The organism is Sphingomonas immobilis (genome assembly GCF_030580995.1).
Lineage (GTDB): Bacteria > Pseudomonadota > Alphaproteobacteria > Sphingomonadales > Sphingomonadaceae > Sphingomonas > Sphingomonas immobilis.
Genome location: NZ_JAUQSZ010000004.1, coordinates 111,623 through 166,108, shown reverse-complemented (window position 1 = coordinate 166,108; position 54,486 = coordinate 111,623). Strand labels below are relative to the sequence as shown.

The 54,486-nt window shown below is 68.7% G+C and carries 59 protein-coding genes (2 of these 59 only partly in view); 29 read left to right on the top strand and 30 right to left on the bottom strand.

All coding sequences use genetic code 11. From position 1 onward, the window contains the following. Positions 1-26, bottom strand: the 5' end (the start) of a protein-coding gene (locus tag Q5H94_RS07775; protein ID WP_304560688.1) for a thioesterase family protein. Its footprint begins 736 nt before the window's first position; only the first 26 of its 762 coding nucleotides appear in the window; it begins with the start codon at positions 24-26; its stop codon lies off the left edge, out of view. A 10-nt stretch (positions 27-36) separates the two neighbouring features. Then, a complete protein-coding gene (locus tag Q5H94_RS07770) occupies positions 37-858 on the bottom strand; it encodes an SDR family oxidoreductase (protein WP_304560687.1) in 822 nt (273 codons plus the stop codon). 86 nt (positions 859-944) lie between these two features. Between Q5H94_RS07770 and Q5H94_RS07765 the strand changes: the two genes are divergently transcribed. The 3 genes from Q5H94_RS07765 to Q5H94_RS07755 are packed head-to-tail and all read left to right on the top strand — an operon-like array spanning position 945 to position 3,297. Then, positions 945-1,721 (top strand): SDR family NAD(P)-dependent oxidoreductase, encoded by a 777-nt coding sequence (locus Q5H94_RS07765; RefSeq protein ID WP_304560686.1) that lies wholly within the window; start codon positions 945-947, stop codon positions 1,719-1,721. Continuing rightward, positions 1,721-2,155, top strand: a complete 435-nt coding sequence (locus tag Q5H94_RS07760; RefSeq protein WP_304560685.1) for an acyl-CoA thioesterase — start codon at positions 1,721-1,723, stop codon at positions 2,153-2,155. The genes Q5H94_RS07765 and Q5H94_RS07760 overlap by 1 nt, the downstream gene beginning before the upstream one ends. Next, a complete protein-coding gene (locus Q5H94_RS07755) occupies positions 2,155-3,297 on the top strand; it encodes a CaiB/BaiF CoA transferase family protein (protein WP_304560684.1) in 1,143 nt (380 codons plus the stop codon). Before Q5H94_RS07760 ends, Q5H94_RS07755 begins: the two co-directional genes overlap by 1 nt. Positions 3,298-3,304: 7 nt before the next feature. Here Q5H94_RS07755 and Q5H94_RS07750 read toward each other — a convergent pair whose 3' ends face one another. Then, entirely contained in the window at positions 3,305-3,595 is a 291-nt protein-coding gene (locus tag Q5H94_RS07750; protein ID WP_304560683.1) for a putative quinol monooxygenase, read from the bottom strand. Further along, on the bottom strand, positions 3,592-5,124 hold the full coding sequence (locus Q5H94_RS07745) for an acyl-CoA synthetase (protein WP_304560682.1): 1,533 nt from the start codon (positions 5,122-5,124) through the stop codon (positions 3,592-3,594). The genes Q5H94_RS07750 and Q5H94_RS07745 overlap by 4 nt, the downstream gene beginning before the upstream one ends. 125 nt (positions 5,125-5,249) lie before the next feature. Here Q5H94_RS07745 and Q5H94_RS07740 point away from each other — a divergent pair, with 125 nt between their 5' ends. Beyond that, positions 5,250-6,080, top strand: coding sequence for an SDR family NAD(P)-dependent oxidoreductase (locus Q5H94_RS07740; protein WP_304560681.1), 831 nt, complete (start codon positions 5,250-5,252; stop codon positions 6,078-6,080). Positions 6,081-6,088: 8 nt separating this feature from the next. Here Q5H94_RS07740 and Q5H94_RS07735 read toward each other — a convergent pair whose 3' ends face one another. From Q5H94_RS07735 to Q5H94_RS07685, 11 genes are all read right to left on the bottom strand, one after another. Next, positions 6,089-7,300: an acyl-CoA dehydrogenase family protein gene (locus Q5H94_RS07735; protein WP_304560680.1), complete on the bottom strand. Its 1,212-nt coding sequence runs from the start codon at positions 7,298-7,300 to the stop codon at positions 6,089-6,091. After that, complete coding sequence (locus tag Q5H94_RS07730; RefSeq protein ID WP_304560679.1) at positions 7,297-8,394, bottom strand: acyl-CoA dehydrogenase family protein; 1,098 nt, start codon at positions 8,392-8,394, stop codon at positions 7,297-7,299. The genes Q5H94_RS07735 and Q5H94_RS07730 overlap by 4 nt, the downstream gene beginning before the upstream one ends. 9 nt (positions 8,395-8,403) lie before the next feature. After that, positions 8,404-9,174 (bottom strand): NUDIX hydrolase, encoded by a 771-nt coding sequence (locus tag Q5H94_RS07725; protein ID WP_304560678.1) that lies wholly within the window; start codon positions 9,172-9,174, stop codon positions 8,404-8,406. Further along, positions 9,171-10,007, bottom strand: a complete 837-nt coding sequence (locus tag Q5H94_RS07720) for an alpha/beta fold hydrolase (RefSeq protein WP_304560677.1) — start codon at positions 10,005-10,007, stop codon at positions 9,171-9,173. The genes Q5H94_RS07725 and Q5H94_RS07720 overlap by 4 nt, the downstream gene beginning before the upstream one ends. Positions 10,008-10,017: 10 nt before the next feature. Next, positions 10,018-10,449, bottom strand: coding sequence for a Zn-ribbon domain-containing OB-fold protein (locus Q5H94_RS07715; RefSeq protein ID WP_304560676.1), 432 nt, complete (start codon positions 10,447-10,449; stop codon positions 10,018-10,020). Next, entirely contained in the window at positions 10,449-11,657 is a 1,209-nt protein-coding gene (locus tag Q5H94_RS07710) for a thiolase C-terminal domain-containing protein (RefSeq protein WP_304560675.1), read from the bottom strand. The genes Q5H94_RS07715 and Q5H94_RS07710 overlap by 1 nt, the downstream gene beginning before the upstream one ends. Positions 11,658-11,788: 131 nt before the next feature. Continuing rightward, positions 11,789-13,009 (bottom strand): alpha/beta fold hydrolase, encoded by a 1,221-nt coding sequence (locus Q5H94_RS07705; protein ID WP_304560674.1) that lies wholly within the window; start codon positions 13,007-13,009, stop codon positions 11,789-11,791. A 99-nt stretch (positions 13,010-13,108) separates the two neighbouring features. After that, positions 13,109-13,894: an SDR family NAD(P)-dependent oxidoreductase gene (locus tag Q5H94_RS07700; RefSeq protein WP_304560673.1), complete on the bottom strand. Its 786-nt coding sequence runs from the start codon at positions 13,892-13,894 to the stop codon at positions 13,109-13,111. Beyond that, entirely contained in the window at positions 13,891-14,322 is a 432-nt protein-coding gene (locus tag Q5H94_RS07695) for a carboxymuconolactone decarboxylase family protein (RefSeq protein ID WP_304560672.1), read from the bottom strand. Before Q5H94_RS07695 ends, Q5H94_RS07700 begins: the two co-directional genes overlap by 4 nt. Next, positions 14,319-15,143 carry an NAD(P)-dependent oxidoreductase gene (locus Q5H94_RS07690; protein WP_304560671.1) on the bottom strand — a complete coding sequence of 275 codons (825 nt, stop codon included), beginning with the start codon at positions 15,141-15,143 and terminating at the stop codon, positions 14,319-14,321. Before Q5H94_RS07690 ends, Q5H94_RS07695 begins: the two co-directional genes overlap by 4 nt. A gap of 70 nt (positions 15,144-15,213) precedes the next feature. Then, entirely contained in the window at positions 15,214-15,822 is a 609-nt protein-coding gene (locus tag Q5H94_RS07685) for a TetR/AcrR family transcriptional regulator (protein WP_304560670.1), read from the bottom strand. Between the two features lie 113 nt (positions 15,823-15,935). Between Q5H94_RS07685 and Q5H94_RS07680 the strand changes: the two genes are divergently transcribed. From Q5H94_RS07680 to Q5H94_RS07665, 4 genes are all read left to right on the top strand, one after another. Then, positions 15,936-16,691 (top strand): SDR family NAD(P)-dependent oxidoreductase, encoded by a 756-nt coding sequence (locus Q5H94_RS07680; RefSeq protein ID WP_304560669.1) that lies wholly within the window; start codon positions 15,936-15,938, stop codon positions 16,689-16,691. A gap of 144 nt (positions 16,692-16,835) precedes the next feature. Then, positions 16,836-17,945: an amidohydrolase family protein gene (locus Q5H94_RS07675; protein ID WP_304560668.1), complete on the top strand. Its 1,110-nt coding sequence runs from the start codon at positions 16,836-16,838 to the stop codon at positions 17,943-17,945. Between the two features lie 310 nt (positions 17,946-18,255). Continuing rightward, a complete protein-coding gene (locus Q5H94_RS07670; RefSeq protein ID WP_304560667.1) occupies positions 18,256-20,544 on the top strand; it encodes a TonB-dependent receptor in 2,289 nt (762 codons plus the stop codon). A 208-nt stretch (positions 20,545-20,752) separates the two neighbouring features. Further along, entirely contained in the window at positions 20,753-21,478 is a 726-nt protein-coding gene (locus Q5H94_RS07665; protein WP_304560666.1) for a FadR/GntR family transcriptional regulator, read from the top strand. Between the two features lie 11 nt (positions 21,479-21,489). Here Q5H94_RS07665 and Q5H94_RS07660 read toward each other — a convergent pair whose 3' ends face one another. From Q5H94_RS07660 to Q5H94_RS07625, 8 genes are all read right to left on the bottom strand, one after another. Further along, entirely contained in the window at positions 21,490-22,269 is a 780-nt protein-coding gene (locus Q5H94_RS07660) for an enoyl-CoA hydratase/isomerase family protein (RefSeq protein WP_304560665.1), read from the bottom strand. Continuing rightward, positions 22,266-23,828 carry an AMP-binding protein gene (locus tag Q5H94_RS07655; protein ID WP_304560664.1) on the bottom strand — a complete coding sequence of 521 codons (1,563 nt, stop codon included), beginning with the start codon at positions 23,826-23,828 and terminating at the stop codon, positions 22,266-22,268. The genes Q5H94_RS07660 and Q5H94_RS07655 overlap by 4 nt, the downstream gene beginning before the upstream one ends. A 91-nt stretch (positions 23,829-23,919) precedes the next feature. Further along, entirely contained in the window at positions 23,920-26,244 is a 2,325-nt protein-coding gene (locus Q5H94_RS07650; protein WP_304560663.1) for a xanthine dehydrogenase family protein molybdopterin-binding subunit, read from the bottom strand. Next, complete coding sequence (locus Q5H94_RS07645) at positions 26,241-26,714, bottom strand: (2Fe-2S)-binding protein (RefSeq protein ID WP_304560662.1); 474 nt, start codon at positions 26,712-26,714, stop codon at positions 26,241-26,243. Before Q5H94_RS07645 ends, Q5H94_RS07650 begins: the two co-directional genes overlap by 4 nt. Continuing rightward, complete coding sequence (locus Q5H94_RS07640; protein ID WP_304560661.1) at positions 26,711-27,580, bottom strand: FAD binding domain-containing protein; 870 nt, start codon at positions 27,578-27,580, stop codon at positions 26,711-26,713. The genes Q5H94_RS07645 and Q5H94_RS07640 overlap by 4 nt, the downstream gene beginning before the upstream one ends. Next, complete coding sequence (locus tag Q5H94_RS07635) at positions 27,577-28,296, bottom strand: CoxG family protein (protein WP_304560660.1); 720 nt, start codon at positions 28,294-28,296, stop codon at positions 27,577-27,579. Before Q5H94_RS07635 ends, Q5H94_RS07640 begins: the two co-directional genes overlap by 4 nt. Before the next feature lie 71 nt (positions 28,297-28,367). Beyond that, positions 28,368-29,147 carry an enoyl-CoA hydratase/isomerase family protein gene (locus tag Q5H94_RS07630; protein WP_304560659.1) on the bottom strand — a complete coding sequence of 260 codons (780 nt, stop codon included), beginning with the start codon at positions 29,145-29,147 and terminating at the stop codon, positions 28,368-28,370. Positions 29,148-29,157: 10 nt separating this feature from the next. Further along, positions 29,158-29,907: an enoyl-CoA hydratase/isomerase family protein gene (locus Q5H94_RS07625; RefSeq protein WP_304560658.1), complete on the bottom strand. Its 750-nt coding sequence runs from the start codon at positions 29,905-29,907 to the stop codon at positions 29,158-29,160. A 174-nt stretch (positions 29,908-30,081) separates the two neighbouring features. On the opposite strand from Q5H94_RS07625, the gene Q5H94_RS07620 reads away from it, so the two are divergent. From Q5H94_RS07620 to Q5H94_RS07605, 4 genes are read left to right on the top strand one after another with little or no spacing between them, the layout of a single operon-like run. Further along, positions 30,082-30,834, top strand: coding sequence for an SDR family NAD(P)-dependent oxidoreductase (locus Q5H94_RS07620; RefSeq protein ID WP_304560657.1), 753 nt, complete (start codon positions 30,082-30,084; stop codon positions 30,832-30,834). Between the two features lie 23 nt (positions 30,835-30,857). Then, positions 30,858-31,187, top strand: coding sequence for a DUF4286 family protein (locus Q5H94_RS07615; RefSeq protein ID WP_304560656.1), 330 nt, complete (start codon positions 30,858-30,860; stop codon positions 31,185-31,187). Then, positions 31,184-32,242: a DUF7065 domain-containing protein gene (locus tag Q5H94_RS07610; protein ID WP_304560655.1), complete on the top strand. Its 1,059-nt coding sequence runs from the start codon at positions 31,184-31,186 to the stop codon at positions 32,240-32,242. Before Q5H94_RS07615 ends, Q5H94_RS07610 begins: the two co-directional genes overlap by 4 nt. Further along, a complete protein-coding gene (locus tag Q5H94_RS07605; RefSeq protein WP_304560654.1) occupies positions 32,239-33,372 on the top strand; it encodes a phosphotransferase family protein in 1,134 nt (377 codons plus the stop codon). Before Q5H94_RS07610 ends, Q5H94_RS07605 begins: the two co-directional genes overlap by 4 nt. Here the strand turns inward: Q5H94_RS07605 and Q5H94_RS07600 are convergent. Genes Q5H94_RS07600 through Q5H94_RS07590 form a run of 3 tightly spaced genes read right to left on the bottom strand, consistent with a single transcriptional unit; the run spans position 33,369 to position 36,339 of the window. Next, on the bottom strand, positions 33,369-34,367 hold the full coding sequence (locus Q5H94_RS07600; protein ID WP_304560653.1) for a zinc-dependent alcohol dehydrogenase family protein: 999 nt from the start codon (positions 34,365-34,367) through the stop codon (positions 33,369-33,371). The genes Q5H94_RS07605 and Q5H94_RS07600 overlap by 4 nt on opposite strands. Next, entirely contained in the window at positions 34,364-35,119 is a 756-nt protein-coding gene (locus Q5H94_RS07595; RefSeq protein WP_304560652.1) for an SDR family NAD(P)-dependent oxidoreductase, read from the bottom strand. Before Q5H94_RS07595 ends, Q5H94_RS07600 begins: the two co-directional genes overlap by 4 nt. Further along, complete coding sequence (locus Q5H94_RS07590) at positions 35,116-36,339, bottom strand: cytochrome P450 (RefSeq protein ID WP_304560651.1); 1,224 nt, start codon at positions 36,337-36,339, stop codon at positions 35,116-35,118. The genes Q5H94_RS07595 and Q5H94_RS07590 overlap by 4 nt, the downstream gene beginning before the upstream one ends. Before the next feature lie 113 nt (positions 36,340-36,452). Here Q5H94_RS07590 and Q5H94_RS07585 point away from each other — a divergent pair, with 113 nt between their 5' ends. The 13 genes from Q5H94_RS07585 (at position 36,453) to Q5H94_RS07525 (ending at position 47,817) form a co-directional block, all read left to right on the top strand. Next, the gene (locus tag Q5H94_RS07585) at positions 36,453-37,793 is read left to right on the top strand and encodes an aromatic ring-hydroxylating oxygenase subunit alpha (protein ID WP_304560650.1); all 1,341 of its coding nucleotides are present in this window, start codon (positions 36,453-36,455) and stop codon (positions 37,791-37,793) included. A 48-nt stretch (positions 37,794-37,841) separates the two neighbouring features. Then, positions 37,842-38,534, top strand: coding sequence for a TetR/AcrR family transcriptional regulator (locus Q5H94_RS07580; RefSeq protein ID WP_304560649.1), 693 nt, complete (start codon positions 37,842-37,844; stop codon positions 38,532-38,534). A gap of 113 nt (positions 38,535-38,647) precedes the next feature. Then, positions 38,648-40,072, top strand: coding sequence for an aromatic ring-hydroxylating oxygenase subunit alpha (locus Q5H94_RS07575; RefSeq protein ID WP_304560648.1), 1,425 nt, complete (start codon positions 38,648-38,650; stop codon positions 40,070-40,072). Beyond that, positions 40,069-40,446, top strand: a complete 378-nt coding sequence (locus tag Q5H94_RS07570) for a 2Fe-2S iron-sulfur cluster-binding protein (protein ID WP_304560647.1) — start codon at positions 40,069-40,071, stop codon at positions 40,444-40,446. Before Q5H94_RS07575 ends, Q5H94_RS07570 begins: the two co-directional genes overlap by 4 nt. Continuing rightward, complete coding sequence (locus Q5H94_RS07565) at positions 40,443-41,438, top strand: thiamine pyrophosphate-dependent dehydrogenase E1 component subunit alpha (RefSeq protein ID WP_304560646.1); 996 nt, start codon at positions 40,443-40,445, stop codon at positions 41,436-41,438. The genes Q5H94_RS07570 and Q5H94_RS07565 overlap by 4 nt, the downstream gene beginning before the upstream one ends. Positions 41,439-41,482: 44 nt before the next feature. Next, positions 41,483-42,457: an alpha-ketoacid dehydrogenase subunit beta gene (locus Q5H94_RS07560; RefSeq protein WP_304560800.1), complete on the top strand. Its 975-nt coding sequence runs from the start codon at positions 41,483-41,485 to the stop codon at positions 42,455-42,457. 12 nt (positions 42,458-42,469) lie between these two features. Then, positions 42,470-42,700, top strand: coding sequence for a lipoyl domain-containing protein (locus Q5H94_RS07555; RefSeq protein ID WP_304560645.1), 231 nt, complete (start codon positions 42,470-42,472; stop codon positions 42,698-42,700). Then, complete coding sequence (locus Q5H94_RS07550) at positions 42,697-44,421, top strand: FAD-binding protein (RefSeq protein ID WP_304560644.1); 1,725 nt, start codon at positions 42,697-42,699, stop codon at positions 44,419-44,421. Before Q5H94_RS07555 ends, Q5H94_RS07550 begins: the two co-directional genes overlap by 4 nt. Positions 44,422-44,443: 22 nt before the next feature. Further along, positions 44,444-44,902: a nuclear transport factor 2 family protein gene (locus Q5H94_RS07545; protein WP_304560643.1), complete on the top strand. Its 459-nt coding sequence runs from the start codon at positions 44,444-44,446 to the stop codon at positions 44,900-44,902. Further along, the gene (locus tag Q5H94_RS07540) at positions 44,895-45,482 is read left to right on the top strand and encodes a protein kinase family protein (protein WP_304560642.1); all 588 of its coding nucleotides are present in this window, start codon (positions 44,895-44,897) and stop codon (positions 45,480-45,482) included. The genes Q5H94_RS07545 and Q5H94_RS07540 overlap by 8 nt, the downstream gene beginning before the upstream one ends. After that, on the top strand, positions 45,461-46,006 hold the full coding sequence (locus Q5H94_RS07535) for a phosphotransferase (RefSeq protein WP_304560641.1): 546 nt from the start codon (positions 45,461-45,463) through the stop codon (positions 46,004-46,006). Before Q5H94_RS07540 ends, Q5H94_RS07535 begins: the two co-directional genes overlap by 22 nt. Continuing rightward, positions 46,003-47,148 (top strand): oxidoreductase, encoded by a 1,146-nt coding sequence (locus Q5H94_RS07530; protein WP_304560640.1) that lies wholly within the window; start codon positions 46,003-46,005, stop codon positions 47,146-47,148. The genes Q5H94_RS07535 and Q5H94_RS07530 overlap by 4 nt, the downstream gene beginning before the upstream one ends. 9 nt (positions 47,149-47,157) lie before the next feature. Then, a complete protein-coding gene (locus Q5H94_RS07525) occupies positions 47,158-47,817 on the top strand; it encodes a flavin reductase family protein (RefSeq protein ID WP_304560639.1) in 660 nt (219 codons plus the stop codon). Positions 47,818-47,827: 10 nt separating this feature from the next. Here Q5H94_RS07525 and Q5H94_RS07520 read toward each other — a convergent pair whose 3' ends face one another. Next, positions 47,828-48,460, bottom strand: coding sequence for a PaaI family thioesterase (locus Q5H94_RS07520; protein ID WP_304560638.1), 633 nt, complete (start codon positions 48,458-48,460; stop codon positions 47,828-47,830). A gap of 156 nt (positions 48,461-48,616) precedes the next feature. Here Q5H94_RS07520 and Q5H94_RS07515 point away from each other — a divergent pair, with 156 nt between their 5' ends. The 4 genes from Q5H94_RS07515 to Q5H94_RS07500 are packed head-to-tail and all read left to right on the top strand — an operon-like array spanning position 48,617 to position 52,162. Then, positions 48,617-49,483: a transketolase gene (locus tag Q5H94_RS07515; RefSeq protein WP_304560637.1), complete on the top strand. Its 867-nt coding sequence runs from the start codon at positions 48,617-48,619 to the stop codon at positions 49,481-49,483. Beyond that, the gene (locus Q5H94_RS07510; RefSeq protein ID WP_304560636.1) at positions 49,480-50,475 is read left to right on the top strand and encodes a transketolase family protein; all 996 of its coding nucleotides are present in this window, start codon (positions 49,480-49,482) and stop codon (positions 50,473-50,475) included. The genes Q5H94_RS07515 and Q5H94_RS07510 overlap by 4 nt, the downstream gene beginning before the upstream one ends. Continuing rightward, positions 50,472-51,314: a meso-2,3-butanediol dehydrogenase gene (budC, locus tag Q5H94_RS07505; protein WP_304560635.1), complete on the top strand. Its 843-nt coding sequence runs from the start codon at positions 50,472-50,474 to the stop codon at positions 51,312-51,314. Before Q5H94_RS07510 ends, budC begins: the two co-directional genes overlap by 4 nt. Then, positions 51,311-52,162, top strand: a complete 852-nt coding sequence (locus Q5H94_RS07500; RefSeq protein ID WP_304560634.1) for an alpha/beta fold hydrolase — start codon at positions 51,311-51,313, stop codon at positions 52,160-52,162. The genes budC and Q5H94_RS07500 overlap by 4 nt, the downstream gene beginning before the upstream one ends. Positions 52,163-52,172: 10 nt before the next feature. Here Q5H94_RS07500 and Q5H94_RS07495 read toward each other — a convergent pair whose 3' ends face one another. The 3 genes in view from Q5H94_RS07495 to Q5H94_RS07485 are tightly spaced (at most 35 nt apart) and all read right to left on the bottom strand, a layout consistent with a single transcriptional unit that may run on beyond the window. Further along, positions 52,173-53,210 (bottom strand): zinc-binding dehydrogenase, encoded by a 1,038-nt coding sequence (locus Q5H94_RS07495; RefSeq protein WP_304560633.1) that lies wholly within the window; start codon positions 53,208-53,210, stop codon positions 52,173-52,175. Next, on the bottom strand, positions 53,210-54,388 hold the full coding sequence (locus tag Q5H94_RS07490) for an epoxide hydrolase family protein (protein ID WP_304560632.1): 1,179 nt from the start codon (positions 54,386-54,388) through the stop codon (positions 53,210-53,212). The genes Q5H94_RS07495 and Q5H94_RS07490 overlap by 1 nt, the downstream gene beginning before the upstream one ends. A gap of 35 nt (positions 54,389-54,423) precedes the next feature. Continuing rightward, positions 54,424-54,486: the final stretch of a TetR/AcrR family transcriptional regulator gene (locus Q5H94_RS07485; RefSeq protein WP_304560631.1), read on the bottom strand. 561 nt of this gene lie beyond the right edge of the window; only the last 63 of its 624 coding nucleotides appear in the window; the start codon falls outside the window, past its right edge; its stop codon occupies positions 54,424-54,426.

Sequence of the window (54,486 nt, the reverse complement as noted above, 5' to 3'; positions counted from 1 at the left end):
TCGCGAATGTAGAAACAAGGGTGCATCGCTATCGCCTCAATCTCGTGCCGTGTCGGTGCCGGGCGGCGTACCACCGGCGCGGACCGGCACGCCGTCGAAGGCGGCGACGACGCGCGCCATCCGCTCGGCGACATGCGCCTGATAGTCGCCGTGGGTGACGATGTGCATCGCATTGGCGCGGATGCCGTCCACCACCAGCGCGCCGACGATGGCGGGGTCGATACCCTGGTCGGTGCTCGGCGTTCGCGGCGTGACGCGGTCGCTGCCTGCGGCGATCGTCGTCGCGCCGAGATTGGTGCGGATGAGGCCGGGGCACAGCACCGACACGCCGACGCCGTGGCGCGCCATCTCCGCGCGCAGCACCTCGCTCAGGCCGACGACGGCGAATTTCGAGGCGGTATAGGCACCCAGCTTCGCGCTCGCGATCAACCCGGCCATCGATGCGGTGTTGACGATATGGCCGTCGCCGCGCTCGCGCATGCCGGCGGCGAAGGTCGCGATACCGTTGAAGGTGCCGGTCAGCTTGATCGCGATCACGCGGTCGAACGCGACCGGATCCATGTCGGCGAGCGTGTGGCCGTCCGGTCCGATGCCGGCGTTGTTGACGAGGATATCGACCGGGCCGAAGCGGGACTCGAGCGCGATCTTCGCCGCCGCCCATTCCGCGCGGTCACGCACGTCGAGTCGAACGCCCGCCGCATCGCTGCCGAGTGCCGCGACGGCGGCGTCGAGCGCGGGCCCGTCGATGTCGGCGATCATCACGCGCGCACCCTCGTCCACCAGTGCCTGCGCGATCGCGAGGCCGATCCCGCTGGCGCCGCCGGTGACAAAAGCGGTGCGTCCGTCGATCTTTTCCATTTCCCTCCCCAAGGCGCTTCGGTACGGCGGTGCGCGAAGGCCTGTGGCCGACCTAGTATACCAGGTGAGCGATCAGAGGAAGGCATATGGCGGCACGTCCGATATTCGATCTAACGGGGCGGGTGGCGCTCGTTACCGGCGCGTCCTCCGGGCTGGGGGAGCGGTTCGCGACCATCCTCGCGGAAGGCGGCGCGGCGGTGGTGCTGGCCGCGCGCCGGACCGACCGGCTCGACCAGACCGTCGCGGCGATCACCGCCGCCGGCGGCCGCGCCATCGCGGTGGCAATGGACGTCGCCGACGAAGCCTCGACGATCGCCGCCTACGACGCCGCCGAGGCCGCGTTCGGCACCGTCGATACGATCGTCGCCAATGCCGGCATGAATTCGGAAGGATCGGCGCTCGATCTGCCGGTGGCGGAGTTCGACCGGGTGATGAGCGTCAACCTGCGCGGCGTGTTCCTCACCGCGCGCGAGGGCGCCAGACGGCTGATCGCGGCGGGCAGCCAGGATCGGCAGAACGGCCGCATCGTGATCACGGCATCGATCACCGCGCACAAGGTCGATGCCGGGCTCGCGGCCTATTCCGCTTCGAAGGCGGGGGTGGTGCAGATGGGCAAGGTGCTGGCGCGCGACTGGGTGCGCAAGGGGATCAACGTCAACATGATCTGCCCTGGCTATATCAAGACCGAGATCAACGGCGACTGGTTCGAGACGGAAGCGGGGGCGAAGCAGATCGGAAAGTTCCCGCGCCGCCGGATCATGGCGCAGGACGAGCTCGACACGATGCTGCTCTATCTCGCGTCGGATGCGTCGGCGGGGGTCACCGGCGCCAGCTTCACGCTCGACGACGGGCAGTCGCTCTGATGGCGAAGATCGATCCCGCGCTGCTCGATTTCCGGCGCTATCCGTTTCATCACGTCATCACCACGCGCTTCGCGGACGTCGATCCCAATCGGCACATCAACAATGTCGCGCTCGCGGCGGCGTTCGAGGATGCACGCTACCGCTTCGACGTATCGCAGCAGTTCCGCGAGACGATGGGCGATTACCGCGTGATGATCGCCGCCAATCACATCGATTACGTCGGCGAGGCGCATTACCCGGAGGTACTCGACGTGCATGTCGGCACGCTGGAGATCGGCCGGTCGAGCTGGCAGCTCGCCTGTCTGGCGACGCAGCAGGGGCGGGCGTGTGCCTTTGCGCGCGCGACGCTGGTCGCGTTGCTGGACGGCAAGTCGGCCGCGCTGCCCGACGCCTTTCGTGCGGCACTCGGCGGCGCGATGCTGGCGGCGGTCTGATGGCGGGCCCGCTCGCCGGTGTCCGCATCATCGAGTTCGAAGGACTCGGGCCCGCACCGTTCGCAGGCATGATGCTGGCCGATCACGGCGCCGAGGTGATCCGCATCACGCGGCCGGGCCATGCCGGGCTGCTCTCCGCGATCGCCGCGACCGACGTGTTCGCACGTTCGCGCCGCCGCGTCGCGATCGACATGAAGTCGGCCGAAGGCTTGCAGACGGTGCGCGATCTGTGCGCGTCGGCGCACGGCCTGATCGAGGGCTTCCGCCCAGGCGTGATGGAGCGGCTCGGGCTCGGGCCCGACGTGCTGCTGGGGCTCAACCCCGCGCTCGTCTATGGCCGCATCACCGGCTGGGGTCAGGACGGGCCGCTCGCGCAGGCGGCGGGGCACGACATCAATTACATCGCGATCAACGGCGTGCTGCACACCGTGGGGGTGCGCGGCGGAAAGCCGGTGCCGCCGATGAACTATGTCGGCGATTTCGGCGGCGGCGGGATGCTGCTCGCGTTCGGCATGGTCGCGGCGTTGCTTGCGGCGAAAACGACCGGCGCAGGGCAGGTGATCGACGCGGCGATGGTCGACGGTTCCGCACTGCTCTCGGGCATGACGTGGCAACTCGCCAACGCAGGGGCATGGAACGACGCGCCGGGCACCAACTGGCTCGACGGCGGATCGCATTTCTACGACACCTATGTCTGTTCGGACGGGGGCTTCGTCGCGATCGGCGCGATCGAGCCGCAATTCTACGCGCTGCTGCGCGGTGCGCTGGGGCTTGCCGACGATCCCGATTTCGATGCGCAGATGGACCCGGCGGGGTGGCCCGCGCTGAAGGACAAGATCGCCGCGATCATCGCGACCGAGACCCGCGACCACTGGACCGCGCTGATGGAGGGCACCGACATCTGCTTCGCGCCGGTGATGACGCTGGCGGAGGCGCCCGGCCATCACCACGTCGCCGCGCGCGGCACCTTCATCCAGGTCGGCGGCCAGACGCAGCCCGCGCCTGCGCCGCGCTTTTCCGGCGCACCCGCCGCCGCGCCGGTCGCGACCGGGACGGAGAGCCACGCCGACGCGGTGCTGGCGGCGATCGGCTATGATCCCGCGCGCATATCCGCCTTGCGCGACGCCGGGGTTGTGCGATAGCGGGCGTTTACGCCACGACCGTGAACTGCTCGATCTTCGGGCGCCCGTCGAGCACGCCGCCGAGCTTCGGCCCCGCGGCCTTGAACCAGTCCGACGCCATGTGCGTGTCGACCGCCGCCTGATCCTCGTACAGCTCCATCATGCGGTACTGCGTCGGATCCTTCTTGTCGCGTGCGAGCGTGTAGAGCTTCACGCCCGGCTCGTTGGCATTGGTCGCGGCGACGAGCTCGCCGGCGATCGCCTCGAAGGCTTCGGCTTTGTCCTCGGGCACGGTGAAGCTGGCGATGATGGCGATCATGGAGTGTCTCCGGTGTTGGTCTCGCGCGCCGCATCGCGCAGCACGTTCTTGAGGATCTTGCCCGCCGCCGACAGCGGCAGCGCGTCGACGAAGGCGAAGCTGCGGGGAATCTTGAACCCCGCGAGGCTCGCGCGGCAATGCGCGGTCAGCACGTCGGGGCAGGGCGTCTCGCCCGGGCGCGGCACGATGACGGCATGGACGCGCTCGCCCCATTTCGCATCGGGCACGGCGACGACGGCGACGTTCGCCACCGCCGGGTGCGTCGCCAGCGCGCTCTCGACCTCGGCCGAATAGACGTTCTCGCCGCCGGTGATGATCATGTCCTTCAGCCGGTCGACGACGGTGACATAGCCGTCGGCGTCCATCACGCCGAGGTCGCCGGTGTGCATCCAGCCGCCGCGAAGCGCCTCCGCCGTCGCCTCGGGCATCTGCCAGTAACCGAGCATCACGGTCGGCCCGCGTGCGACGATCTCGCCCACCTGGCCGCGCGGGAGCTCCGTATCGTCGGGGCCGACGATGCGCACCTCCGTGACCATCGTCGCGCGGCCCGCCGATCGCAGCCGCCCGTTGGCGCGCGCCTCCGCGCCGTGGTCGGCGGTGCCGAGCACGGTCGCGGTCGGCGACAGCTCGGTCATGCCGTAGGCCTGGATGAAGCCCGCGTTGGGGAATGCTTCCATCGCGCGGTCGAGCAACGCGCCGTCGATCGACGACGCGCCGTAGCGGATGCCGCGCACTGACGTGGTGTCGAATTCGGCGAAGCGGGGATGGTCGATCACCATGCGGATCATCGTCGGCACCAGGAACAGCTCGACGATCCGCTCGCGCGCGATCGATTCCAGCACCGCGAGCGGATCGAACGCGGGCAGGAAATGATTCTCCACGTCCGACAGGAGCGTCACGAACAGGCCCGACAGCGCGCCGATGTGGAACAGCGGCGCGGTGTGGAGGTAGCGCGTGCCGGCGGGCCCCTGTCGCGCGGCGATCGACCCGAAGGCGGAGGACGCGAGGTTGGTGTGGCTGAGCATCACGCCCTTGGGGAAGCCGGTGGTGCCGCCGGTGTAGAGGATGGCGGCAAGATCGTCGCCGCGCCGCAGGGCATCCTCCACCGGGTCGGCCGCGTCGATCCAGCCGTCGAGCGCCGCGCCCGTCTCGACGACATGGACGAGGCCCGGCGCCGCCGCGCGGATCGCGGGCAGCAGCCCGGCGAATTCGGGATCGTGGATGAGGAAGCGCGTCTGGCAGTTTTCGAGCGAATAGCCGATCTCGCCGCCGGTCCAGCGCAGGTTGACCGGGTTGATGACGCCGCCCGCCCAGAAGGTGCCGAGGATATAGACGAGAAAATCCGTGCCGTTGCGCGCCAGCATCGCGACGCGGTCGCCCGGCTCCAGCCCGCGGCTCCGCAAGGCACCCGCGAACGCCGCGACCCGCGCCTCAAGCGCGCGCCAGGTGAGCCGCCGGCCCGCATCCACCGCCGCGATGCGATCGGGGGTCTGCCGGGCCAAGCGGTGCAGCGGCTGCGTCAGGTACATCGCTCTCCCTTCCGCTCGCGTTTGGCCGCGGGCGTGTTGACTACGCCGCCGCATTCAGCACAGTTTCCCGCCAAAGGAAACGCGCGACCGCTCACGGTGGCGCCCCCCTTCGGGAGGGAATGCCGATGCATTGGTTGATAAGCGGCACCGCCAGCGGTCTCGGCCGTGCGGTCGCCGATGCCGCGCTGGCGCGGGGCGACAGCGTGACGGGCATCATGCGCAAGGCGGACGTCGCCGCCGCGTTCGAGGCGTCGGCACCGGGCCGCGCGCTGGCGATCGTCGCCGACGTCAGCGACCGCGCGGCGATGTTCGCCGGCGTGGCGCGCGCGGAAGACGCGCAGGGTGCGATCGACATACTCGTCAACAATGCCGGCAACGTCCTGGAATCCTATGTCGAGGAGGCCGATCCCGATGCGGTGCGTGCGCTGTTCGAGGTCAATCTGCACGGGCCGCTCAATCTGATCCAGGCGGTGCTGCCGGCGATGCGCGCGCGGCGGCGGGGCCGTATCCTCAACATCAGCTCGGGCGGGGGCATCGTCGGCGTGCCGTGGGTCGGCCTCTACAGCGCCAGCAAGTTCGCGCTGGAGGGCATGTCGGAGGCGCTGGCGGCGGAGGTGCAGGCGCTCGGCATCGCCGTCACCATCGTCGAGCCCGGCGCGTTCCGCACCAGCCTGTTGCTGCGCGATCATCCCAACGCGCCGCCGGGCATTGCCGACTACGAGGCCGGGATCGGCAAGATGCGCGCGCGCATCCACGGCTCCGGCGGCAAGGAGCCGGGCGATCCCGCCAAGTTCGCGCAGGCGATGCTCACGCTCGCCGATGCGGCTGATCCGCCGGTGCGCATCGCGCTCGGCGACGATGCGATCGCGATGGCGCTGGGCAAGGCCGACGCGATCCGTCGCGACGTCGAGGCGTGGCGTGCGCTCGGCAGCGGGCTGGCGCACGACCCCGACTAGGCCCCCGCTCAGCGCGGTATCTGGTTGAACGGCACGCCCTTGTCGGGGCGATGATCCTGCGGCAGGCCGAGGATCTTCTCGGCGATGGTGTTGAGCAGCATCTCGTCCGCGCCGCCGGCGATGCGGCCGGTCGGCGCGGTCATCCACGATTTCGCCCAGCTTTCCTTGCGCGACAGTTCCTCGTCGTAGCGCAGGCCGTTCACGCCCTGCAGGTCCATCGCATATTCGGACAGCTTCTGGCGTGCCCGCACCGAGACGAGCTTGTGGACCGCGCCCTCCGGCCCCGGCTGCAACCCGGCCGCGAGTGACAGCAGGGTGCGCTGGTAGATCGCGGCCATCGCGCTCTGCATCGCATAGGTGCGGGCGATGCGTTCGCGCACGCGGCCATCCTCGATCGCGGGCTTGCCCTTGATCTGCGTGGCCTTGGTCTCGTCGATGAACAATTGCAGCGGCGGGCCGAAGCCGGCCGGATCGGTCGCCTGATAGCGTTCGATCGTCAGCGTCTCCATCGCCACGCCGAAGCCGCCGCCGACCGCGCCGAGCCGCTGGCTGTCGGGGATGCGCACGTCGTCGAAGAACACCTCGTTCACTTCCGAACGGCCCTCGGCAAGGCGCACCGGGCGGACGGTGACGCCGGGCGCCTTCATGTCGACCCAGAAATAGGTGAGGCCCTTGTGCTTCTGCGCGCTGGGATCGGTGCGCACGACGATGACGCCGTAGTCCGAATATTGCGCCCAGGTCGTCCACAGTTTCTGGCCGTTGACGATCCAGTCGCCGCTCGCCTCATCCAGCTTTGCGGAGGTGCGCAGGCCCGCGAGGTCGGAACCGCCCGAGGGCTCGGAGAAAAGCTGGCACCAGATCTCGTCGCCGCGCAGCGCGGCTTCGGCGCGTGCGCGCGTCCAGTCGCCGGGCTGGTGGCGCAGCACGATCGGCACCGGCATCCCCAGGCTCACGCCGAAATAATCGTTGGGGAAGCCGTGCTTGATCTCCTCCTGCTCGAAGGCGAGGCGGTGGAGCAGGGTGAGGCCCTGCCCGCCGTGGTCCTTCGGCCAGCTGATCGCCGAATAGCCCGCCGCCTGCTTCGCCGCCTGCCAGCGGCGGCCGAGCGCGAGGTCGTCGGCCTCGCTCAGGCCCTTGCGCGCATCGCGGCCGAATTCGGCGATCTGGCTCTCGACCCAGGTGCGCGCGGTATCGCGATATGCTTCGATTTCGGGGCTCATGCGGGCTCTCCTGCAAGCAGATCGACGAGAATATCCTCCCAGAACGGCGTCGGGCCCTGCTCGATCGCGAGGCTGCGCGCGCGGCGCTGGTGGAGGTGAAGATCGGATTCCCAGGTCACGCCGATGCCGCCGTGGACCTGGGTCGAATCGCGCGAAACGGTGTCATAGGCCTCGGTCGCGGAAAGCCGCGCCGCGGCGGCGTTGCGCGCGAAGGCCTCCGTGCCCTGGCTGGCGGCGGCCTGCAGCGCGTTGGCGCGGGCCAGCTCGACCAGCACGTAATCCTCGGCGATACGGTGCTTGACCGACTGGAAGCCGCCGATCACCTGGCCGAACGCCTGGCGGGTGAGGGCGTAGTCGCGCGCTGTGTTCATCATCTTCGATGCCCCGCCGACCTGCTCGTGCGCGGTGACGACTGCCTGCAGCGAGAGGATGTCGAGCGCCGCCTGCGCCGCGTCGGCCGCGCCCAGCGTCACGGCGTCCGCGCCGTCGAAAGTGAGATCGGCGGTGCAGCGGCTGTTGTCGAACGTCTCGAAAGCCTGCGCGGAAACGCCGTCCTGCTTCAGCGCCACCAGCGCCAGCACCGGGCCGTGCTCGCCGCTCGCCAGCACGATCGCGACGTCGGCGGAAGCGCCGCCCGCGACCGCCGGCTTGACGCCGCTCAACCGCCCGTTGGTGAGGCGCAGGGCGGGGGCGGCGGGGATCATGTCGGCGCCTTCGGCAAAGGCGATCGCGCCGATCGCCTCGCCGCTCGCCAGCTTCGGCAGCCACGCCGCGCGCGTCTCCGCGTCGCCGTGCGCGAGGATCGCCTGCGCCGCGCCGAAGCCGGTGCCGAGGAACGGCGCGCCCGCCGCGACCGCGCCGATCGCCTCCGCCACCAGCCCGAGTTCGATCAGGCCGAGGCCGATGCCGCCGTCCTCTTCGGGGATGCCGATGCCGGTCCAGCCCTGTTCCTTGCAGGTTTCCCAGAACGCCTCGTCATGCGCGCCGGTCGTCTCCAGCAATTGCTTCAGCCGTTCGCCGGAGGTGCGGGCGGCGAGGATGCGGCCCGCCTCGTCGGCGATCGCCTGCTGCTGTTCGTCGTATAGGATCGTCATGCTTGGTCCTCAGGCCGCGCGCGGCGGGTGGGGGTGGAAATTCTCGGTCTCGCCGTACCCTGCCTCGATGGGGATCACGACGGCGATGCCGCCCTCGCGCTTCTCCGGCTTGGGATGGACGGTGAAGCGCGGGCGCACGCGCGCCGCCGCGATCGCTTCGGCGACGGATCCGCTTTCGGCCAGCCGCTTCAGGTTCATGCGCGTGGGGAACAGGATCGACAGGTCGCCGTCCGCGGCGCGCGCCAATATGTCGCGCGGCGCGACCCATTCGAGCGCGACCGTCTCGCCGCCGTCGCAGATCGCCTCCTGCCCCGCCGGGGCCTCGGCGAGGAAGAAATGCGTGTCGAAGCGCTTCGGCGCCATGTCCGGCGTGATCCAGTGGCCGAAATGCGCGAGGTCGCCCAGCGGCAGCAGTCCGCCGCTCGCGGCGACGGTCTCGCGGAACGACAGGTCGCCGGCGGCGGGGCATGCGACCGGCGTGCCGTCGGCGCGCCGCGCGAGCAGCAGCGCCGATTCCTCGAACGTCTCGCGGAAGGCGGCGATGCGCAGCGCGCGCTCGCCCTCCTCGAGCCCGTCCGCGCCGTCGAGCAGCGGCAGCCACGCCGGATCGTGATCGGCGGGATCGACCAGCCCGCCGGGAAACACCAGCGCGGAGGCGAACTGGCCGTTGCCGTGGCGGCGCACCATCAGCACCTCGAACGGATCGTCGCGCAGCACGAGGATCGTCGCCGCCGGGCGCGGCACGGCGGGGGCAGGGGCGGAGGCGGCGGGCTCGCTCACCGGCTGCGTTCCAGGAAATCGAGCAACGGCGCGTTGAACGCATCGTTGGCGTCGCCCGCGACCATGTGATCGGCGCGGTCGATGTTGACGAAACTGCTGTGCGGCACGAGCTGTTTGAACTCCTCCGCGCCCTCAAGGCTGACGACGCGGCTGTTGCCGCCGCGCACCAGCAAGGTCGGCACCGTCAGCGCGCGCGCCGCCGCCTCCAGCCGCGCCTGATCCTCTCCGCTGCGGACTTCGCCGCCGCGACTCTGCATCATCGCCGGATCCCAATGCCAGCGATAGCGGCCGTCGTCGTGCAGTCGCAGGTTCTTCGCGAGCCCACTCGTATCCTTGGGTCGCGGACGGTGCGGCAGATAGCGCGAGACCGCATCGGCAGCCTCCTCCAGATCGGCGAAACCGTTCGGATTTCCGGTCATGAAGTCGCGGATCTCGTTGGCGCCTTCCATCTCGATGCGCGGCACGACATCGACCAGCACCAGCGCGCGCGCCGTCGCGGGGCCGCCTTCACCGGCGGCGAGCAGCGCGGCAAGCCCGCCGAGCGACGCGCCGATCATCGCGGGCGGAGCCGGAAGCGCCGCGGCGAGCGCACGGATGTCGGCCGCGATCGCGTCGAGCTTGTAATTGCCGTCGGCCGCCCAGTCGCTGTCGCCGTGCCCGCGCAGATCGACCGTGATCGCGTGGAAGCCGCCCGCCGCGAGCGCATCGACGGCGCGGCCCCAACTGTGCCGGGTCTGCCCGCCGCCGTGCAGCAGCAGCACCGGCGGGGCGTCGTGCGCCCCGGCCTCGTCCGCCGCGAGCACGACGCCGCCACTGGCCGGCAGCCGGATCACTGCATGTGCCTCACGCGGCAGGCTTGAAGACCGGGAGCACCCAGTCGCCCTCGATCGGATTCCAGTCGACCGTGACCTTCATGCCGATCTTCACGTCGTCGGCATCGATCCCGCCGAGGTTGGTGACCAGCCGCGCCGGTGACGCGCCGTCGAGATCGACGACCACCGGCACATAGACATAGGGTTCGCCGTTCTTGGGATTGTGCGTGCAGATCGCGAAGCTGAACACCGTGCCCGTCCCCGGCAGTTCCGGCCACTTCTTGTCGGTCGACTGGCACACCGGGCAATAGGGCGAGGGCGGCATGCGGAAATGCCCGCAATTGCCGCACTGGCACGCGACCAGCTTGTGTTCCTTCGCCGCCTGCCAGAACGGCTCGGTATCGGGGTTGGTGGTGATCTTGATGCCCTCGCCGGGCAATGCGCGTGCGGCGCCGTAAGCCATCAGGCCCTCCTCAGAATCATGCCGGACACGGGAAGCGACGCCGGGCCGCCGGTGACGAGCGCGAACTCGCAATCCTCGACCTGGTTGATCGCCGTGCCGCGTACCTGTTCGACGCCTTCGACGACGTGCGTCATACCGATGATATACGCCTCGTTGAGATTGCCGCCATGCGTGTTGACGGGAATCGCGCCGGGCTTGTCGCGGTTGGCGAAGCGGATGTTGCCGCCCAGCACATAGTCATTGCCGCCGCCCTTCTCGCAGAAGCCATATTCCTCGAGCTGCATCAGCACCATCGCGGAGAAATGGTCGTAGAGTTCGGCCACGTCCATGTCCTTGGCCGAAAGGCCGGTCTGTTCCCACAGCCGCTTCGCCACATAGGCATGGCCCGACGATGCGAAATACGGATCGGGCATGCCCATCCATGCGAAGGCGCGGCCCCATTCGGCCTGGCCGCCGTGCGCGACGCCGTGGATCAGCGCGGGCTTGTGGCGCAGATCCTTGGCGCGTTCGGTCGTGGTGGTGATGACCGCGACCGCGCCGTCGGTCTCCAGGCAGAAGTCGAGCCGGCAGAGCGGATCGGCGAGCATCGGCTGGCCCCAATATTGCTCGTCGGTAAGCGGCTCCTTGCGGATCGCCTTGGGGCGGTTGTGCGTGTTGGCGCGCGTCGCCTGGACGATTTCCTTGAAGGCGTCGCGCGTGGTTCCGTAGAGGTGCATGTGGCGGCGCGCGAGCACCGACATCAGATGCCCCGGACCGACCAGGCCCGAGGGCTGGAGGAAGCTGTTCTCCGCACTCGGCGCGGCCGCGCCGAACACCACGCCGAGGCGGTGCTGCGGCAGCTGCTGGAGCGACATGACCGTGACGGCATATTTGCAGTCCTCGTTCATCAGGCCCGCCACCGCGAGGCCGGGCGCACCCGCCACGCCGCCGCCGCCGCTGGTCAGCGTCGCCGAGAAGCCGACCTCGGGAATGCCGAGCGTCTCCATCAGGCTGGCCGTGTCGAACTTGTCGAGATAGCCCGCGCCGGCGGTGGAATAATAGGCGAAGCCGTCGATCTGCTTCACCGAGATGCCGGCATCGGCGCACGCCTTGAGGATGGCCTCGCCGGCCATGTCGTTGATGGTGCGCGGCCAGCTCTTGCCACGGACGTAATAGTCCGTCGCGCCGACGCCGACGATCGCGCATTTATCCTGATTGACCCAGGTCACCCTCGCTCCTTCTCATCCAGAGTCGCGCCATCTTTGGCCACTTCACAGGCTTTATCTGGCAAACGGGTACCTCTTGTCACGCCCCAATCTCAGCCACAAGGCAAACTTAGTAATAGAAGTGCGGCAAACGTCTAGCTGAAATGCAGGCGGCGGTATTTTCCGCGGAAAAACAGCAGGGGGTCGCGGCGCGGTTCGAAGCGCACGCGGCTGACGCGGCCGACGAGGATGACGTGGTCGCCGGCCTCGTACAGCGCCTCCTGCGCACATTCGAAGCTCGCCAGCGACGAGCTGACGATCGGCACGCCGGTATCCCACGTTTCCCAGTCGGTGGCGGCGAAACGGTCCTCGCCGCGGCTGGCGAAGCGGCCGGACACAGGTTGCTGGCCGTTGTGCAGCACATTGACGGCGAAGTGCGGCGCGGCGCGGAACGCGGGCAGGCTGCCGGCATTGTTGGCGAGGCAGACGAGCAGCAGCGGCGGATCGAGCGACACCGAGGTGAAGGAATTGGCGGTCAGGCCGACGGGCTTGCCCTCCGGGTCGAGCGTCGTCACCACCGTCACCCCGGTCGCGAAACAGCCGAGCGCGTCGCGCAGCGTGCGCGGGTCCGATCCGGCGCGGAATTCCGGCGGCACGCGGGGCACGCGGCGCTCCAGGAAATCGAGCAGCACCGCGTTGAAGGCATCGGCCTGGTCGGTGGCGACGAGGTGCCCGGCATCGGCGATCTCGACGCTTTCCACGTCGCGGATGCGGTCGGCGAGTTCCTGCACCGCCTCGGGGCTCGACAGCGGGCTGCGTTCGCCGCGCACCAGCAGCGTCGGGACCGCGACGCGCGCCGCCGCCTCGGTCAGCCGCGGTGCGGCCGCCGCCGTGTCGAATCCGTCGAGGATGCGCGGATCCCAATCGCGCGCGCCGCTATCGGCGGCGCGGCGCAGGCGCTGGGCCATATCCTCGCTGCCGGCGCTCGCCATGTGCGGCGGCGCGTCGATCAGCACGAGGCCGGTAGCGAGATGCTCGCCGCCTTCGCCGAGCACCGCCGTCGCGATCCAGCCGCCGAGCGACGCGGCGACGATCACCGGCCGCGAACCGAGTTCGGCGAGCACGGCGCGCAGATCGCCGGCATAGGCATCGAGATCGTAGCGCCCGTCGTCGGCACGGTCGCTGTCGCCGTGGCCGCGCAGATCGAGCGCGATCACGTACCGGCCGGTCGCGGCGAGCGCGGGCGCCGCCGCCGCCCATGCCGCGCGGGTCTGCCCCGCGCCGGGCAGCAGCAGCACGATCGGATCGTCGGCGGAACCATAGGCCTCCGCCGCCAGCCCGACCCCACCGAAACCCGAATACTGAAGGCGTGTCATCGCGTTTCTCTCCAAGGCCGCCGCACGCATCGACTCGGCAGAGACGGCGCGTGCGGTTTCCCTAGAAGCGCACGCGCGGATCGGGAAGCCCGCGCCGCATCACGGCAACCGGCTGCGCAGATACGCCTCGGGATCGGCGCCGCGCTTGCGCATCTCGATCAATGCCTGATCGTCGCTGACGACGAAGAAGCGATCCGCCTCGACCGCGTCGAGCAGGGTTTGCGCCGCCTCCTCGGGCTCCAGCATCGCGAATTGGTCGCCAGGGCCCTTCGGCGCGATGCCGGGGGTCCAGCTGCGGATCGTCTTGCCGATGCCGGTGCGCACCGGGCCGGGGCAGAAGCACGTCACGCCAATCCCCTGCGGGATCAGATAGAGCGCGAGGCCCTCGGACACCGCCACCAGCGCCGCCTTGCTCGCCACGTACGGCAGCCGGTCCCACGCATAGGGGAACAGCCCGGCGAAGGAGGCGGTGTTGACGATATGCCCGCGTCCGCGCGCGACCATGCCCGGCAGCAGCCGGTGCGTGGCGCGCACCGCCGAGAGCAGGTTGAGGTTGAGGATGCGCCCCCATTCCTCGGGCGGGATGTCCTCCGGCTTGCCGGTGGCGAGCACGCCGACATTGTTCATCAGCAGATCGATCTGCCCGAACGCCGCCTCGGCATCGGCGGCGAGCCGGTCGAAGGCATCGGCCGCGCTGATGTCGGCCGGCAGCGTGATGGCGGTGCCGCCCGCCGCGGCGATCTCGGCGGCGAGGCTGTCGAGCCCGGCCGCGTCGATATCGACCAGCGCGACCTTCGCGCCGCGCGCCGCCATCAGCCGCGCGCTCGCCCGGCCGATGCCGCTCGCCGCGCCGGTGACGAGCGCGTTCGCTCCCGCCAGCTTCATGCGCCGGGCTTCACCGGCAGCGTCATCTGCACGGTGCCGCCTTCCTTCTGGATGCGCTCCCATTGTTCGCGCACGGTCTGTTCGAGGATCGAGGCCTTGGGCCAGCCCGAATAGACCGCGAAGTGCAGCACGAACTCCATCATCTCCTCATAGGTCACGTCGCCGCTCTTCATCGCGGCATAGACGTGCGCCATGATCGGCACGGCGGTGTCGGCGGCACCGACGCAGGCGAGCGTGATGAAGCGCCGCGTGCGCATGTCGAGGCCGGGGCGCGACCACATCTCGGCAAAGACGAAATTGGCGATGCCGGCCTGGCGATAGGCGCTGTCGGGCGGCGGGGCGGGCGACGTCATCGTATATTCGAACCAGTCGCGGCCATATTGCTCGCGTTCGGCCGGGGTCATCTGGCGTTCGGGGGCGTCGGTCATGCAGGCTCTCCTGGTGCGGGGGATGAGGCGAGGCGAAGGAAGGCGCGGCCGTCGCCGGCGATGGCGGGCGCGGACGCCCCGGCACCGGCGACCAGCCGCTCGAACAGCGCGAGATCCTTGGCGAGCAGCCGCGCGCCATTCTCGAAGGCGGCGAGCGAGGGCAGGCTCGCGCGCAGTTCGTAGGCGTAGCTGCGTCCGCTGCTCGCAGCGATGACGCGGGCGAGCGCGGCGGTATCGAGGCCGAGCGCGGCCCCGGCGGCCTGCGCCTCGTGCGCGAGCATCAGTTGCGCGGTCAGCAGCGCGTTGTTGACGATCTTGGCGGCCTGGCCCGCGCCGACCGCGCCAAGCCGCTCGATCAGCGTCGCGAAGCTCTCGAACACCGGGCGCACCGCGTCGCACGCCGCCTGCGGGCCCCCCAGCATCACCGCCATCGTTCCGGCGCGCGCCACCGCCGCGCCGCCGCTGACGGGCGCATCGATGACGGTCACGCCGCCGCCCGCCGCGCGCGCGGCGATCGCGCGACAGGTTTCGGGGCTGACGGTCGAGAGGATGGCGATGGTCGCGCCCGCGCGCATCGCGGGGAGTGCCGTGTCGCACACCGCGATCACGCCGGCATCGTCGACCACGCAGATGCAGAGGATATCGACGGCGGCGGCGAGCGCCGGCAGCGACTCGGCGATACTTGCCTGGCCAGGGAAGTCCGCGAGCGTTTCGGGCCGTCTCGCCCACAGGTGCAGCGGGTGCCCTGCGGCGGCGATCCGCGCCGCGATCGGTGCGCCCTGATTGCCCAGTCCGACGAATCCGATTTTCGGACCGGCCATGTCCTGCTGCTCCACTCCATCGCGGCGCTTGTCGGCCGTTACGCGACGAGTACGAGACCCGGCCCCCAAGTCAAGCGCGGCTTACTTTGCCCCGCATCGAGCCGTCGAGTACATCCTGCAGCGCGCGTTCCAGCCATTGCCGCGCGCCGGGATCCATCGCGCCGGCGAACGGCGCGAGCGGCAGCAGCCGGCGATAGGTGAAGAATCCCGCGCACAGCGCCAGGATTTCGGCCGCGCGCACGTCGCCGTCGGTGCCGCCGAGCCAGGCCCCCAGCGGCCCCAGCACATGCTGCTTCATCAGCCGCATCGAGATCGCCTGCGCGACGGGATCGGACGTCGCGTGGATCACCATCGGCAGCGGATCGGGCGTGTCCTCGCTGTCGTCGGTCAGGTGATCGACGATGCGCCCGGCAAGGCCCTCCCACAGATAGCCGTCCTGCATCGGCAGTTCGGCGAGAACGGCTTCGAGTGCGATTTCGAAGAGCTGCTCCTTCGATCCGAAATAGCGGATGACGAGGGCCTGGTTGACGTCGGCGGCGGCGGCGATGTCGCTGATCCGCGCCTGCGTATAGTCGCGCGCCGCGAACACCCTGCGCGCCGCCGCGAGGATGCGGGCGCGCGTCATCACCGCGTCGCGGCGGCGCACCGGCAATGGTGAATTCGGTTCAGCGGCCGGCATGAATGTAACTAGCGGTTGACATAAGGTCGGCTCGACGGGAGGATCGTGTCTGTTGAGCTATGCCGGATGGTGCCGTCAAGAGCGCGATCCGTCAGCGGAGGAGAGGATTTTCCATGAGTGGTTTTAAAGGCAAGGTCGCGATCGTCACCGGCGGCGCGCAGGGTATGGGCCGCGAATATGTGCGGTTGCTGGCGGAGGCCGGGGCGAGCGTCGTCATCGCCGACGTCAACGAAAGCGTGGCGGCGGCGACCATCGAAGAGATCGGTGCGGGCGACCGCGTCGTTTTCCAGCACACCGACGTCGGATCGGTCGAGGCCTGCAATGCCTGCGCCAAGGTGGCCGTCGATCGCTTCGGCGGCATCGACTATCTCGTCAACAATGCCGGGCTGCTGAGCGCGGCGGCGCACCGGTCGCTCGTCCAGGTCGATCTCGACATCTATCACAACGTGCTCGGCGTGATGAGCCACGGGATGCTCTACATGGTGCGCGCGGTGGTGCCGGCGATGGTCGCGCGCGGCGGCGGCGCGATCGTCAACACCTCGTCGATCGGCGCGTACCAGACGGCGGGCCTCTATTCGCTCGCCAAGCTGTTCGTGAACGGCCTGACCGTGAACCTCGCGCAGGAACTGGCGGAGCAGAACATCCGCGTCAACGCGATCGCGCCGGGCACGGTCGCGACCGAGGGGATGCAGCCGTTGATGAGCGTCGAGCAGATGGCGGCCTGGGGCAAGATGGGCGGCCGCCCGACCGACCGCGTCGCGCATCCGGCCGAGATCGCGCGCGCCGGGCTGTTCCTGTTGTCCGACGCGGCAAGCTATGTCCGCGGCCAGATCATCGCGGTCGACGACGGTCAGCAGGTGCGCGTCTGACGCGCCTTCGGCAAACCCTATTGCAGGCTGCCGCATAAATAGGTATCTAAATAGCAAGCTTGCTCGTGATCCCTGGGTTTAGACGGCAGGCGGTGGTATGGATGGCGCCGCTGTGGCGGCAGCCTGCGAAGAGGAGAGATGATCGTGAAGCCGTTCATTTTCAGCGCCGACAGTCATGTGCGCGAGCCCAACAGTCTTTTCGTCGATGCGCTGCCCGAGTCGCTGCGCCGGCACGCGGTTCGCGTCGTCAAGGAAGACGACACGATGATCACGCGGACGGAGGACAAGGTGATCTTCCGCCTGCGGCTCGCCAAGAACCCCGATTTCGGCGGTACGACGCGGCTCGGCATCTACGATCTCGACGGCCGCCTGGTCGATATGGACAAGGACGGCATCGATGCCGAGATCGCCTTCCCCAGCCTCGGCCTGTGGCTCTACGCGATCGACGATCCCGAGGCCGAGCTGGCCCAGTGCGAGATCTACAACAACTGGAACAACGACTATTTCAGCGGCCGGCTCGATCGCTTCGTGCGGTGCGGCGTGCTGCCGGTGCGCGATCTCGCCAACACCCAGCGCGAGCTGAAGCGCATCGCCGCGATCGGCTTCACCGCCGCCATGCTGCCGTCGATCACGGCGCCGGGCATCCCCAAATATAACGATCCCGCCTGGGATCCGGTGTTCCACCTCGCCGGCGAACTCGGCATCGTGCTTGTGCTGCACACCGGCACCGGCGCGGAGACGGTGACGGGCGAAAAGGGTCCGGGCGCTGCCGTCATCAACTATTCCAGCCAGATGTCGGACGGCGTCGCGGCGATCATGTACATGGTCTCGGGCGGCGTGCTCGATCGCAACCCCAAGGCGCAGGTCGCGGTGATCGAATGCGGCGCGAGCTGGCTGGCGGCCATCGCCGAGCGCATGGACGAGGTCTATGTCGCGCACGACATCTTCGTGCGCCCCAAGCTCTCGATGATGCCGTCGGAGATCATCAAGCGCCAGGTGACGGTCTCGTTCCAGCATGACCGCGCCTGCATCATGTCGCGGTCGGTCACGGGCACGCGCGCGCTGATGTTCGCGTCCGACTATCCGCACGCGGAGGGCACGTTCCCGCACACGCAGGACGTGATCGGCAAGCTGTTCGACGGCATCGACATCAGCGAGGACGACAAGCTCGATATCCTCGGCCGCAACGCCGCGCGGCTGTTCCGCTTCGACCATGCGTTGATCGCACCGACCAAGGTGCCGGTCGCCGCGTAACCCGGGCCATTCCCGCGGATCGTAAAAGGCCTCGGAGCGACCGCTCCGGGGCCTTTTCGCTGTCCCGAAATTACGGCCGAAGCGGTATCTGATTACAAAGCGGCGAGTCGCCGGCGGCGGTGTTTTGACGCGATCTTCACGCACAGCCCCTCGGCAAAACCGAAAATTGCTGGTTCATGAAGATTGTGTCATGTTTGCAACAGATCGCTAAATATCTACCAACAGGTATCTAATTCTCTTGGCCCCGCCCAAGTTGGGCGCTTAAGGCACCGCCGCGGCTCGACCCAGAGGCCGGTTACGGAGGATGTAAATGAAGCGCATGAATTCCACGCTGACGGTCGCGTTCCGCGCCGGACTGTTCGCCAGCGTAGCGATCATGACCGCAACGCCGTTCGCGGCCGCCGCGCAGACCGCGCCGGCACCGGCCGAACAACCGGCCGACAGCGGCCTCGCCGACATCATCGTCACCGCGCGCAAGACCGCGGAAAACCAGCAGAACGTTCCGGTCGCGATCACCGCCTTTTCCGCCGCCACGCTGGAGGCGCAGAACGCGACGCGCGTAACCGACGTTGCGCGCACCACGCCGAGCCTCACGGTGCGCGACTCGGCATCGTCGCCGGGCGGGCCCACCTTCACGCTGCGCGGCCAGGTGCAGACCGACATTCTCGCGACGCTCGATCCGTCGGTCGGCGCCTATGTCGACGGCCTGTACTGGGCGCGCGCCTACGGCCTCAACAGCGATCTGCTCGACGTCAGCAGCATCCAGGTACTGAAGGGCCCGCAGGGGACGCTGTTCGGCCGCAACACCACCGGCGGCGCGCTGCTCGTCGAAACCGCCGATCCCAAGCTCAATGCATTCTCGGGCATGGCACAGGCGACGTACGGCCGCTTCAACGAAGTGACCGGGACTGCGGTCGTCAACGTGCCGATCGGCGACAAGGCCGCGTTCCGTGGCGCTTTCCAGGTCAACAAGCGCGATCCCTACACGCGCGACATCGCCAACGGCCGGCGCTATGACGAGAAGAACAGCTGGACCGGGCGGGCCAAGCTGCTGATCGCCCCGAACGACAGCTTCACCGCCGTGCTGTCGTATGAGCATTATGATCTCGACGTCGCGAACACGAGCCGCCGGCTCTATTGGGTTCAGCCTGGCAGCCCTGCCGCGACCACGGCCGGATCGCTCGCGACCGCCAACGCCTATATCGCCAGCATCGCGAACGCACCCAACGCCACCGCGATGGATACCGATCCGCGCGTCAAGAACACGAGCAACACCTATTTGCTGACGCTGACGCAGGACACCAATTTCGGCGCGATCAAGCTGACCTCCGGCTATCGCACCGTCGATGCGGATACGACGCTCGATCTCGACGGGTCGCCCTATCCGATCCACGCCACCACCGGCACGCAGTCGCTTCATCAGTTTTCGAGCGAGCTGCAGGTGACGGGCAAGGTGTTCGAGGACCGGCTCGATTTCGCGGCCGGCGCGCTGTACTTCGACGAAGGCGGCTTCGACAAGTCGTCGTCGGTGACGATCCCGCAGGCGAATCCGCGCACCACGTTGTTCCGCGGCGACATCTTCAACTACAGCCTCGGCGGCTATACCCAGGCGGGCTTCCACATCACCGACCGGCTGACGCTGACGGCGGGCGTGCGCTATTCCTTCGATTCGAAGGGCCTGACGATCAACAACACCACGCTGACCCGCGCGACCGGCGTCGTCGGGTGCCAGATCCCCGGTCTGATCGCGCCCAACTGCCAATTGTCGCGCAAGGACGGTTTCGGCGGCTGGTCGTACATCGCGGGCATCGACTACAAGATCACGCCCGACGTGCTGATCTACGCCAAGACCAGCCGCGGCTTCCGGTCGGGCGGGCAGAACCTGCGCGCCAGCGGATCGGCGGCGTTCGTCCCGTTCGCACCCGAAATCGCCTATGCGCACGAAGCGGGCCTGAAGAGCGAGTTCTTCGGCAAGCGCCTGCGCTTCAACCTCGCGGGCTATTACACGCTGGTGCAGGACATTCAGCGCACCACGCTGACCAATGTCGCGCCCGGCATCACCGCATCGATCCTTTCCAACGCCGGCAAGGCGCGCTTCTACGGCGTCGAGGCGGAGGTGACGGCGAAACTGTTCGACGGTTTCACGCTGGGCGCGACCGGCACGATCACGCGGCCGAAATATCTGCAATATGCCGATCTTTCGGGCGATCGCCGGCAGGAGCGGTTCGACAGCGTCTCGCGTGAGCAGTTCAGCCTGTCGGGCGACTACGACCATATGGTCGGCTCGGCGCGGCTGCGCGTGCATACCGACTATTCGTGGCAGAGCGCGCAGCCGCTCAACAATTACAACAGCCCGGCCGACCCGAACAATGCGATCATCGTCGCCGGTACGACCGGTCCGGCGACGGGCGTGCTGAGCGCGCGCGCGTCGCTTGCCTTCAATGACGGTGCCTATGAAGTCGCGGTGTTCGGCCGCAACATCACCGACGACCGTTCGGTGATCGGTGCGCTCTACGTGCCCGGCCTTTCCTATGTCTCGCAGACGATCCGCGAGCCGGCGACCTACGGCGTGACGGCGACGATCCGGTTCGGCCAATAACCCCGCGGCAGGATCGGCGGCGCGTTACATGCCGCTGGTTTTGTAACGCCGGTCTTGCCAAGCGATTGCCCGATTGCGATGACCTGAGACGTGCCGCCGGACCTCGGCGGCGCGTCTCATGGTTGTCGATGACAACGGAAAGCATGTCGCAATGATCAATCGGCGTCCCTTCGAAAGCTCCGCCGGCCCCGGCCCCGGGAGCAAGTCGATGGTTGCACAGACCGTGGCCGCGCTCACCAGGATGAGCCTGGCGGCGGACGACGGCGACCATATCGGTGCCGAGGCGGATCTGCTCGATCTGCTCGGCGTCAGCCGCCCGACGCTGCGTCAGGCGGCGAAGGTGGTCGAGAATGATCGCCTGATCGAGGTGCGGCGTGGCGCGGGCGGCGGTTTCTATGCCGCACGGCCGAACGCGCGCGACGCGATCCAGGCGCCCGCGCTCTGGCTGAAGCTGCAATCGGCGACGCTCGAGCAGATGCACGCGGCAAGCCGCCTTATTTTCCCGCATGCCGCGGCGAGCGCCGCCGCATGCCGGGAAGCCGACCTGATCGCGGAACTGCGCGCCTTGCGGGACGAGCTCGAAACGCGGCGTCCCGGCGAGAAGCGCGCCAACGAAACGGTCGAGACCGAGGTGCGGCTCAACGAACTGATCGGCCGGATGACCGGCGATCCGGTGATGCAGCTCTTCATGGCGATCAGCTATTCGTTCGGATTGCTCGACAGGAGCCGCAACCTGTACGGCGGCGAAATCGCCCGGCGGTTGCTGTGGCTCGAACTGCAGCGGCGGCTGTGCGACTCGATCCTGGCCGGCGATGTCGATCTTGCGCGGCAGGTCGGGTTCGAGCGCGGCGAGACCGTAACGGCGTGGATATCCGGCGCACGCAGCGGGATCGAAGCGCGTACCGGCAAGGTCGTTCACCTGCGGCCGGGCTGACCGCGGCGCAGCTACGCAGTCTTGCCCGCGCCGTCCGCGAACGCGCGGAAGCTCGCCGTCGTCTCGTCGCTCTGGACGATATGGGTGTGCCGCGCACCTTCGATGTCGATATAGTCGCGCAGGCCCTGCACGCGCTCGACCGAGAGGAAATTCGCCTTCATCGCAGCCAGCGCGAGGCGCGAGCGGCCCGCCAGCTCCTGCGCCAGCCGCGCCGTCTCCGCGTGTAGCGCTGCGGGCGCGAAGATGCGCGTGACGAGGCCGTAGCCCCGCGCGTCTTCCGCCCCGAACTTCTCGGGGAAGAACATCAGCTCGCGCGCGCGCGCCGGGCCGACCGCCTGCACCAGGCTCCACGCCGTGCCCATGTCGCCCGCCACGCCGACCTTGAGGAAGGCGGTGGCGAACACCACACGGTCCGACGCGAAGCGGAAGTCGCACGCCGCCGCCCAGCCGAGCCCGGCACCCGCGCAGCTGCCGTCGATCGCGGCGATCGTCACCTGCGGCATTTCGTGCAGCAGCGTGGAGATGTGATAGAGCCGGGCGACGTGCGCGAAATCGGTCTTGCCCTTCACGCCGTCGGGGTAGGCCTTGATATCCGCGCCGACGCAGAAATGCTCACCCGCCCCGCGCAGCACGACGACGGTCGCGGTGGCATCGCGCGCAAGCTCCGACAGCGTCTCGAACAGCCGTTCGAGCATGTCGCCCGCCAGGCCGTTGCGGCGTTCCGGCCGGTTGAGCGTCACCGTCACCACGGCGCCGTCGCGCGCCGTCAGCACGGTGGGCTCGGCGCTCATTGCGCCGCCGGGCTCGCGGCGGTGATGATCTGGTTGGGGCCATCGCCCCAATAGGTCTTGCGCAGCTCGCGCTTGAGCAGCTTGCCGGTCGGCAGGCGCGGCAGCTCGGCGACGAAGTCCACGCTCTTGGGGCATTTGAACTTCGACAGCCGCGCGCGGCAATAGTCGAGGATCTCCTGGGCCAGCGCCTCGCTTTCGACATGGCCCGCCTTGAGCTCGACCACTGCCTTCACCGCCTCGCCGAAATCCTTGTCGGGCACGCCGATCACCGCCACGTCGCGGATCGCGGGGTGGAGCGTCAGCACCGCCTCGGCTTCCTGCGGGTAGATGTTGACCCCGCCGGAGATGATCATGTTGCTCGAACGGTCGGCAAGGAAGAGATAGCCGTCGGCATCCATCCAGCCCATGTCGCCCGGCCGCGACCAGCCGCGATCATCGAAGAAGGCCGCGGTCTTGGCGGGTTCCTTGTGATAGTCGAAGATTTCCGGGTTCTCGAACATCAGATGGCCGACTTCGCCCGCCGGAAGCTCCTTGCCGTCATCGTCGACGACGTGGATCGGCCCCGTCACCGAACGGCCGACCGTGCCCTTGTGCGCCAGCCATTCGTCGGGGCGCACGATGGTGAACCCGCCGCCTTCGCTGAGGCCGTAATATTCGTAGATCACCGGCCCGAACCAGTCGAACATCGCCTCCTTGACGTCGACCGGGCAGGGGGCGGCGGCGTGGACCACCATCTTCAGCGTCGACACGTCGTATTTCGCGCGTACCTCGGGCGGGAGCTGGAGCATCCGCACGAAATGGGTCGGCACGAACTGCGCGTGCGTGATGCGGTAGCGTTCGATATGCGCGAGCGTCGCCTCGGCATCGAACTTGCGCGGCACGATCGCGGTGCCGCCGAGCACCTGCGCGCCCATCGACCAGCCCATCGGCGCGGCGTGATAGAGCGGGGCGGGCGAATAGAACACGCTCTGGTCGTCGAAGGTGAACAGCCCCGCCATCATCTGCTCGATACGCAGCAGGGTGTTGAACGGATCGCCCGACAGCGCGCGCAATATGCCCTTGGGCTGGCCGGTCGTGCCCGAGGAATAGAACATGTAATTGCCCTCGGTCTCGATGCCAAAGGGCTCGGCCGGTTCGGCGGCGATCACCGCATCCAGGCTCTCGAACCGGCCGAACGGCGCGCCCGATGTCAGCAGCAGCTTGAGATCGGGCACCAGCTCGGCGAGATCGTTCGCCAGATCGGCCAGCCCCGGCGAGACGATCAGCGCCTCGGCATCGCTGTTGGTGAGGATATAGGCGGCCTCGTCGCGGCTGAGGTGCCAGTTGACCGGCACGAAGCGTAAGCCCGCGCGCCGGCACGCCCAGGCGGCGGGATAGACGGCGGTGACATTCTCCATCAGCAGCGCCACGCGCGCGCCCTCACCGAGGGAGCGGCGCAACACCCGCGCGAGCCGCATCGAATCCCCGTTGAGGCGTTCGAAATCGATCGACTCGCCGCTTTCGGCGGCGATCACCGCGGGCTTGCCGGGCGTGGTACGTGCGTATGTGAGGATCGACACCTGCTCGCTCTCCTTTGCGGCGGTCGCGAATCGCCGATGGGCCGCAACCTGCCTAACCTAGATAGCTATCTCTGTTGTGTAGATCGTTTCGTCAATCGCGTGTGCCGATCTCCGCCAGCACGCGCGGCGGCGACAGCGGCAACGTCAGGCAATCGGCACCGAACGGTGCGAGCGCATCGGCGATCGCGTTGACCAATGTCGGCGGCCCGACGATCGCGCCGCCTTCGCCAACGCCCTTGAACCCGCCCTCGCTCGCGGACGGCGTGGCGATGTGGAGAAACTCCAGCTCGGGCACGTCGTGCGCGGTCGGGATGAGGTAATCCTTGAAGGTGACGGCGGTTGGGTTGCCCCGCGCGTCGTAGCTGATCTGTTCGTAGAGCACGCCGCCGATCCCCTGCACCACGCCGCCCGCGATCTGCCCTTCGACCACGGCGGGATTGATCATCGGCCCGCAATCCTCGCACGTCACCCAGCGCAGGATCTTCACCATGCCAGTCTCGACATCGACCTCCACCGTGCAGGCGTGCGCGGCGTTCGAATAGACGACGGGCGGCGGGCGGTAGCGATGCCGCGCCTCCAGCCCCGCCTCCATCCCCTCGGGCAGGCGCTCGGTCTGGTAATAGGCGATCTCGGCGATCTCCTTCACCGTCGTCGTCATCTCCGCGACGCCCGCGACCAGCACCTTGCCGCCCGCCAGGCTGATCGTGTCGGGGCTGGCGTTGAGCACGTGCGCGGCGATCGCGCGGATCTTGTCGGCGAGCTTGCCCGACGCGATCAGCGTCGCGCCGCCGCCCGACACCGCCTGACGGCTGCCGCCCGCGCCGGGGCCGAAGCCGCCGCGCGAGCTGTCGTCCTCCATGACGCTGACATCCTCGATATCGACGCCGAGCGTATCGGCGACGAGCTGCGCCATCGTCGTCTCGGTGCCGTGGCCCTGGCTGTGCGTGCTGACGGTGAGCGTCACCTTGCCGGTCGGCTCGATGCGGATGTCGGCGACGTCGCTCGACAGGATGCCGCCAAACGCCATCGTCGTCGGCTCGACATAGACCGCGAAGCCGAGCCCGAGATAGCGGCCCGCCGCGCGCGCCGCCGCCTGTTCGGCGCGGAAGGCCGGCGTGTCGAGATGCGCGACGAGCTTGTCGAGCGTCTCGCGCGGGGTGACGCGGTCGATCACGAAGCCGGTCAGCATCGTGTGCGGCTGATCGGCGGCGGTGATGAGGTTGCGGCGGCGCAGCTCGACCGCGTCGATGCCGATCTGGCGCGCGGCCTTCTCGAGCAAGGTCTCGCGCGCCAGCGATTCCATCGCCCACGGCCCGCGATACGCCGCCTGCCCGGCAGTGTTGCTGTAGAAACCCTGCGCGCGGAATTTGTAGCGCGGCAGTTTGTACGGCCCCGGAAACATCACCATCGCCAGCGAATTGGGATCGGCGCCGTGCGGATAGGCGCCGAGGTTGCAGCGATAGTCGATATCGGCGGCGAGCAGCGTCGCATCGGCATCGAAGGCGAGGCGCACCGTCACGTCCTGCTCGCGCGCCTGGTTGGAGGCGGTGAGATTCTCCAGCCGGTCCTCGATCCACTTGACCGGGCGGCCGATCAGCAGCGCGGCGGCGACGATCGCCACCTCCTCGCGCCACGGCTGCACCTTCAGCCCGAACGCGCCGCCGACATCCTTGGCGATGACGCGGAAGTGCAGGTCGGGCATCGCGAAGGCGAGGTCCATGTAGCGCGCGACCATGTGCGGGCTCTGGCACGAGGCGTGGATCAGCATCTCGCCCGACCCTTGCAGCGCGGCGACGATACCGCGTGTCTCCATCGGCACATGCGCCTGGCGCTGGTGCGTGATCGTGCCGGTGACGACATGCGCGGCCCCTGCGAAGACCGCCTCCAGCCCCGGATCTTCGGGCGTGGCGATCATCAGCGCGACGTTGGTGTCGAGATCGGGATGGACGATAGCGCCCGTCGCGGCATCGTCGATCGTCACCACCGCGTCGGCATCGTCATACTCGACCACGACCAGCGCCGCGCCGTCCTCCGCGACGTAACGGTCGTCGGCGAGGACGATCGCGACCGGATCGCCGACATGGCGCACGTCCTCCTTCGCCAGCGGCCAGATATCGGGGAATTTCGATTCGGCGCTGCCGTACAGGCCGGTCAGCTTCGCCGGATGGCGATCGAGATCGGCGGCGGTGTAGACCGCGCGCACGCCGGGCAGCGCGCGCGCCGCCTCCACATCGATCGCGACGATGCGGCCGCGCGCGATGGGGCTGCGCACGAACATGCCGTGGACCATGCCCGCCATCGTCACGTCGTCGACATAGGCGCCGTGCCCGGTCAGCAGGCGGCGGTCCTCCTTGCGGGGCACGCGCTCCCCGGTGAAGCGCGCGGCGGCGAGCGGTACGTCGGCGGGCGCGTTCATGCCTGCACCTCCCCGCCGAGCCGCTTCGCGACCTTCAGCATCCCCTGATAGCCGGTGCAGCGGCACAGATGGCCCGACAGCGCATCCTTGATCTCCTCCGCATCGGGGCTGCGGCCCTGCGTGATAGCGGCGAGCGTCATCACGACGCCGGGCGTGCAGAAGCCGCATTGCAGGCCGTATTCGTCCTTCATCGCCTGTTGCACGCGGTGGAGCGTGCCGTCCGGCGCGGCGAGGCTCTCGGCGGTGGCGACGGTGGCCCCGTCGGCCTGTACCGCGAGCATCAGGCACGATCTGACCGCGACGCCGTCGACGATGACGGTACAGGCGCCGCATACGCCGTGTTCGCAGCCGACATGGACGCCGGTGCAGCCCGCCGTTCCGCGCAGGAAATCGGCGAGCGTGTGGCGCGCCTCGACCTGCGCGGAAATGCTCTGGCCGTTGACGATGGTTTCGATGGCGTGGCTGCTCATGCCGCTTTCCTCTGGCCGATCGCATCGCCGACGATGCGTTCGAAGATGCGCGCGCCGACGGTGCGGCGATAGGCGGCGTCGGCGTGGATATCGCTCATCGGATCGGTATCCTCGATCGCCAGCCGCGCGATTCCGGCAAGGTCCACCGTCGCCGCTGGCTGGCCGATCAGCGCGGCTTCGGCGCGCGCGCTCTTCATCGGCGTCGGCCCCATGCCGAACCAGCCGATGCCGGCGCGGGTGAACACGCCGCCCTCCACCGCGAACGCCGCGACCAGCCCGACCAGCGCGAAATCGCCGGGGCGGCGCGCGACCTCGTGGACGATATGGATCGTATCCTCGGGCCAGTCGGGGAAGATCGCCGCGGTGATCATCTCGTCCATGTCGAGCGCGGTCGTATAGGGGCCGAGGAAATAGTCCTCGATCGCGATCTCGCGCGTGGCCGACGGCGAGCGCGCCTCGATCCGCGCGCCGAGCGCGAGCGCGGTGGCGGGATATTCCGCCGCCGGTTCGGCGAGGCCGAGCGAGCCGCCGATCGTGCCGCGATTGCGCGTCTGGTGATGCCCGACGAAGCCGGTCGCCCTCGCCAGCGCGGGCACGTGCCGCGCGACGAGCGGATCGTGCAGGATCGTGTTCTGCCGCGTCGTCGCGCCGATCCGCGTCGCGCCGCCGCTGCGCGCGATACCGGCGAGCCCGTCGATGCGGTTGATGTCGATCAGCACCCCCGGCATCGCCATGCGCAGCGCGAGCAGCGGCACCAGCGTCTGCCCGCCCGCCAGCAGCGCGGCATCGCCGGCATGATCGGCCAGCGCCTCGACCGCGCCCTCCACGCTGTCGGCGACGACATAGTCGAACGGCGCGGCCTTCATCGCGAAGCCTTGCCGAAGGCGAAACCCGCGCCCGCGACGACGACGAAGGCGAGGCCGATGGCAAGGCCCGGCCATGCCCCCGCGCTCTCCCAGCCCGCCGCCTGCCGGCCGAGCACGAAGCCGATCAGCGCGGCGCACAGGGCGGCGATGCCCCAGGCGAGCGCGGGTGCGCCGGCCGATGCGGGCGGTGGCGGTGGCGGGGCTGCAATGGCTGCGGCGACCGGCGCAGCGGCGGGCGCGGGCTCCGCTGCGGCGGCGGGTTCGGCCGGCGCGGGCCTGGCCTCGGCCATCACCGCCGCCAGCTTCTTGAAGAACTGCCCGGCCATCTGCTTGGCGGTGGCATCGATCAGCGCGCCGCCGAGCTGGGCGAGCTTGCCGCCGACCTGCGCGCTGACCTCATAGTCGAGCCACGTCGCGCCCGGCCCGTCGTCGCTCAGCCGCACCGTCGCGCCGCCCTTGGCGAAGCCCGCCGCGCCGCCGGAGCCTTCGCCGGATATGCGGTAGCCATTGGGCGGATCGAGATCGCTCAAGGTAACTTCCCCGGCGAATTTCGCGCCGATCGGGCCGATCTTGACGGCGGCGGTCGCCGTCATCCTGTCGTCGCCGGTTTTTTCGAGCGTCTGGCAGCCGGGGATGCAGCGTTTGAGGATCTCGGGATCGTTGAGCGCCGCCCACACCGCGGCGCGGGGCGCTTCGATCCTTTGCCGGCCGGTCATCTCCATTGCCTGTCCTCCCTCGGGCGGCACCGATGTAAACACTCGATTACCTGCGCTTTGATTAGCAGCCTTCAGCCGTTTGTCGCTCCCAAATTCGCCTGTTCCGCCCGGCGCAGGCGAATCCGCTCGATAAAGCCGTCGCGTTCGCGTGCGAGCAGCCGGTCGGCATCGGTCTCGCCGCGATTGCCCTCGAACATCGCCTTGGTGATGCGCACCGCGTCGCGATCGAACCCGGCGATCCGCGTGGCCGTGGCCAGCGCCTCGGCGTGAAGATCGGCGTCCGCGACGACGCGCGCGATCAGGCCGATCCGCGCCGCCTCGTGCGCGTCGATCGTCGCCGCGTTCAGGCACAGGTCGAGCGCGCGGCCATAGCCGATCAGCTGCGGCAGCAGCGCCGTCGCGCCGAGTTCGGGCATCGTGCCGAGCTTCACGAACGGAAAGGAATAGGTCGAGGATGCGCCGCCGATCCGCAGGTCGAACGGCAGGATCTGCGTCACGCCCGCGCCGATCGCCGGGCCCTGGATCGCGGCGACGACGGGCTTCGAACGGGCGATGAGCGTAAGCCAGTTGTCGCCCTCCGCCATCGACAGCGTCGCCATGTTGGGGCGCTTGCCCGTCGCCGGGTCGCGCGGTTCGGGCGGGGCCTTCAGGTCGACACCGGCGCAGAACACCGGGCCGGTCGCGGCGATCAGGATCGCGCCGATCGCCGCATCGGCGTTGGCGCGTTCGATCGCGGCGTGGATCGCGCGGTACATGCCCGCGTCCCACGCATTGCGGCGGTGCGGGCGGTCGTAGGTGACGACCGCGACTGGTCCTTCGACCGCGTAGACGATGTAATGTTCGCTGCTCACCCCCAGCCGTTCACCGCTGCCCGAAGGTCGATCCGACGCGCTCGGCGAAATCGGGGGCGATGCCGGGGCCGCGATAGCTTTCGTGCGCCAGGCCCTGCGCCAGCGCTATGTCCTGCGTCTCGATCTGCAGGCGCTTGTTGCCGCGGTGGCTGTGCCAGGAGAGGGCGGCGATATCCTTGGCCAGCGCCGCCAGCTCGGCCTCGAACACGTCGTCGGCGACGCAGAGATTGGCGAGGCCGATACGCTCCGCCGTGCGCCCGTCGACCTGCCGCGCGGTGAACATCATCTCGCGCGCCTTGAACGTGCCGACGCGGCGCGGCAGCCGCTGGCTCATGCCCCAGCCGGGGACGAGGCCCCATTTGGCATGCGTGTCTGCGAAGCGCGCCGATTCGGCGGCGAGGATGATGTCGGCCCCCAGCACCAGCTCCAGCCCGCCGGTGAAGCACGGGCCGTGGACGGCGGCGATCACCGGCTGCGGCAGGTGCGCGAGCCGCTCGATCGTGCGCGCCTGGAAATTCTTCTTTGGCGCACGCTGCTGCTTGCCGAGATCGGCGCCTGCCGAAAAGACCGGGCCGTTGGCGCGCAGCACGACGACGCCGACCGAATCGGTTTCCGCCTCCAGCGCGGCGAGATGCGCGTCGAGCGCGACGAAGACGTCGACGTTGAGCGCGTTGCGCTTGTCGGGGCGGTTGAGCGTCAGCGTCGCGACGCCCTCGGCATCGGCGCGCAGGACGAGCGGCTCGGGCGGTGTTTCGGTCATAGTCTCTCCTCGAACCGGATCGGTGCCTTGCCGCCGGACTATCGACGCGCCGCGGACTCGTCCAGCGGTGCGATTCAGTTGACACGGTGTTTGCTAACTGCGAACTCTCGGATACCGGAGCTGCCGTAGCGCAGCCCGCCGAGAGGATAGCGGAATGCGCAGAGTCGCAAGGCCATGACCGACTATGACGTGCCCGCCTGGCTCGCCGGCGAGACCGCCATCGTCACCGGCGCGGGCGCGGGCATCGGCCGTGCGACCGCGGTGCTGCTCGCCCGGGCCGGCGCGTTCGTCGTCGCCGCCGACCGTGACCTTGCCGCTGCCGAGGCGACCGTGGCGGCGATGGGCGCAGGGCAGGCGCTCGCCCTCGACGTGGCCGATGCCGATGCGGTGCGCGCGGCGATCGCGGCGGTGCATGATGCCCGCGGGCGGATCGACATCCTCGTCAACAATGCCGGCGTCTATCCGATGGTGGCGCTCGACCAGCTCGACGCGGCGACCTGGACGCGCACGCTCGGCATCAATCTGCTCGGCGCGAGCGCGGCGATGCAGGCCGCCGCCGCAGTGATGACGGCGGGTGCGCGAATCGTGAACATCTCGTCCATCGATTCGCTGCGGCCGTCGGCGCCGGGGCTCGGCCATTACGGCGCGTCGAAGGCCGCGCTCAACGCGCTCACCCGCTCCGCCGCGGTCGAGCTGGGGCCGCGCGGCATCCGCGTCAACGCGCTGCTGCCCGGGGTGATCGCGACCGAGGGCACCAGCGGGTCGCCGCCCGAATACCGCCAGCCGTTCATCGACCGCGCGCCGGCGCGGCGGCTCGGCGCGCCCGACGACATCGCCCGCGCGGTGCTGTTCCTCGCCGGGCCGCTGGCGGCGTTCGTCCACGGCCAGCAACTGGTCGCCGACGGCGGCCTCACGATCAACGGATGATGCTCTTTCGAAAGGGACCGAACATGGCCGAATACAAGTTCGTCGTCTTCTCCAAACCCGCCGAGGGCCGCGAGGATGAATACAACCGCTGGTACGACGAACGGCACGTGCCGGACGTGGTCGCCATCCCCGGCTTCACCGGCGCGAAACGCTACCGCCGCGTCCCCGCCGAGGGCGAGCAACCCGCCTGGAACTACCTCGCCATCTATGACATCGAAAGCGACGACGTGAGTGCGGCGATGGCCGCCCTGATGACGCGCGCGGGCACCGACGCCATGCCGATCAGCGAAGCGCTGGGCGGCGCGGAAACGCATCTGTTCGAAGCCATCCCGGCCGTGGAGACCGTATCATGAGCACCGTCACCCTAGACCGTGTCGATCTCGCCAACGGCGTCGATCCCAACCGCGAATATGCGCTGCGCACCGAGCCGCCCGCTGACAAGTTCCGCTTTGCCGAGAACTACATGCTCGCAGTCTACGATCCCGTGCTCGATCTCGGCATGTGGCTGCACCTCGGCACCTGCCCCGACGATTTCGCGCAGTGGGAGGAGCAGGTGCTGATGACGCTGCCGGGCGACGGCGGCTTCCTCTGGACACGCGCCTATAGCCGCCCGACACCCGACCAGAAGCCCGGCGGGCCCAACATGCGATGGGACGTGATCGCCCCGTTCGAACGGCTGCGCGTCACCTTCGACGGCATCGGCATCCGCACGCCTTACGCCGAAATGATGGCGGGTCGCGTGCGCGACGCGAAGCAGGAGCTGTTCGCGATCGATCTTTATGTCGAGGCGTTGGCGCCCGCGTGGGACAATCACGTCTCGGCGGCGAGCGGCGGTGCGCGCGGCAGCATGGCCGAGCAGAGCTGGGCGAGCGAACATTACCAGCAGACTTTCCGCGCAACCGGCACGGTCCGCATTGATGGCAAGGATCTCGCTTTCAACGGTACGGGCGTGCGCGATCATTCGCGGGGGCAGCGCGGGCACAAGCCCTGGGCGTTCGGCGGGCACAATCTGTGGTCCGCGCCGTTCGCCAGCGGCAAGGCGTTCGGCATGCAGCGGATGTGGACGCCCGATTTCCAGGGCACGCTCAACGTCGGCTTCGTCTATGTCGACGGCCAGTTCCACCATACCGATCTGATCACGCCGCCGGGCTATCTGGAGCATGTCGCGCTGTCGGGCGATCCGCTCGAGCTGGTGATGCGCTCGCCGCTCGGCGAGCATCGTATCACCGGCGTGCTGAAAAAGACGATCTTTTGCACCTTCGGCGATCCGTGGGGCTATCATTTCGGCGCGGACCTGAGCGAGCCGCGCGGGCTGTTCGTGCCGGGCTTCGCCGAATTCACCTGGGACGGCGAGGTGAGCTACGGTCTCGCCGAGCGCTCCGGGCGGATCGGGAAACTCCCGGCGTGAGCTCGGCGGTTCGCGAGAAGCACGATCTCGGCGTGCCGACCAAGGTCCACACGCGCGACCCGGAGGCGCTGAAGCCGGTGCTGGCCGAGTTGCTCGCCGCCGAGTTTCCCGAGCGGGCGGCGCTCACCGTCACGCGCGCCGATGCGCCGACCGGGGCGGGCGTCAACAACGAGACGCTGCTGCTCGATCTCGCCTGGCGCGGGGGGGAGGGCGGCGCGGTGCTGCGCATCGACAGCGCCGACACGTTGTTCCCGCAGCCCGCGTTCGACACGCATATCGCGCTCTACCAGCTCGTCGCCGAGCTGACCGACGTGCCGGTGCCGCGCGCCTTCGGGCTGCATACCGATCCCGCGCTGTTCGGGCGGCCGTTCTTCTTCATGGACCGCATCAAGGGCAGGGTGCCGAGCGACCAGCCGCCCTTCCATACCGAAGGCTGGGTGTACGATCTCGACACGGCGGCGCGCGCATCGATGTGGCGGCAGGCGGTGGCGGCGATGGCGAAGCTGCACGCGCTGCCGCTCGACCGGCTGACGATGCTGGAGCGCCCGGCGCTCGGCCGGTCGGGCGTCGAGCAGCAGTTCGTCTACAAGCTCGGCTATATGGAATGGGCACTGGACGGCGATCGCCATCCGGTGCTGGAGGCGGCGGCCGACTGGCTGCGCGCGAACCTGCCCGCCGACGCCGGCACCGGCTTCGCCTGGGGCGATGCAAGGCCGCAGAACCTGATGTTCGACGACGGCCAGCTGGTCGCCCTGCTCGACTGGGACATGGCTTCGCTGGGCGGCGCGGAGATGGATTTCGCGTGGTGGACGATCATGGACCTGTCGGTGACGCACGCGCGCGGCGTGCCGCGCCTGTCGGGCTGGGGATCGCCCGCCGATACGATGGCGCTGTGGGAGCAGCTTTCGGGGCGCAAACTGCGCGACATGCGCTGGCACTTCGCCTTCGCCGCCTTCCGCGCGGGCGTGATCGTGATGCGGCTGGCGAAGATGCTCGACGCGCGCGGACATCTGCCGGCGCAGTCGATGGACTGGAAGGACAACAATATCGGCATCCAGTATCTCGCGTCGATGCTCGATCTGCCGCCGATGAGCGCGGACAGCAGGCCGTGGCCGGGGCCCGCCGCCTAGTCGATCGCGATGCCGATCTTGCCGAAGAACGCGCCCGTCTCCAGCGCGCGCAGCGCATCGGCGAGGCGGTCGAGCGGCCAGACGCGATCGACGACCGGGCGGATGCGGTTCGCGGTGATCGCGCGCAGCATCGCCTCCACCGCGTCGCGGCTGCCGACGGTGACGGGCACGACCGGCACGCCGATCTCCGCTCCCCAGGAGAAGCCGCCGTCGAGCATTCCGATCGCCGCGATCGCGCCGCCCGGCGCAAGCGATGTGGCGGAGGCTTCGAGCGATCCCGTGCCGACCACGTCGACCACCAGATCGGCACCGCGCCCCGCCACCCGACGCGCTTCGCCTGCCCAGTCGGGCGTCGTCCGGTAATTGACGAGGTAATCCGCGCCGAGCGCGCGTGCCCGCGCCAGCTTCGCGTCGGACGAGGAGGTGACGATCACCTCCGCGCCCGCGGCCTTGGCGAACTGCAGCGCGGCGATCGAGACGCCCCCGGTGCCCTGCACCAGCACGAGGTCGCCGGGCCGCACGGCGCGTGCGAGGGTGATCGCGCTCCACGCCGTGATGCCGGCGCACGGCAGCGTCGCCGCTTCGAGATCGCCGATCGTATCGGGCAGGAGTACGAGGTTCTCCGCGTCGAACGCCGCGTGGCTGCGCGCGACGCCGTCCACGCTACCGCCGAGATGGCTGCGTCCCATGTTCTCCGCCCCGCCCGAGAGCCACCCTTGCGCGAAGATCGGCGACACGCGCGACCCCACGCGCACGTGCGTGACGCCTGCGCCGACCGCCACGACCTCGCCCGCGCCGCACGACAGCGGCACATAGTCCGGTTCCTTCGTCATGCCCGGCAATGCGCCGCGCACCCCGATCAGGTCGCGGTAATTGAGGCTGGCGGCGCGCAGCCGCACCACCGCCTCGCCGGCCTGCGGCTTGGGGATCGGGCTCTCCTCGATACGAAGCGCCTCGATCCCGCCGCCCCCTTTGGCGATAATCCGTATGCTCATCCCGCCGTCACCCCACCGTCGGCCGTCAGGATCGCGCCCTGCACCGCGCTGGCGGCGGGCGAGGCGACGAAGGCGATCAGCGCCGCCACCTCGGACGCCTGCGTCGCGGGGCGCTGGCCCGAATAGCGCAGCACCTTGGCCATATCGATCCCCTCGGGCATGGTGTTGCCCTCGCCGATCTCGGTCGCCATCGTGCCGGGGCAGACGGCGTTGATGCGAATGGGCGCATCCATATATTCCATCGCCAAGCTCTTCGTCATCTGGACGACGGCGCCCTTCGAGGCTGCATAAGGTACGATATAAGGGCAGCCCATCAGCCCGGCCTGCGACGCGACGTTGACGATGTTGCCGCGCGTTTCGATCAGATGCGGGATCGCCGCCTGACAGAACCAGAAGGGGGCTGCGGCGTTGACCGCCATCACGCGGGCATATTCGGCCTCGGGCACGTCGGTCGCATGGTTGAAGCGCACGATCGCGGCGACGTTGCAGAGCACGTCGAGCCGGCCATAGGCGGCGACCGCGGCCTCTACCGCGGCGATGCACTGCGCGCGCTCGGCGATGTCGGCGGTGAAGGTCTCGACGGTGAACCCCTGCGCGGTCAGCTCCGCCTTCGTCGTCGCGAGCCGATCGCCGAGGATATCGACGAGGAACAGCGCCGCGCCCTCCGCCGCAAGCGCCTCGCCGACCGCGCGGCCGAGCCCGCGCGCGCCGCCGGTGATGAGCGCGACGCGGCGCACGTCCGTGCCGGTCATGCGGCGTCCCAGGTCAGCGGCAGATGGTTGACGCCCCACACGCCGTCGGTGTGCCACCGCACGGTCTCGCCCTCAGGCACGCGGATGTGGATGAAACGGCTCAGCCATTCCTCCAGCACGACCTTGATCTCGCGCTTGGCCAAATGGATGCCGAGGCAATTATGCACCCCGGTCGCGAGCGTCAGGTTGCGGCCCTTCCGCGCCGGGTCGATGCGGTGCGGATCGGCATAGGCGGCGGGGTCGCGGCTGGCGAGATAGGTCGGCACCAGAATCCAGTCGCCCGCCTTCAGCGTCACGCCGTGGAAATCCATGTCGCGCGTGACGGTGCGGCGTGTGCCCGTCACGCCGAAGGCGCGCAGCAGATCGTCGACCGCACCCGGAATCTGCGCCGGATCCGCTCGCAACCGCGCCTGCAGCGCCTGATCGTCGGCGAGATGCCGGAAATACCAGCCGAGGCTCGACATCACCGTGTCGAGCCCGCCGAGATAGAGTACCATCAACATGCCCATGATCTCGCCAGTGTCGAGCGGGCGACCGTCGATCTTCGCGGTCAGGATCGCGGTGACGAGGTCGTCGCGCGGATCGCTGCGCCGCGCTTCGGCATAGTCTTCGAGATAGTCCTTGATCGCGCGCGCCGCACCCACCCGCTCGGCCATGGTGGGCGCGCGCATGAAGGCGTCCTCCCAGGCGAGGAACTGCGGCAGCATTTCGCGCGGCAGCCCCATCAGCGCGAGGAAGATGTAGGAGGGGAAGAGACTCGCGAAATCCTCGATGAATTCGCAGCGGCCCTTCGCCTCGACGGCGTCGAGCAACTCGCGCGCGACCGACCGTACCATCGGCTCCAGCGTGTTGATCGCGCTCGGCTGGAACCACGGCTGCAGGATCTGGCGATAGGCACGGTGCGCAGGCGGATCGATCTCGAGCGGGTTGAGCCGCCAATCGACGCCGAGCAACTGGCTGGCGTCGTTCGAATCGCCGCTCATGAAGCGATCGGCGTCCATGAACACTTCCTCGATCAGCGCGTAGCGCGTCGGCACCCAGGCTGGTTGCCCGCGCGATCCGCCGCGCGCCCAGATCAGCTCGGGCCCGTCGTGCAGGCGGGAGATCGCGACGAACGGATCGTCGAGCTCGCGCGCGAAGGCATCGATATCGTGTTCCCAAACCAGTTTGGGTGGCACATGCGCGGGCACGTCCGCTTCGATCGACAGGTTGGTCGCCATTGCCCTCTCCTCGCTGCGCGCCGGGCGACTACCGCCCGCAGATTTTGGATGCGTCGCTGAACCTAATCTGCAATAACAGTGGACGCAGTGTCAACAAATAGAAGAGACGCGCCGTGGGTGAGGTTGCCAAACTGACGCCGCCAGGAGGGGCGAAGGCCGATCCGTATTTCATTCCGGCCGAGGCCTATACCTCCGCCGATCATGCGCGTCGCGAGAAGGAGCGATTGTGGCCGCGCGTGTGGCAGATCGCCTGCCGGGTCGAGCAACTGCCCGACATCGGCAGCCAGATCGTCTATGATATCTGCGACGATTCGATCCTCGTCGTGCGTGCGGCCGATGGCATCCGTGCCTTCTACAACGCCTGCCCGCATCGCGGCCGGCAACTGGCGAGCGGGGCGCGGCGCACGCAGGAGATCGTCTGTCCCTTCCACGGCTGGCGCTTCAAGCTCGACGGGCGCTGTTCGCACGTACCGTACGGCGGCGACTGGCAGGGCAGCCTCGGCGACGCGGATCGCAATCTCGTCGCGGTGCAGTGCGACACCTGGGGCGGCTTCGTGTTCGTCAATCCCGATCCGGCCGCAGCACCACTCGCCGATTTCCTCGGCGAGGTGGTGACGAAGCTCGGGCCGTACGAGATCGAGAACCAGCGCTTCCGCTGGGCCGCCTCGGTCGAGATCAACTGCAACTGGAAGCTGGCGATCGAGGCGTTCGACGAGGCCTATCACGTCCAGACGACGCACCCGCAACTGCTCAAGGCATTCGACGACCGTACGACGGCCAACATCACCGGCCCGCACGGGTATCTGCGGCGTTCGGCCGATGCGGGAGGGCTCGGTACGCCCTCGCCGCTGCTGGGGCGGGCCGCGCCCGACGATGTGCGGCCGCTGGTACTCGAATTCATGCGGCAGATGGTGTTCGACGTGAAGAGCGTGTTCGCCGAGCGCGACATGGCCGCCGCCGCGCGGATCATGACCGAGCTGCCCGCCGACGTCTCCGCGCCCGAGGCGCTGGGCGCGACTTTGCGCTTCCGGCGCGAGGCGGCGGAGGCGGCGGGCGTCGGCTGGCCGGCGATCACGCCCGAGCAGATGGCGACGAGCGGCAGCACCTGGCACATCTTCCCCAATATCGTCGTGCTGCCGCAGCCGACCGCGTCGCTCTGGTATCGCGCCCGCCCGCTTGGCCGCGGCGACGATCCCGAGCGGTGCCTGTTCGAATTCTGGGCGCTGGAACGCTATGCGCCGGGCTATGCGCCCGAGGTGACGCAGACGCACTATGCGGACTGGCGCACCTTCGACGCTTTGCCGTCCTTCCTCGCGCAGGACTTCGCCAATCTGCCCTATATGCAGGCGGGCGTGCGCAGCCGGGGGTTCAGGGGGGCGCGCGTCAATCCGGTGCAGGAGGGCATCATCGCCAATTATCATGCCCACATCCGGGCGATGATCGATGAGGCGTGAGGGGCCCGCAACCTTGCGCTTGCGCGTTTCGACCTTATCGGTGGTGTCATGGGTAATGTGACGCAAACCGCGATCGACGGCGAGGCCGGGGCCGAATGGGACGCGCCGGGCGCCGAGGAAGCGTCGCGCGACCGGTTGACCAAGTGGGAATTGCGCAAGATCAAGACCCGCCGGCTGATCCTGCATGCCGGGCGCGAGCTGTTCGCCGATCGCGGCTTCATCACCCCGCGCGTCGAGGATGTGGCGCGCGCGGCTGGGGTCAGCCGCGCCGCTTTCTACCTGCATTTCCGCTCGCTCGAGGATCTCATCCAGGCGGTCTTCAGTCGCGAGGTGCGCTGGCAGTTGCGGCGCTACCGCAGCCTGACCAACGAGACTTTGGGCAGCACGCGTAAGATTCGCGGCTGGCTGGAACGGTTCTTCGCCAGCTTCCGGCAGGAACGGCAGTATATCCTGATCGTCTACCGCGCCTTGTCGAGCAACCCGGAGACGATGCGGGTGATCTTCGATGAGCATCGCCGCGTCGTCGGTTCGCTCGCGCGCCGCGTGCCCTCGCTGCGGCTGGTCGGCGAGGACGGCAAGCCCGACCGCGTGCGCGTGACGGAACTCCACACGCTGCTGCGCCGCATCGACGAACTGTCACTCTACAGCGCTTTCAACGCCTGGAGCGAGGACACCGACCTCGCGGTCGATCTGCTCGCGCGCGACATTATCCGTTTCGCGGAAGGGCCCGCCGCGGCCTGAGGCATCCCCTTCTCCAAATTGTTTGACACCGTGTCGACTATTGTCCTAGTCTCGAGTCGATCGATGGCGCGTGCCGGCTGGCGCGCAAAGCCGACGACGAGAGGAGAGAGGCGATGGAAACGCTGGACGGCGGCGCGCGCGTGGGGGATGCCGAAGACCTGTTCGATCCGCCGCCACTGAAGCCGGAACCCGAACACCCGCCGCTGTACATGCGCGATGTTCTCGCCCGCGACCCGTTCCCGCCGCCCGCGAACATGTTCGAGGACCAGCAGGCCTATCTGGGATCGGGCCCGATCCCGGCGTCGCGCTATTTCAGCCGCGACTATGCCGCGCTCGAAAAGGAAAAGATGTGGTCGAAGGTCTGGCAGTTCGCCTGCTGGGGCCACGACATCCCCAATCCGGGCGACATCCACGTCTATCGTATCCTCGATCGCTCGGTCCTGGTCGTTCGCCAGCGCGACGGATCGGTGAAGGCGTTCGTCAACGCCTGCCTGCACCGCGGCCGCGAACTGTGCGAGACGCACACGCATCAGAACGAGCTGAAATGCCCGTATCATTATTTCACCTGGGGTCTCGACGGATCGCACAAATGGACGCCGGCGAAATGGGATTTCCCGCAGCTCGACGAGAAGAAATTCAGCCTTCCCGAAATCCGGGTTGAGGAATGGAACGGTTTTCTGTTCGTGAACTTCGACACGGATGCTCCGAACCTTGCCAGTTACATGGGATCACGCTTTCTCGATCACTGGAAGGGGTGGGATTTTTCGAACCGCTACAAGGCGGTTCACGTCAAAAAGACCATTAATTGCAACTGGAAGGCGGGGATGGACGCCTTCATCGAGGGCTTCCACGCCTTCGCCTCGCACAGCCAGGGTGCCGCGATCAGTTGCGAGGATATCGGCCAGTTCGACATCTACGACGACGCGCCGCACATGAGCCGCTTCATCCTCCCGCTCGGCATGCCGTCGTTCCGGCTCGATCCGCGCCCCGACGATGCGACCGCGTTCGAATATATGTGCGCGGGCTTCCTGCCCGAGGCGCTGGGCACCGACGAGGGCAGGCTGCAGCCGGGCGAGGATGCGCGCGCGGGATCGGCGCGCGTCGCCCGGAAGAGCTATGTCAAGAAATACGGCATCGACCCCGCGACCGTCTCCGACAGCGAGGCGCTCGACGCGATCAGCTATTTCATGTTCCCCAATTTCATGCCGTGGCCGACCCTGGCCTATCCGCTGGTCTATCGCTTCACCCCGCTCGAAGACCCGGACTGGTGCGTGTGGGAGACGATGCTGTTCCACCCCTTCACCGGGGAGCGGCCACCGAGCTGCGCGGTCAACGATCTCGGCACCGACGGATCGATGGTCGACGATGCGACCGAGCTGGGTGGCCTCGCGCTCGTGCTGCATCAGGACGACGTGCAACTGCCCGCGGTTCAGCGCGGCATGAAGAATCTGGCGAGCGGCGAGCTGATCCTGACCGAGACGCAGGAACTGCGCATCCGCCACCTGCACAAGGTGCTCGAGGATTATATCAACCGGTGAGCGGGGCGGTGGCATTGTCGGTTGCCCCTCAGGAGGCGGAGGTGCGGATCGAGCCGCTGGGCGAGACGATCCGCCTGCGGCCGGGCGAACCGCTGATGCGCGGCGCGCAGCGGCAGGGTCTGTCGTGGCCGACGATCTGCCACGGCCAGGCCTTTTGCGGGCAATGCTGGGTGCGCGTGACGGACAGCGCCGAGCCGTTGCCGGAGCCCGACGCGAAGGAACGTAACGCCCTGCGCGCGGTGCCGTCACATCTCCAGGGCCCGACCGTGCGGCTGGCCTGCCAGCTCAAGCCGACCGGCACGATCACCGTCGAACGCGCGCAGGTTTCGCGCCCCGCCCCAACACCCAAGCCGGAGCAAGGACAGGCCGAATGACAAGCCCAAGGACAAGCAATGCTCCAGACGGCGACACGCTCGTCGAAATCTACCGCCGCGCGCAGCTGATCCGGCATTGCGGCGAGCAATTCCTCAAGACGATCCGCGCCGGGCGTATCCAGGCACCCTATTACTCACCGCGCGGGCAGGAGGTGCTGGCCGCGGCGACGATGGTGACGCTGGCGGCGGACGACTATGTCGTGACAATCTACCGCGGGCTGCACGATCAGCTCGCGAAGGGCGTGCCGCTCAAGGAGCTGTGGGCCGAATATGCCGGTAAGGCCTCGGGATCGTGCAAGGGCAAGGGCGGGCCGATGCACATCACCCACCCGGCCTCGGGCGTGGTGGTGACGACCGGCGTGGTGGGATCGGGCATCCCGATCGCCAACGGCCTCGCGCTCGCCAGCCAGGTCAATGGCGACGGCAAGATCGCGCTGACCAGCTTCGGCGACGGTGCCACCAACATCGGCGCGTTCCACGAGGCGCTCAACCTCGCCTCGGTGTGGAAGCTGCCGGTGATCTTCCTCTGTCAGAACAATCTCTATGCCGAGCATACCAGCTTCGCCAACGGCACCGGATGCGAGAATATCGCGATGCGCGCCGCATCCTACGGGATGCCGGGCGTACAGGTGAACGGCAACGACGCGGTGGCGATGTACCGTGCGGCGGCCGACGCCGTGGCGCGGGCGCGGGCGGGCGAGGGGCCGACGCTGATCGAGGCGCGCACCTTCCGCTTCGAGGGGCATATCCTCGGCGACGACAGCCATTACATTCCGAAGGAGGAGATGGCCGCCGCCATCGCCGCCGATCCCGTGCCGGCGCTGCGCCGCCAGATCGTCGCAGCGGGATACGCGACGGACGAGGCGCTCGACGCCATCGAGGACCGAATCGTCGCCGATGTCGCCGAGGCGCTCGCCTACGCCATAGCCGAACCCTATCCCGACGTCGCCGAGCTCGGCCGCGACGTCCTAGACGTGGAGATCGTCCCTTGACCGCGACCCTGGAAGCAACGGCACCTGCGGACACAAAGCCGCGCATGATCTTCGGCGCGGAGGCGGCGCTGCAGGCGCTCGACGCGGCGATGGGCGAAGATCCCACCGTGCTGCTGTTCGGCGAGGATCTTGCCGATCGCGAGGGCGGCGGGGTGATGGGCGCGTCGAAGGGCCTGTCCACCAAATACGGCGACCTGCGCGTGCGATCGACGCCGATTTCGGAGCAGGCGATCATGGGCGCGGCGGTCGGCGCGGCGATCGCGGGGATGCGCCCGGTCGCCGAGATCATGCTGATGAACTTCCTGACTGTGTGCATGGACCAGATCGTCAATCACGCCGCCAAGATCCGCTTCATGTCGGGCGGGCAGACGTCGTGCCCGCTCACCATCCGCACCATGACCGGCGTCGGTGCCGGGCTCGGCGGGCAACATAGCGACATGCTGGAGGCGTGGTTCGCGCATGTCCCCGGCCTGAAGGTGGTGGTGCCGTCCAACCATGCCGACTGGACCGGGCTGCTCCACGAATCGATCATGGACGACAATCCGGTGCTGTTCGTGGAATCGACGCTGATGATGCGCGCCAAGGGGGCCGCCGCGCCGATCGGGCACCGCCTGCCGCTCGGCAAGGCCAATGTCGCGCGCACTGGCAGCGACGTCAGCGTGATCGGCTATGGGCGGCCGATCAACGACGCGCTGGCGATCGCCGAGAAGCTTTCGGGCGAGGGCGTCTCGGTCGAGGTGATCGACCTGCGCACCGTCGCGCCGTGGGACAAGGAGGCGGTGCTGACCTCGGTCGCCAAGACCGGGCGCGCGGTGATCGTGCATGAGGCGGTGCGCAATTTCGGTTGCGGCGGGGAGATCGCCGCGACGATCGGCGAGGAATTGTTCGGCCAGCTGAAGGCCCCGATCCGCCGCGTCGGATCGCGCAACACGCCGGTGCCGGTGTCGCCCGTGCTCGAAAAGGCTTTCGCCTGGAGCCAGAGCGACATCGAGGCGGCGATCCGCAGCACCCTGAACTGACTGGGGGGACACATGGCGTACGACATTCTGGTGCCGCAACTGAGCTTCTCGATGACCGAGGGGACGATCGTCGAATGGCTCGCCGAGGACGGCGCGGCCGTGACGGAGGGAGCGCCGCTATTCTCGATCGAGGCGGACAAATCGACGGTCGAGGTGCCCGCGCCCGCCTCCGGCACGCTCAGCATCACGAGCGAGCTCAATGAGGCCTATGCCGTCGGCACGGTGATCGGAAGCATCGCATGAACGCGCCCGCCGGCAAGCCGGTGGCGGCCGGCGAGCTGCTCGATTGTGTGCCCGATACCGGCACCGAGATCGGCGCGGCGATCGTCGTCGCGGATGCCGATGCCTTCGCCTGGGACGACCAATGCGACATGCTCGTCATCGGCTTTGGGCTGGCCGGTGCGGCGGCGGCGCTGAAAGGTGCGGAGCTGGGCGGGATGGATGTCGTCCTTGCCGATCGCTTCGACGGCGGCGGCACCAGCGCCCTGTCGGGCGGGGTCGTCTATTCGGGCGGCGGAACCCGCGTGCAGAAGGAGCTCGGCATCGCCGACAGCGCCGACAATCTCGCCGAATATATGGCCTACGAGGCGGGCGAGGTGCGCAAGGCATCGACGATCCGCCGCTTCGCGGACCGCAGCGCGTCGATGATCGACTGGCTGGAGGCGCGCGGCGTGAGCTACGGCGGCCCGCTGGAGACGCGCAAGACGAGCTATCCGCCGGCCAGCAAGTTCCTCTATTATTCGGGCAACGAGGTCGCGCCCGCCTATGCGACCGCCGACGGCCCCGCGCCGCGCGGCCACCGCGCGATCCCGACGCGCGAGGAGGATTACAGCAAATATTCGGGCTTCGTGCTGATGTCGACGCTGCAGCGCTATATCGAGGCGGACACGCCGATCCGCCTCAAGCTGAAGGCGTCGGCGCGGCGGCTGGTGGTCGACGGCACGGGCCGTGTGATCGGCGCTGAGCTGTGGCAGATTCCGCCGGGCAGCGCGGCCGCCGAGAAGCACAGCGCTTTGCGTATCAAGAGCCAGAGCATGATGCGCGCCATGCTCGGCCTGACGCAGGGCGACTGGCGCAAGATGGCGGCGATCGAGCGCAAGGAGGCGAAGCCGCTGCTGGTACGCGCGCGGCGCGGCGTCGTGCTGTCGACGGGCGGCTATGGCAACAACCCGGAGATGCTGAAGCGCACCGCGCCCGAATATGTCGGTAATCGCATCGCCGGGACGCCGGGCTGCGACGGATCGGCGGTGCGGCTGGGTGCTGCGGTCGGTGCGGCGCTGGGGCAGATGCATCTGTGTTCGCCGTGGCGCTTCATCGCGCCGCCGATCAGCTGGATGAAAGGCGTGCTGGTCGGGCCCGAGGGCACCCGTATCGTCAACGAACAGCTCTACGGCGCAAACGTCGGCAACGCGATCATGACGAAGGCGGGCGGCAAGGCCTGGCTCATCACCGACCAGCCCTTGCAGGACAAGGCGTTGGCGGAGCTGAAGGACAAGGAATTGTGGCCGTTCCAGCGGCTGCCGGGCAAGTTCCTCGCCTGGCGCGCGAAGAAGGCGAGCACGATCGCCGGGCTGGAGAAGAAGATCGGCCTGCCGAGCGGCAGCCTGCAGCGTACGATGACGGCCTATAACGACGCGATCCGCGCCGGCCGGCCAGATGCCGAGGGCAAGGGCGACGAGCAGCGCGTGCTGCTGGAGACGGGGCCGTTCTACGCGATGAACCAGTCGGCCGGCGTCAAGCTCAACCCGATCGGGCAGATCACGCTCGGCGGGCTGCTGACCGACGAGGACAGCAACGCCGTGCTGGGGACAGACGGTGCGCCGGTCACGGGGCTGTACGCCGCCGGACGCTCGGCGGTGGGCCTGTGTTCGCAGAATTACGTCAGCGGCATGTCGCTTGCCGATTGCATCTTCTCGGGCTGGACCGCGGCCGAGGCGATCGCGGGGAACCGCGAACCGGCGTGACGGATCGCGAAGGGGGAGCGACATGCTGAGCCTGCAGGAAATCTCCGACCGGATCGAGATCGCGATGCTGCTCGATCGCTATGCCGGTGCGATCGACCGGATCGACATGGCGCTGCTCGACAGCGTCTTCACGCCCGATGCCGCGATCGATTACACCGCCTTCGCCGAATGGGGCGGCATCGCGGGCAGCTACCCGGAGATCCGCGCGTGGCTGGCGGCGGGGCTGCCGCGGTCGCCGGGGTTCCAGCATATCGTCGCCAACAAGGAAATCGCGCTCGACGGCGACGCCGCGACGGGCCGCATCCTGTGCCTCAACCCGATTGTGCTGCCGGTGGCGGATACGGACGGGCGCCCCCGCGTCGGCTTCCACGGACTTTGGTATCTCGATCGCTACGTCCGCACGGCGGCGGGCTGGCGCATCGCGGCGCGAACCGAAGAGCGCTGTTTTTCCCACAATTTCCCGGAGCCTGCCCATGCTTGACGAAATCGACACGCCGCTCGCCATTCCTGCCGATGTCGAGGGGCTGACGCCCGAATTCCTGACGCAAGTGGTGCGCACGGTGCATCCGGGCGTCACCGTCACGGGCTTCGAACTGCTCGAGCGCAAGCGGTACGGCGAGATCATGGTCTCGACATCGGACCGGCTGAAGATGCGGCTCGACTACGCGCCCGGTGCGCCCGACGATCTGCCGCGCCAGGTCGCGGTCAAGATGAAGCGCAGCATCGACGCGGTGCTGGGCGAACTCTATCAGAACGAGGTCGATTTCTACGTGCGGCTGCGCCCTGGCCTCGCCATCGAGGCGCCGGTGGTGGTCGGCGGCGTGTGCGACAAGGAGACGGCGCTCTACTATCTGCTGCTCGAGGATCTGTCGCTGCGCGGCGCGGTGTTCCCCAGCGCGGTGCGCGACAACAGCCTGGCGGAGGTGCGCGCGGTGCTCGACCAGATGGCGCGGCTGCACGCGGCATCTGGGACAGCCCGCGCCTGCGCGGCGACCTTGCCTGGTATCAGAGCCATGTCGCGGGGTCGCTGCACGACCGCATGGACGCCTCGCTGCCGCTGACGATCAGCGGCGACATCGCGGTCAATCCGTTCAAGCGCGATCTCGTCGCGAGCCTCGACACCGACGTGCCGGCCCTGCACGCGCTCTATGGCGCGCTGCAGCGGCATCAGGCGACGCTGCCGCAGACGATTCTGCAGGGCGACGGCCATATCGGTAATGCGTATCTGCTGCCGGACGGTACGGCCGGGCTGCTCGACTGGCAGCTCACCGCGCGCGGCGCTTGGGCGCACGACGTCAATTACCTGATCCTCACCGCCCTCGACGTCGAGACGCGCCGTGCCGAGGAACGCGCGCTGCTCGGCCATTATCTGGAGCGTTTGCGCGAATACGGCGTCGTTGCGCCGCCTTCCGCGGAAGAGGCGTGGCTTGACTATCGCCGGGCGATCCTGTGGAGTTTCTACGTCGGTTGGCTGACCACGCCGATCGCCAATTACGGCGAGGCGCTGAACCGCGCCAACCTGACGCGCACCGGCACCGCGGTGCGCGACCACGACACGCTGCATCTGGTGAGGGAGCTGACTTGAGCGATCCGCTGTTCGATCCGCTCGCCGTTGGCGGCGGCGTGACTTTGCCCAACCGGCTGGTGATGTCGCCGATGACGCGCGGATTCTCGCCCGACGGCGTGCCGCCCGAGACGGCGGCGGACTATTACGGCCGCCGCGCCGAGGGCGGGATCGGCCTGATCGTGACCGAGGGCGTCGCGGTCGAGCATCCCGCCGCGATCGGCAATTCGGGGAGCGGGGGCGAGGACATTCCCGAGATGTTCGGCGAGGCTGCGCTGGCCGCGTGGCATGGGATCGTCGAGCGGGTCCACGGCGCGGGCAGCATCATCTTCCCGCAGCTCTGGCACCAGGGCGGGCTGCGCATCGACGACAGCGGGCGCTACAAGGGCCGATCGCCGCGCCCGTCGGGGATCTGGGGGCCGGAGACGCCGAGCCCGTTCTTCGCGGCGGAGTATCTCGCGCTTGCGACCGCCGAGACCGAACCGGCCAGCGAGGAGGAGATCGCCGACGTGATCGCCGCCTTCGCGCGCAGCGCCGCCAACGCGATGGCCTGCGGGTTCGACGGCATCGCGATCCACGGCGCGCACGGCTATCTGCTCGACACGTTCTTCTGGCACGTCACCAACCGGCGCGACGACGGCTGGGGCGGGCCGACGCTGGCCGAGCGCGCGCGCTTCGGCGCGGAGGTGGTGCGCGCGATCCGCCGCGAGATCGGCGACGCGCCGATCATGTTCCGCTTCTCGCAGTGGAAGCTGCACGATTACGGCGCGCGGCTGGCCGAGACGCCAGAGGCGCTGGCGGCGTTGCTGGAGCCGCTGGCCGATGCCGGGGTCGATATCTTCGACGCGAGTACGCGCAAGTTCGCGACGCCCGCCTTCGACGGCTCGCCGCTCGGCCTGGCGGCCTGGGCGCAGAAGATCACCGGCAAGCCGGCGATGGCAGTGGGCGGTGTCGGCCTTGCCGACGATCTGCAATCCTCGCTCGGGCAGAGTTCGGCGGTGGCGGACAATGTCGGCCAGGCGCGCGCGATGGTGGCATCGGGCGAGATATCGCTGGTCGGCGTGGGGCGCGGCCTGCTCACCAACGCCGACTGGGCCAGCCGCGTGCGGGGCGGCGAGCCGCTGCGCGCCTATGACGCCGCCGATTATCGCACGCGCGTCTGAGCGATCGTCATGCAGTTCACGATGGCCGACTTGCCGGTGCGCGACCGCTACAAGATCCTCGTCTCGACCGTGACGCCGCGGCCGATCGCCTGGGTCACGACCAAGGGCAGCAACGGCGTCGTCAATGCCGCACCCTACAGCTTCTTCAACGCGATGGGGGACGATCCCGCGCTCGTCGTGCTCGGCCTGCTGAAGGCGGTCGGCACCGGCGAGGACAAGGATACCGCGACCAACATCCTCGAGATGGGCGAGTTCGTCGTCAATCTGGTGGGCGAGCATGACGCCGAGGCGATGAACCTGTCGTGCGTCGATACGCCGCGCGACGTGAGCGAGATCGACTATGCCGGCATCGCGGTGACGCCCGCCACGCTCGTCGCGCCGCCGCTGATCGCCAGCGCGCCGGTCAGCTTCGAATGCCGCAAGGTCGAGGCGCTGGCCATCGGCCCGCGCCAGGTGATCGTGATCGGCGAGGTGCTGATGGCGCACATCAAGGACGAATTCATCGCCGATCCGGCACGGCTGCGCATCGACACGCGCGCGATGAAGCTGATCGGCCGGGTTCACGGCCCCGGCATCTATGTTCGCAACAGCGATACGTTCTCGATGGACCGGGGCGCCTTCGATCCCGATCACCTGCACCGGATGCTGGCCGAACGCGACGCCGGCTAGCGGGCGCGGGTCAGGGCTGACCGGGCCGCAATTCCACGAACAATCCCTCGGCCTCGGCGCAGAGCGTGTCGCCGTCGCGGAGGTCGGCCTTGAGCAGGCGCTTGCGGCCTTCTTCGTATTCGAACCAGCCGCGGATCTGGAGGCGCTTGCCAATCGGCGTGATCGAGCGGAAATCGACGTGGAGGAATGCCGTGCGACTGCGTTTTTGCGTGCCCGCGTTCGACAGCCGCCCGAGAATCTCGTCGAACAGCAGCGGAATCGCGCCGCCGTGGACCGCGCCGTTCCCGCCGAGATAATAGTCGCCGAAGGTCACGTGGCCGCGCACGCTCTCCGCGCTCGCCTCATCGATGAACAGTTGCGGCGACATCGTCTGCCCGCGGCCGGGCAGATCGCGGCGGTGCGCGAAGATCCGCTCGGCCTCGGGCACGGCCAGCGGGCGCAGCTTGCTTGACCAGCCCGCCATATCCTGGGTGAGCGCCGCGACGATGGCCTCGTCCGGGCTGGCGGCGGCGACATCGTCGAGAAAGGTGCGCAGCGTGTCGATCATCGCGCCGTAACCGGCCGGCCCGGCGGGCACCTGTCCCTCGACCCCGCGCCAGGTTTCGCTCCAATGCGGTGCGCTTGCGTGCTCTTCGTCCGACACGGCGTTTCCTATCGATTGCCTCGATCCGCCATCGGGCGGGGAGCGCCGTGCTGTCAATGCGACGCGGCGTGAGGCGGGCGACACGAAAAGCGCCGCCTTCGCTTGACGAATCCGGTCAACGCTGACTTACAAGCTATCAAAAAGCGGGAGAGGGCGATGCAAAACAGCGTGCTGCAGCGGAACCGGGACGTGCCGCTGCGCGATCTCGAGAACCGCGCCGACTGGATCCGGCTCGAGACGATCCGCCTCGTCGAGATCGCGAAGAGCGGGCATTATTCCAGCGTCTTTTCCTGCGCGGAGATGTTCGCGGCGCTCTACTACCGCACGCTGCGCCTCAACCCGACCGATCCGCTGTGGGCCGACCGCGACCGCTTCCTGCTCGGCAAGGGGCATGCGGCGATCGGGCAATATCCGATCCTCGCCGATCTCGGCTATTTCCCGGCCGACTGGCTCGACACCTACACCCGGCTCGGCAGTGCGCTTGGCGATCATCCCGACATGAACAAGGTGCCGGGCTGTGATTTCAGCTCGGGCTCGATCGGGCACAATCTGTCGGTCGGCGTCGGCATCGCGCTTGCCGCGAAGATGCGCGGTCGCGATTATCTGACCTGGGTGATGCTCGGCGACGGCGAGCTCAACGAGGGGCAGGTGTGGGAAGCGGCACAGTCGGCGGCGCATTACGGCCTTGCGAACCTGATCGGCATCGTCGACGCCAACGGCATGGGGCTGGACGGCGATGTCGGCGACGTGATGAACATCGAGCCGATCGCCGACAAGTTCGCGGCGTTCGGCTGGTCGACGCAGGAGATCGACGGGCACGACATGGCCGCCGTCGTCGCCGCCTTCGACAGCGCGCAGGATCAGGTGCGCGCGGAGGGCCGCCCGCACATGATCGTCGCGCGGACCAAGAAGGGGAAGGGCGTCGGCTTCATGGAAACCACGCCCTATTGGCACCTCGGCTTCCTCGGGCCCGCCGACAAGGCGGTCGCGGTCGGCGAGATCGAAGAGAGGATGGCGCGATGACCGATCCGGTGGCGGCCGCGGACGAGATGCTCGATCCCGCGAGCTGGAACATCCTCACCTCGATGCCGCGGCTGCCCGCGCTGACGATGAGCGCGGAGCTGGAGGAACTGGCGGCGGTGCGCGACGACATCGTCGTACTGACCGCCGATCTCGCCTCCTCCAACGGACTCGATGCGTTCGAGCGGCGCTATCCCGATCGCTTCGTCAACACCGGCATCGCCGAGCAGAACATGATGTCGCTCGCCGCCGGCATGGCCTCCACGGGCATGATTCCCTTCGTCTCGACCTTCGCATCGTTCGCGTCGCTGCTGTGTGCGGAACAGCTGCGCACCGACCTTGCCTATACGAAGATGAAGGTCCGCATTCTCGCGCATCACGCCGGCATCTCGATGGGCTTCTACGGCACGTCGCATCACGCGGTGGAGGATATCGCGGTGACGCGCGCGATGGGCAACATGACGGTCGTCTCCGCCGCCGACGGCAATGCGATCCGCGGGCTGATCCGCACCACGATCGATCTCGACGGGCCGGTCTACATCCGCATCGGGCGCGGGGCGGAGAAGCAGGTCTATGCGCAGATCCCCGATTTCGCCCACGGCCGCTTCGTGCCGCTGCGCGAGGGCGATGCGGCGACCGTGATCGCGACAGGACTCGGCGTGAAGGCGGCGATCGACGCTGCCGAGGCCCTGGCGCAGGAGGGCATCGCGGTGCGCGTGCTCGACGCGGTGTACCTCAAGCCGATCGACCGGGAGGCGATTCTGGCGGCGGCGCGCGAGACGGGCGGCATCCTGACCGTCGAGGAGCATAACCCCTATGGCGGGCTCGGCAGCGCCGTCGCCGAGGTGATCGCCGAGGCCGGGCTGGGCATCCGCTTCGCCAAGCATGCGCTGCCCGACGATTACGCGCTCGTCGCGCCGCCGACGCAGCTCTACCGCCACTACGGCCTGACCGGGCCGGGCGTGGCCGACGCGGTGCGGAAGCTGCTGGCATGACCGAGCCGTTGGGATCGATGCGCCGCTTCGCCGGCAAGGTCGTCGCGATTACCGGCGCGGCGTCCGGGATTGGTGCTGCGACCGCGACGCGCTTCGCCGCCGAGGGCGCGCGGCTCGCGTTGTGCGATCTTGCGGGGGACAGGCTCGCTGCCTTTGCCGAGGGGCTGGCCCTCGCACCCGCCGACCTGTTCCTGAAGGCAGTCGATGTGGCGGATGGTGCCGCTGTCGAAGCCTTTGTCGAGGCGGCGGCGGCGGCGCTCGGCGGGCTCGACGTGCTGGTCAACAATGCCGGGATCGGCTGTTTCGGCCACGTCGACGAAATCACGCCCGAGGCGTGGCGCAAGACGATGGCGGTCGATCTCGACGCGGTGTTCTTCGGTTGCCGTGCTGCGCTGCCACACCTGCGCAGGAGCCGGGGGGCGATCGTCAACACCGCCTCGATCTCCGGGCAGCTCGCCGATGCCGGGCTCGTCGCCTATAACGTCGCGAAGGCGGGGGTCATCAATCTTACCCGCAACCTGGCGGTCGATCATGCCGCCGACGGCATCCGCGCCAACTGCATCTGCCCGGGCGGGGTCGGCACGCCGATGCTGACCGCGCACATGCGCGACGCCGCGATCATGGCCGAATACGAACGGCTCGTGCCGCTCGGCCGCGTCGGCACGCCCGAGGAGATGGCGGCGGCGATCACCTTCCTCGCATCGGCCGACGCCGCCTATATCACCGGCGTCGCGCTGACGGTCGACGGCGGCGTGACGGCGCAGACCGGCCAGCCCAATTTCGACCGCCTCTACCGCGAGCGCGATTGGGACAAGAAGATCCTCGCGCGCAAGCCGTGAGCGCCGTTGCGACCACCGACGTCGCGGCCAACGGCCTGCGTTTCACGTGCCGGGTACGCGGCACGGACGGCGTGCCGGTAATGCTGCTGCATGGCTTTCCCGAGACGTCGGCGATGTGGGAGCCGCTGATGACGACGCTCGTCGCGGCAGGCTTTCGCTGCGTCGCGCCCGACCAGCGCGGCTACAGCCCTGGCGCGCGCCCGGCCGACATCGCCGCTTACGCGACCGCGAACCTCGTCGCGGATATGTTCGGCATCGCCGATGCGCTCGGCTGGGAGCGCTTCCACCTCGTCGCACACGATTGGGGCGCGATCGTCGCGTGGCGGGCCGCTGCCGAGCGCCCGGAGCGGCTGGCGTCGCTGACCGTGCTGTCGATCCCGCATTACCATGCCTTCGCCGAGGCGGCATGGACCGACCCTGAAGAGGAACCGTATCGCCGCTTCCTGCTGCTGACGGTCGCGCCGGACGGTGCCGCCGAGCGCGTGCTGGGGCGCGGCGACATGGCGAGCTTCCGTCAGGACTGGACGCACCACGCGCCAGAGGAGGTCGCGCTGACGCTCGGGGTGCTGCGGCAGGATGGCGCGCTGAGCGCGGCGCTCGCCTGGTATCGTGCCTCCGACGCGCATCGCCGTGTCCTCGCCGAGCCGCCGGCGCCGGTCGCAGTGCCGACCTTGCTCATCTGGGGACGCGATGATCCCTATGTCCGGCCCGCCGCGCTGGCGCTGGGCGAGCGCATCCCGGTGGCCGGATACCGCCGCGTGGATCTCGACGCCGGGCACTGGCTGGCGCAGGAGCGGCCGGAGGACATCGCCGCGCTTGTGCTGGAGCAACTCGCGCGCCATCCGTAGCGCAGCCGCGTCACGCGCCTTCGAAGCTGACGACGATCTTGGCGTGCGTCTCGCCGTCGGCGAGATCGGCGAACGCCTGTTCCACGCCCTCGGGCGCGACGACGCCGGTCAGCACCTTGTCGGCATCGATCCGCCCCTCGGCGATGTCGTGCAGCGTCTGGCGGAATTCGGCGGGCGAATAGTTCATCGAGAAGCGGACATCGAGCTCCTTGTTGAAAGCGATCACCTGATCGATGCTGCTCGGCTCCAGCACGTTGCCGACGACGACGACGATCGCCTGCTTGGGCACCTGATCGATGACGTTTTGGGCGACGCCGGGCCGCCCGACACATTCGAACACGACCGCGCGGCGGCTGCGCGAGACGGGCTGACGTGCCCAGACTTCCGCCTGCGTTTCGCGCGCGGCATCGACCACGTCGTCCGCCCCGAGCGCCTCGGCGAAGCGGCGGCGGCCGGGCGAATAGTCGATGCCGATCACCGGGCCGATGCCGCGCGCCTTCAACGCGGCGATCACGGCGAGGCCGATTGGCCCGCAGCCCACGACCATCACGATCGCGCCCGCCGGCACGTCGGCGCGGGCGACGGCGTGCGCGCCGACCGCGAAGGGTTCGGTCAGCGCGGCGCGCGTGGCGGACAGGCCGTTGGGAACGGCAAAGGCGAGCTTCTCGGTCAGCACCATCCGTTCCGCGAAGCCGCCGGGGAAGCGGTTGGAATAGCCGACATATTCCGCGCCGTGCTGGCCGGTGACGTAGGGCAGAGCGACCACCAATGTGCCGGGTTTGAGGCGCGGATCGGTATCGGGGCCGTGATCGAGCACCTCGCCGCAGAACTCGTGGCCGAAGATCACGTCCTGCGCAGGATCGACCGGCAGCGGATCGCCCGAGCGCGACAGCCCCTCCAGAAAGCTGTCGAGATGGTGACGCGCGTGGAGATCGGTGCCGCAGATCCCGCAGGTCTTGGTGGCGACGAGGATCTGGCCCGCGCCGGGAACCGGCTCGGGCTTGTCGTCGATTCGGAAAGCCCCGTTCTGCAAGACGACCGCGCGCATCATAGCCCTCCCGTCTCGCCGTTCCGCACCGTTTGCCCGAAGGCGAGGAGATCGGCCGCGAACAGCGCGGGCTGTTCGAAGGCGGCGAAATGGCCGCCGGCCGGTGCCTCGTACCAGTGGACGAGATTGTATTCGCGCTCGACCCAGGCCTTGACCGGCCCGTGGATCTCACGCGGATAAAAGGCACCGCCGGTCGGCACCTCCACACGCGCGCCGGGCCGCTCGCCGCGCCGGTGCGCGAGCTCGTATTCGCGATAGAGCCGCACCGACGACGCGATCGTGCCGGTGAACCAGTAGAGCGAAATGTTGGCGAGCATCTGATCGAAGCTCAGCGCGTCGCGCGGATCGCCCTGGTTGTCGGTCCAGGACTGGAACTTCTCGACGATCCACGCGGCGAGGCCGACCGGCGAATCGGAAAGCCCGAAGCCGAGGGATTGCGGGCGCGATTTCTGGATCGCCTGATAGCCGAATTCGTCGGGGATCTTCGCGCGGTCGGCGTGGTAGCGCGCGCGTTCCCTGTCGGTCATCAGTGCGAACGGATCGGCCACGCCCGCCGGTTTCCACGGCGGCAGCATGTTGAGGTGCAGGCCGATCAGCCGCTCCGGCGCGAGATCGGGCAGGAAGCGCGAGATGATCGAGCCCCAGTCGCCCCCCTGCGCGACGAACCGCTCATAGCCGAGTGCGCGCATCAGATCAAGGTGCCGCGCCGCGATCGCGCGGGGCGACATGCCGGGCTTCGTCGGCGCGGCCGAAAAACCGTAGCCGGGCAGCGAGGGCGCGACGACGTGGAATGCGTCCTCCGCGTTGCCGCCGAAGCGCTCGGGCTCGGTCAGGCGCGGGATGACGTCGAGCAGCTCGACGATCGAGCCGGGCCAGCCGTGCGTGATGAGCAGCGGCGTCGCATGCGGATGCGGCGAACGCTGGTGGATGAAGTGCGTGTCGAGCCCGTCGATCTCGAGCAGGAATTGGTCGAAGGCGTTGATCCGCGCCTCCGCCGCGCGCCAGTCGAAGCGGTGCCGCCAGTGATCGGCAAGCTCGCGCAGGAATGAGAGCGGCGCGCCATAATCCCAGCCGACGTCGTCGAGTTCGCCAGGCCAGCGCGTCGCATCGAGCCGCCGGTGAAGGTCGGCGATGGCCGGCTCCGGCACCGCGCAGCGGAAAGGTCGCAAATCCGTCATGCCGTCCGCTCCTTCGTTCGTCTTTTGCAGCTGTCCTAGTCGATGTGACCAGCGCGACCCAGCCGGTTCAACGCGCCGCGCGTCAGCAACCGCGTGAT

Bases quoted from the DNA above. Each gene is read 5' to 3' on its own strand.
- Q5H94_RS07590 (WP_304560651.1), bottom strand. From the start codon at position 36,339: ATGGCGACCAACCTGTCGATCGAAGCGGACGTGCCCGCGCATGTGCCA.
- Q5H94_RS07680 (WP_304560669.1), top strand. From the start codon at position 15,936: ATGAGTGGTTTTAAAGGCAAGGTCGCGATCGTCACCGGCGGCGCGCAG.
- Q5H94_RS07700 (WP_304560673.1), bottom strand. From the start codon at position 13,894: ATGAAGCTGGCGGGAGCGAACGCGCTCGTCACCGGCGCGGCGAGCGGC.
- Q5H94_RS07740 (WP_304560681.1), top strand. From the start codon at position 5,250: ATGCATTGGTTGATAAGCGGCACCGCCAGCGGTCTCGGCCGTGCGGTC.
- Q5H94_RS07560 (WP_304560800.1), top strand. From the start codon at position 41,483: ATGATCTTCGGCGCGGAGGCGGCGCTGCAGGCGCTCGACGCGGCGATG.
- Q5H94_RS07600 (WP_304560653.1), bottom strand. From the start codon at position 34,367: ATGAGCATACGGATTATCGCCAAAGGGGGCGGCGGGATCGAGGCGCTT.
- Q5H94_RS07685 (WP_304560670.1), bottom strand. From the start codon at position 15,822: ATGCCGGCCGCTGAACCGAATTCACCATTGCCGGTGCGCCGCCGCGAC.
- Q5H94_RS07555 (WP_304560645.1), top strand. From the start codon at position 42,470: ATGGCGTACGACATTCTGGTGCCGCAACTGAGCTTCTCGATGACCGAG.
- Q5H94_RS07625 (WP_304560658.1), bottom strand. From the start codon at position 29,907: ATGACCGAAACACCGCCCGAGCCGCTCGTCCTGCGCGCCGATGCCGAG.
- Q5H94_RS07495 (WP_304560633.1), bottom strand. From the start codon at position 53,210: ATGCGCGCGGTCGTCTTGCAGAACGGGGCTTTCCGAATCGACGACAAG.
- Q5H94_RS07620 (WP_304560657.1), top strand. From the start codon at position 30,082: ATGACCGACTATGACGTGCCCGCCTGGCTCGCCGGCGAGACCGCCATC.
- Q5H94_RS07770 (WP_304560687.1), bottom strand. From the start codon at position 858: ATGGAAAAGATCGACGGACGCACCGCTTTTGTCACCGGCGGCGCCAGC.
- Q5H94_RS07615 (WP_304560656.1), top strand. From the start codon at position 30,858: ATGGCCGAATACAAGTTCGTCGTCTTCTCCAAACCCGCCGAGGGCCGC.
- Q5H94_RS07610 (WP_304560655.1), top strand. From the start codon at position 31,184: ATGAGCACCGTCACCCTAGACCGTGTCGATCTCGCCAACGGCGTCGAT.
- Q5H94_RS07705 (WP_304560674.1), bottom strand. From the start codon at position 13,009: ATGACACGCCTTCAGTATTCGGGTTTCGGTGGGGTCGGGCTGGCGGCG.
- Q5H94_RS07580 (WP_304560649.1), top strand. From the start codon at position 37,842: ATGGGTAATGTGACGCAAACCGCGATCGACGGCGAGGCCGGGGCCGAA.
- Q5H94_RS07545 (WP_304560643.1), top strand. From the start codon at position 44,444: ATGCTGAGCCTGCAGGAAATCTCCGACCGGATCGAGATCGCGATGCTG.
- Q5H94_RS07695 (WP_304560672.1), bottom strand. From the start codon at position 14,322: ATGACCGACGCCCCCGAACGCCAGATGACCCCGGCCGAACGCGAGCAA.
- Q5H94_RS07525 (WP_304560639.1), top strand. From the start codon at position 47,158: ATGCAGTTCACGATGGCCGACTTGCCGGTGCGCGACCGCTACAAGATC.
- Q5H94_RS07690 (WP_304560671.1), bottom strand. From the start codon at position 15,143: ATGGCCGGTCCGAAAATCGGATTCGTCGGACTGGGCAATCAGGGCGCA.
- Q5H94_RS07595 (WP_304560652.1), bottom strand. From the start codon at position 35,119: ATGACCGGCACGGACGTGCGCCGCGTCGCGCTCATCACCGGCGGCGCG.
- budC (WP_304560635.1), top strand. From the start codon at position 50,472: ATGACCGAGCCGTTGGGATCGATGCGCCGCTTCGCCGGCAAGGTCGTC.
- Q5H94_RS07660 (WP_304560665.1), bottom strand. From the start codon at position 22,269: ATGAGCGCCGAGCCCACCGTGCTGACGGCGCGCGACGGCGCCGTGGTG.
- Q5H94_RS07535 (WP_304560641.1), top strand. From the start codon at position 45,461: ATGGACGCCTCGCTGCCGCTGACGATCAGCGGCGACATCGCGGTCAAT.
- Q5H94_RS07550 (WP_304560644.1), top strand. From the start codon at position 42,697: ATGAACGCGCCCGCCGGCAAGCCGGTGGCGGCCGGCGAGCTGCTCGAT.
- Q5H94_RS07665 (WP_304560666.1), top strand. From the start codon at position 20,753: ATGGTTGCACAGACCGTGGCCGCGCTCACCAGGATGAGCCTGGCGGCG.
- Q5H94_RS07650 (WP_304560663.1), bottom strand. From the start codon at position 26,244: ATGAACGCGCCCGCCGACGTACCGCTCGCCGCCGCGCGCTTCACCGGG.
- Q5H94_RS07635 (WP_304560660.1), bottom strand. From the start codon at position 28,296: ATGACCGGCCGGCAAAGGATCGAAGCGCCCCGCGCCGCGGTGTGGGCG.
- Q5H94_RS07715 (WP_304560676.1), bottom strand. From the start codon at position 10,449: ATGGCTTACGGCGCCGCACGCGCATTGCCCGGCGAGGGCATCAAGATC.
- Q5H94_RS07745 (WP_304560682.1), bottom strand. From the start codon at position 5,124: ATGTACCTGACGCAGCCGCTGCACCGCTTGGCCCGGCAGACCCCCGAT.
- Q5H94_RS07760 (WP_304560685.1), top strand. From the start codon at position 1,721: ATGGCGAAGATCGATCCCGCGCTGCTCGATTTCCGGCGCTATCCGTTT.
- Q5H94_RS07565 (WP_304560646.1), top strand. From the start codon at position 40,443: ATGACAAGCCCAAGGACAAGCAATGCTCCAGACGGCGACACGCTCGTC.
- Q5H94_RS07490 (WP_304560632.1), bottom strand. From the start codon at position 54,388: ATGACGGATTTGCGACCTTTCCGCTGCGCGGTGCCGGAGCCGGCCATC.
- Q5H94_RS07640 (WP_304560661.1), bottom strand. From the start codon at position 27,580: ATGAAGGCCGCGCCGTTCGACTATGTCGTCGCCGACAGCGTGGAGGGC.
- Q5H94_RS07765 (WP_304560686.1), top strand. From the start codon at position 945: ATGGCGGCACGTCCGATATTCGATCTAACGGGGCGGGTGGCGCTCGTT.
- Q5H94_RS07750 (WP_304560683.1), bottom strand. From the start codon at position 3,595: ATGATCGCCATCATCGCCAGCTTCACCGTGCCCGAGGACAAAGCCGAA.
- Q5H94_RS07735 (WP_304560680.1), bottom strand. From the start codon at position 7,300: ATGAGCCCCGAAATCGAAGCATATCGCGATACCGCGCGCACCTGGGTC.
- Q5H94_RS07730 (WP_304560679.1), bottom strand. From the start codon at position 8,394: ATGACGATCCTATACGACGAACAGCAGCAGGCGATCGCCGACGAGGCG.
- Q5H94_RS07515 (WP_304560637.1), top strand. From the start codon at position 48,617: ATGCAAAACAGCGTGCTGCAGCGGAACCGGGACGTGCCGCTGCGCGAT.
- Q5H94_RS07755 (WP_304560684.1), top strand. From the start codon at position 2,155: ATGGCGGGCCCGCTCGCCGGTGTCCGCATCATCGAGTTCGAAGGACTC.
- Q5H94_RS07670 (WP_304560667.1), top strand. From the start codon at position 18,256: ATGAAGCGCATGAATTCCACGCTGACGGTCGCGTTCCGCGCCGGACTG.
- Q5H94_RS07510 (WP_304560636.1), top strand. From the start codon at position 49,480: ATGACCGATCCGGTGGCGGCCGCGGACGAGATGCTCGATCCCGCGAGC.
- Q5H94_RS07575 (WP_304560648.1), top strand. From the start codon at position 38,648: ATGGAAACGCTGGACGGCGGCGCGCGCGTGGGGGATGCCGAAGACCTG.
- Q5H94_RS07645 (WP_304560662.1), bottom strand. From the start codon at position 26,714: ATGAGCAGCCACGCCATCGAAACCATCGTCAACGGCCAGAGCATTTCC.
- Q5H94_RS07540 (WP_304560642.1), top strand. From the start codon at position 44,895: ATGCTTGACGAAATCGACACGCCGCTCGCCATTCCTGCCGATGTCGAG.